This is a genomic window from Tepidicaulis sp. (assembly GCF_965222285.1).
Taxonomy (GTDB): Bacteria; Pseudomonadota; Alphaproteobacteria; order Parvibaculales; family Parvibaculaceae; genus Tepidicaulis.
Window position 1 is genome coordinate 1,460,347 of sequence record NZ_OZ244942.1, and the last position, 55,492, is coordinate 1,515,838.

The window sequence follows — 55,492 nt, forward strand, 5'->3', positions numbered from 1 at the left end:
GCGGAACTGACCAAGGTCGCCGCGAAATATGCCGAACAGGCCCGCGTTGCCGTGCGCAATGTGCGCCGCGACGGCATGGATGAGTTGAAGCGGCTGGAGAAGGACGGTTCAATCAGCAAGGATGAACACAAATCCTCTTCCGACCGGGTGCAGAAAATGACCGATAAATATATCGGCGAAGTCGATGCCGCCCTTGCCGCCAAGGAAGCGGAAATCATGCAGGTTTGATGGGCAGGCGGGGCACGTCCCCGCATGCTTGCCAAGCCGAAGCGGGATGAACGAGTTTGATGCTGGATGCCAACCATAGCCAAGACAGCGCGCATGCCCCCGCGCCGCGCCATGTCGCCATCATCATGGATGGCAATGGCAGATGGGCGGCGAAGCGGCATCTGCCGCGCAAGCTCGGTCATAAGGCAGGCGTGGAAGCGGTGCGTAAGATCGTGCGCGATGCCGGCGAACTTGGGGTGGAATATCTGACGCTTTACGGGTTTTCCTCGGAAAACTGGAAACGCCCGCCCGAAGAAGTCGGCGATCTGATGGAGCTCCTGCGCTATTTCATCCGCAAGGACCTCGCCGAACTGCATCAGAACGGCGTCAATATCCGCATCATCGGCGACCGCGAAGGGCTCGAGCCCGACATCCTGAAAATGATCGATGAGGCGCAGGAACTGACCGCCGGTAATTCCCGCCTGAAGCTGATCATCGCCTTTAATTATGGCGGCCAGAGCGAGATCACGAATGCCGTGCGCCGACTCGCCGAAAAAGCCAAACGCGGCGACCTCGACCCGGCGGACATCACGCCGGAGACGGTGGAAGCCCATCTCGATACGGCAGGCGTGCCGAGCCCCGATCTCGTTATCCGCACCAGCGGTGAGAAACGCCTGTCCAACTTCCTGATCTGGCAAAGCGCCTATGCCGAACTGGTCTTTACCGATGTGTTCTGGCCGGATTTCAGCCGGAAGGATCTGGAGGCCGCATTCCGGGAATATCAAAGCCGGGAGCGCCGATTTGGCGGACGATAAACCAGGCCAATCCAGCGAGTTGACCCGCCGTGTGCTGTCCGCCGCGGTGCTTATTCCCGCCGTCCTGCTGCTGCTCTGGCTGGGCGGCTGGCCGTTTTTGGCTCTGCTGGCGCTTGCCGCCGTCATCCTTGCGCGGGAATGGGCCGGGCTCATGCGGGCGGGAAACGACATGGGTTTGATCGCCGGGCTCTCCCTTGCGGGGATCGGCGGCCTGGCTGTGCTCGGTGCGGCAGGCGGGCTGGCAGGATTGTTTACGCTGAGCGCGCTCGCCTTTCTTGCGGCCGCTATTCAGGCGGCACGGGCAAGACCGCTCACCCCCGTGCTTGTCGCCTATCCCTATCTCCTCTTACCGCTTCTGGCGCTCGGCTGGCTGAGGGCCGCGCCCGATTACGGGCTGCTTCTCGTGCTCTGGCTGGTGCTGGCTGTCTGGGCGACGGATACCGGCGCTTATGCCGCCGGGCGCGGGATCGGCGGGCCGAAACTTGCGCCCCGCTTTTCGCCCAATAAAACCTGGGCGGGGCTCATGGGCGGCATGGCGGGCGCCGCCTTGGCGGGGCTTGGCATGGGCGCCTATCTCGGCCAGGGGCATGTGCCGCTCATGCTTTTGAGCGCCGTCCTTGCCGCCATTGCCCAGGCGGGCGACATTACCGAATCAGCACTAAAACGGCGGGCGGGTGTAAAGGATTCCGGCACGTTGATCCCCGGCCATGGCGGGCTGCTCGACCGGGTGGACGGGCTGATTTTTGCCTGCGCCGCGCTTGCTCTCCTTGCCATCCTGTTCCAGCTTCAAGGCATGCCCGTATCGAGGACGATTTTATGGCCTTAGAGGACGCCGCGCCCATAACTCAAGCCGCGCCGCGCCGCATTTCGGTGTTGGGTGCCACGGGCTCGGTCGGTTGCAGCACGCTCGATCTGATCGAGCGAGACCGGACGGCCTACGAAATTGTCGCACTGACGGCCCATGCCAAGGTCGATGCGTTGATCGAGCAGGCGCTGCGCCTGCGCCCGGAAGTGGCCGTTATTGCCCGTGAGGACCTTTATGAGCCCTTGCGCGAAGGGCTTGCCGGCACCGGCATCGAAGCGGCGGCGGGCGAGGCGGCTTTGATCGAAGCAGCAAGCCGCCCGGCGGACTGGGTGATGGCGGCGATTGTCGGCGCAGCGGGGCTTCATCCGACGCTTGCAGCGGTCGAACAAGGCGCGCATGTGGCGCTCGCCAACAAAGAATGCCTCGTCTGCGCCGGGGATTTCTTTCTTCAGGCCGTGGCGCGCAGCGGCGCGACGCTTCTGCCGGTCGATAGCGAACATAACGCCATTTTCCAGGTGCTGGAGGCAGACGCACTCGACCGGGTGGACAAGATCGTGCTCACCGCCTCGGGCGGGCCTTTCCGCACCGCGAGCCTTGAGGAAATGCGCCGGGCAACGCCTGCCCAGGCTGTCGCTCATCCGCAATGGGATATGGGTGCGAAAATCTCCGTGGATTCGGCCACAATGATGAACAAAGGGCTGGAGCTGATCGAGGCGCACCACCTGTTCCCGGTGGGCGAAGCGCGGATCGATATTCTCGTCCATCCCCAATCCATCATCCATTCGATGGTGGCTTATGCGGACGGTTCGGTGCTGGCGCAGCTCGGCACGCCCGATATGCGCATCCCCATTGCCAACACGCTTGCCTGGCCCGCCCGGATGCAGACACCGGCTGCCCGTCTCGACCTCGCACAAATTGGTAAACTCACCTTCGAAGCCCCTGATTTAAAAAGATTTCCGGCGCTGACACTGGCCCGGAACGCCTTGCAAAGCGGCGGCGCCGCGCCTACTATCCTCAACGCTGCAAACGAGGTCGCTGTGGCGGCGTTTTTGGCGGGAAAGCTGGGCTTTTTGGATATCGTTCAGCTCGTCGAGCGTCTCATGGACGAGCTTGCCGGGGGGATAGCGGCGCCGGATACACTGGAAGGTGTGATGGAAATCGACCGTTTCGTTAGGCAAAAAGCCGCGGAACGGGTGCAAAAATGCGCGGTCTGACTTAGGCTAAGGCGCTTTTGCGGGATTCGGCCGCCTGGCCGAAACAAGACAGTAATGTCCGGCCGTTATGAGTAAGGCCGGACAAGGGAGGACCGGAGAGTAAATGGAATTGCTGGCAAGCATCGGGGGGGCAAGCGGGTCCTTCCTGTCATATGTGGTCCCCTTTCTTTTCGTGCTCACGCTCGTGGTTTTCTTCCACGAGCTTGGACACTTCCTTGTCGGGCGCTGGTGCGGCGTGACCGTTGAAACCTTCTCCATCGGCTTCGGGCGCGAGCTTGTCGGTTGGACCGACAAGAAGGGCACGCGCTGGAAAATCGGCTGGCTGCCCCTCGGCGGTTATGTGAAGTTTCTGGGCGATTCAAGCGCGGCAAGCACGCCGGACCGCGAGAGCATGAATAAGCTCGACGAGGCGGCCCGCGCCAACACGCTGCATGCCAAAACCGTGGGCCAGCGCGCCGCTGTGGTTGCCGCCGGTCCCTTTGCCAATTTCCTTCTTTCCATCGTGCTCTTTGCCGGCATCTTCATGATCGTCGGCCAGACGATCACGGCGGCCCGTGTCGATGAGGTCAAACCCGACAGCGCGGCGCTGGAAGCCGGGTTTCAGACCGGCGATATCATCCGCTCGATCGACGGCCAGAAGATCGAAGGTTTCAACGACATGCAGCGCATCGTGGCGATGAGCGCCGGTGTGCCGCTTTCCGTTACCGTTGAGCGGGACGGTGAGATGCTCACCCTGGCCGCGACGCCGCGCGCCACCGAGATCACCGACCGCTTCGGCAACGAACAGAAGATCGGCATTCTCGGCATTGGCCGGAACATCGAAAAAGACGAGGTCGAGCATGTGCGCTACGGCCCCGTGACCGCGCTTTGGAAAGGCGTGGAGGAAACCTGGTTTGTGGTTGCGCGCACGGGTGAATATCTCGGCGGCATGGTGATGGGCCAGCAGGACACGAGCCAGCTCGGCGGGCCGCTGCGCATTGCGCAGGTCTCGGGCCAGGTTGCGACGATCGGTTTCGATGCGCTGATCAATCTTGCGGCGATCTTGTCGGTAAGCATCGGCCTATTGAATTTGCTGCCCATTCCGATGCTGGATGGCGGGCATCTTCTTTTTTACGCTGTTGAGGCCGTCCGCGGGCGGCCTTTGGGGGAACAGGCGCAGGAAATCGGCTTTCGCATCGGCCTTGCCTTTGTGATGATGCTGATGGTCTTTGCGACCTGGAACGATCTCGTGAATCTGCGGGTCGTCGAATTTTTCAGCAATTTGCTAAGTTGATCGAGGGGACGGGGAACTGCATATGAGAGTGTTGCGCCAGAAGGCTGCCCGTTGGGGCCGGGCCCTTTCTCTTGCGATTTGCGCATTCGTAGCCGTCGCCTATGCCGCTGCGCCGGCTTTTGCAGAACAGGTGATCGAGCGGATCCGTGTGGAAGGCAATCAGCGTATCGAGGCGAGCACGGTACGCTCTTACATGCCTTTCAAGGAGGGCAGCGAATATGACGTTGCCGCGGTCGACAGCTCGGTTAAGACGCTCTTTGCCACCGGCCTTTTCGCCGACGTGGTGATCCGCCGCGACGGCAATTCGCTCGTCGTGACGGTGACGGAAAACCCGATCATCAACCGTGTCGCCTTTGAAGGGAACAACGCGGTCAAGGACGAAGACCTCAACAACGAAGTCCAGCTCAAGCCGCGCACGATCTATACGCGCGCGAAAGTGCAGGGCGATGTGCAGCGCATTGTGGACCTGCTGCGCCGCTCGGGCCGTTTCTCCGCCCGGGTCGAGCCCAAGGTCATTCAGCTGCCGCAGAACCGTATCGATCTCGTCTTTGAAATCGATGAAGGCCCGGTGACAGGGATCGGCGCCATCAACTTCATCGGCAACGAGGCGTTCTCGGACGGCAAGCTGCGCGAAGTGATTTCGACATCCGAATCCGCCTGGTGGAAATTCCTCTCGAGCTCGGACTCTTACGACCCCGACCGCCTGACTTTCGACCGGGAATTGCTACGCCGGCATTATCTCTCCGAAGGCTATGCCGACTTCCGCGTCATTTCGGCGGTTGCCGATCTTGCCCGCGATGGCTCTGAATTCTTCATCACCTTCACGGTGGAAGAGGGCGAGCAATATCAGTTCGGCCCGTCCACGGTGACGACCGAGCTTGAAAAGCTCGACCAGGAGCGTCTTGAGTCGCTGGTGCTCACGGAAGAAGGCGATACCTATGACGCGGGGCTCATCGATGAAAGCGTCGATGCGCTGACCTTTGCCGCAGGCTCGGAAGGCTATGCCTTTGCCGAAGTGCGCCCGCGGGTGCGCCGTGACAAGGAAAATCTCATCGCCAATGTGGAATATGAGATTACCGAAGGCCCGCGCGTTTATGTGGAACGCATCAACATCAACGGCAACGTGCGCACGCTCGACAAGGTGGTGCGCCGCGAAATGCGCATGGCGGAGGGCGATGCCTTCAACCGCGTGCTGCTCGACAAGTCGGAAAAATCGATCCGCGCGCTCGGCTTCTTCTCCAGCGTCGATGTGGTGGAAGAGCCCGGCTCGGCGGAAGACAAGACCGTCATTAACGTCAATGTCGAGGAGCAATCGACCGGCGAGCTCTCGCTCGGTTTCGGCTTCTCTTCCGTTGATAATGCGGTTGCCGATATTGCGCTTTCCGAGCGCAACTTTATGGGCCGCGGCCAGTTCCTGCGGCTGCGTCTCTCGCTTTCGGGCACGCGTTCGTCCGTCGACTTGCGCTTCACAGAGCCTTACTTCCTCGACCGCAACCTTGTCGCCGGTATCGATATTTTCGGCACGGAGACGGACCTGCGCGATGAAGCCTCCTTCGACAGCCGTGTGACCGGTTTCGGTTTCCGCTTCGGTTTCCCGACCTCGGAAAACGGTTCCATCACCACGCGCTACGCGCTGCGCCGGGAAGAAATCCGCAACGTGCGTACGGTGAACATTGCCGGCATCAACGTGCCGCTGGTGGACCCGCGCTCCGACATCAAATCGCTGGTCGGCTATAACTATTATCTCGACCGCCGGGACGACCCGGTGGAGCCGACGGCCGGTTGGGATTTCAATATCGACCAGGAATATGCCGGTGTCGGCGGTTCGGTCACTTATCTGCGCAACGAAATTCTGGCCCGTGCCTATATTCCCTTCTCCAAGGAATTCCTCGGCAGCTTGCGCTTCAATGGCGGCTATATCGACGGGCTTGGAGATGATGTGATCATTAATGACCGCTTCTTCATCGGCGGCTCTGAGTTTCGCGGCTTTGAACGCGCCGGCGTCGGCCCGCGCGATTTGGTGACAGGCGACTCGCTCGGCGCCCAGGCCTACGCCATCGGTACGGCGCAGCTGACCTTCCCGAACTTCCTGCCCGAGGCGCTCGATATCGACACCAGCCTCTTTACGGATGTCGGCACGGTCGGCCTTGTCGACCAGGAAGCGCTTTATCTTGCGCAAGGCCGCCGCCCGGAAGACGAGCTGGCTCTGCGTGCAACGGCAGGCCTCAGCGTTTACTGGCAGTCGCCGTTCGGCCCGGTCCGTATCGACCTCTCGCAGGTGCTGCAATCGGAATCCTATGACCGCGAAGAAGTCTTCCGCTTCAGCGCCGGTACGCGTTTTTAAAAGTTAGGGTGGGGAGTTAAAGAGAATGAAGAAGATCAATCGTCTGCTGGCATCGCTTGTTTTGGGTGCCGCCATGCTTGGCGCGTCCGTTCCGCAGGCGCTCGCCGCCAAAGAGCCGGCCGTTATTTTGATCGTCAATTTCCAGTCGCTGTTTACCGAGTCCAAAGTTGGTCAGGACGTGAATGCCCAGGTGCAGGCGCAGGCCAAGACGATCGAAGAAAACAGCTCCAAGCAGCTTGAAGGCTTTATCGCCGAGGCGCGCAAATTGGCGGAACAGAAAGAAGTGCTCGGCGTTGAAACTTATAAGGAACGCATCGCCGCGCTCCAGAAGCGCCAGCAGGAAGCACAGGCAGATGCCAATAAGAAACTGCAGGCTTTGCAGGTCGGTCAGGCCCGCGCGCAAGCTGAAATCGAAGCCGTGCTGAAGCCGATCTTCGCGGAAGTTATGAACCGTCATGGCGGCACGGTCATGCTCGACCAGTCCTCGGTGCTTGCAGGCGGTGTCGATCTGAATGTGACGGCCGAGATCATGCAGGTGTTGAACGAGCGTTTGCCGAAGCTGAAAGTGACGCCGGTCGATCCCGCAGAACTTCAAAAACAGCGCTAACGGCTAGGCCGCCGCGCGAACCGGAATTATCATGGCGGATACACGTTTTTTCGACAGGTCTGGGCCGTTCACGCTGGCTGAGCTGGCGGCCCGGATCAAAGCCGATCTTGCCGATCCGGCGCATGGCGATAGACCTGTTTATGATGTGGCGCCGCTCGACCGGGCGGGCCCGGCGGATCTGACCTTTCTGGACAACCCGAAATATGTCGATGCTTTCCGTGAGACGAAAGCGGGCGCGGCGGTTCTCTCACCCAAGCATCGGGACAAGGCGCCGGACGGCATGGCGCTTTTACTCAGCGATGATCCCTACCGGGCCTACGCGCTGGCCGCGCAGGCCTTTTATCCGGGTAGCGGCGGCAGTGCGCATTTCGGTGAAAGCGAAATTCAAGGCACGGTACATGCCAGTGCTAAGCTCGGTGAGGGCGTGGTTGTTGAGCCGGGCGCCGTCATAGGCGAGCACGCGGAGATAGGCGCGGGCACTATTATCGGCGCCAATGCCGTTGTCAGCCGTGGCTGCACCATTGGGCGGCACAGTTATATCGGCCCCAATGCTACAGTCTCCCATGCGATGATCGGCGACAAGGTGATCATCCATCCGGGTGTGCAGATCGGTCAGGACGGGTTCGGCTTTGCCATGGGCCTGCCGCATCATGAAAAAGTGCCGCAGCTCGGGCGCGTCATCATTCAGGATAATGTGGAAATCGGCGCGAACTCCACCATCGACCGGGGCGCAGGCCCCGACACGGTGATCGGTGAGGGCACGAAGATTGATAATCTCGTGCAAATCGGGCACAACGTGTCGGTTGGCCGGGGATGCATCATCGTCTCCCAGACGGGGATCTCCGGCAGCACGGTTCTCGAGGATTTCGTGGTTTTGGCGGCGCGTGTCGGCGTGACGGGGCATTTGACCATCGGCATGGGCGCGCAGATTGCCGCCCGCAGCTCGGTGATCCACAATGTACCGGCAGGCGAACAATGGGGCGGGACGCCTGCCAAACCGGTCAGTCAGTGGCGCCGTGAAATCGTCGCCGTTCAGAAACTGGGCCGGCCGAAAAAGAAGAACTGAGAGCGCAGCCGGGATGCGCTAGCGCGCAGCATAAACCCGGCTCTAGAAGTCGAGACGAGAGCATGACTGACACATCCGATGCGGCAAATCCGGAAGCAACGCAAGAGCTGGAGACGGCCGATATAAAGCGGATCATGGAGCTTTTGCCGCACCGCTACCCCATGTTGCTGATCGACCGGATCGTCGATATGAAGGGGTCGGAATCGGCCGTCGGCATCAAGAACGTCACGATCAACGACAATTTCTTTCAGGGGCACTTCCCTGATTTTCCCGTCATGCCGGGTGTCTTGATCGTCGAAGCCATGGCGCAAACCGCCGGCGCGCTGGTCGTCAATGCCGCCAAATCGGGCTCCAAGCACAAGGTCGTCTATTTCATGACGATCGACAAGGCACGCTTCCGCAGGCCTGTGGTGCCGGGCGACCGGCTGGAAGTACATGTGCGCAAGATGCAAAATCGCGGCTCGGTCTGGAAATTCCACGGCGATGCCAAGGTAGACGGCAAAGTGGTTGCCGAGGCCGATTACAGTGCCATGATCGTGGAACCGGAAGAGTAATTATGAGTGACATCCATCCCACAGCGATCGTCGACGAGAACGCGTCTGTCGGCGCCGATGTGAAGATCGGCCCTTACTGCGTCGTCGGTCGCAATGTCTCGCTCGGCGACGGGGTGGAACTGCTTTCTCACGTCGTGGTGGAAGGGCATACGAGCATCGGCCCGCGCACGAAGATCTTTCCCTTCGCCGTGATCGGCCACCAGCCGCAGGATCTGAAATATAAAGGCGAGCCGAGCCGGCTTGAAATCGGATCCGATAATCTCATCCGCGAACACGTCACGATGAACCCCGGCACCGAAGGCGGCGGCATGGTGACCCGTGTCGGCAATCACAACGCCTTCCTCACAGGCGCGCATGTCGGCCATGATTGCATTATCGGCGATCATGTCGTCTTTTCGAATGCCGTGCTTCTGGCCGGTCACTGCCTGATCAGCGATTACGTCATCCTGGGCGGCGGCGTTGCCGTGCATCAGTTCACCCGCATCGGCGCCCATGCCTTTGTGGGCGGGGCAAGCGCCATCGAGAACGATGTCATTCCTTATGGCATGGCGCTCGGCAACCGGGCGCATCTCGCCGGTCTCAATGTCATCGGGCTTCGCCGGCGCGGCTTCTCGCGTGATGAAATTCATGCGCTGCGCGGGGCCTATAAAATGCTCTTTGCCGAGGAAAAGACCTTGCGCGAGCGTCTGGAACAAGTCGCTGAAACCTATAAGGATGTGAACGCGGTTCAGGAGATCGTCGCCTTCATCAAGGGTGACACGAACCGCTCCCTTTGCACACCGCGCCACGAGGCAGCCTGAGCGTTGCGCGCCGGAGGCGGCTGATGAGCGGCAATCCGAAAGAAAATCTCAAAACCCCCCTCGGCATTGTGGCCGGCAAGGGGCCGCTGCCTGTCGCCGTGGCCGAGGCCGCGCGCAAGGAAGGCCGTAAGGTTTTCATTGTCGGCGTGCCGAATGAAAGTGAGCGCGGCATCGAGGCCTATCCTCATGCCTGGATACCGCTTGGCAAATTGGGCGCAACGGTAAGCGCTCTCAAGAAAGCCGGGTGCCGCGATCTTGTGATGATCGGCCCGCTCGCGCGCCCGGAGCTTTCTGCGCTGCGGCTCGATTGGGGCGGGCTGAAATTCCTGCCGCGCTTTTTAAAACTCCTGCGCAATGGCGATGATGCCTTGTTGCGCGGTTTCGTCGACTATTTCGAAAAAGAACACGGCTTTTGCGTCGTCCCCGCCGAAGGTGTGCTGACGGATCTGCGCGCGCCGGCAGGTGTCTGGACGAAAGTCCGCCCAGATGCTGCCGATGAGGCCGATATTGCGCGCGGCAAAGAGCTGCTTGCCGCCATCGGTCCTTTTGACATGGGCCAAGGCACGGTTATCTGCCGCAATGTGGTGCTGTCCATCGAAGGGCCGGAAGGCACGGATGCGATGCTGGCGCGTGTCGCCGCGCTGCCATCTAGCTTGCGCGGCAAGAAAGGCGCGCGGGCCGGTGTCCTTGTCAAACTGCCGAAGCCTGAGCAGGAGCGCCGCGTCGATCTGCCGACCATCGGTGTCATGACCGTGGAAAATGCCGCCGCCGCAGGGCTTGCGGGCATCGCGGTCGAAGCGGGCGGCGCGCTTGTCGTCGATATGCGCGCACTTGTCGCCCGGGCCGATGAATTGGGCCTCTACATTCTGGCGCTGGAGGCTGCAGCGTGAGCGAAGAAAAGCCGCTTCATATCATGCTGGTGGCGGGCGAGCCCTCGGGCGACGCGCTGGGCGGCCCGCTTATGGCGGCGCTGAAAAAGCTTTCCGCGCGCCCGCTCGCCTTTAGCGGCGTCGGCGGCGAGCGGATGAGCGAGCAGGGCATCAGCTCGATCTTTCCGATGACGGATATCGCCGTGATGGGCCCGCGCGAAGTGATCCCGCGCCTGCCGCTTATTCTAAAGCGTATGCGTGAGACGGCGGCCCATGCAGTGGAAACGAAACCCGATCTCATCGTCATGATCGATGCGCCGGACTTCACGCATAATGTCGCCCGCCGCATCGCAAAAAAGGCGCCGGATATTCCCATCGTCGATTATGTCTCGCCGACGGTCTGGGCCTGGCGGCAAGGCCGGGCAACCTCCATGGCGAAACACTTCACACGCGTGCTGGCGCTGCTTCCTTTCGAACCGCAATTCTTCAAGGCTCATGCAGGGCTCGACTGCGTTTATGTCGGCCATCCCGCCATCGAGCGCCTGCCGGACGAAGACGCCGGGCCTGCTTTCCGTGCGCGCCATGCCATTGCGCCAGAAACGCCCTTGCTTGTCATGCTGCCCGGCAGCCGGGTCAATGAAGTCAAACGCCTTATCGCGCTTTTCGGCGCGACGGTTGAGCGGTTGAGCAGTGAGCTGCCGGGGCTTGAAATCGTGATCCCCGCGCTCTCCCATGTCCGCCCGCTCATCGAAAAGGAAGTCGAAGACTGGCCCGTCCGCACGGTTCTGGTTACAGGTGAAGAGGAGAAGCTGGGCGCCTTTGCCGCTGCGAATGCGGGACTTGCCGCCTCGGGTACCGTCGCACTTGAGCTTGGCCTTGCCCGGCTTCCCATGGTGATCGGCTACAAGATAGATCCTATTGCTGCTTGGGCCGTATCGCGCGCCCTGAAAGTGCCTTCCGTGGTGCTGCCTAATCTCATTCTCGACCGCCCGGCGGTGCGTGAATTCCTGCAGCAATTCTGCACACCGGAGGCACTTTCCGGCGCGCTCCTGCCATTGATGCGCGAGACCACGGAGCGGGCAAAGGCGCTCGCTGATCTCGATGAGATGCGCGAGATCATGGGCGTGGGCGGTGAGCCCGCCAGTATCCGCGCCGCCCGCGCCGTGCTGGAGCTTTTGCCGGGCGCTCAGAAAATTTAAGGACAAACAAAAAGGGCGCCCCGCAAGGCGCCCTTCTTTCTTGCCGCCGCTGCGCTTATTTGCGCTTGGCGATATCGGAATATTCGCGCGATTTCGCGCCGGTGAAAAGCTGACGCGGACGACCGATGCGCTGCTTCGGGTCTTCGATCATTTCGTTCCACTGGGCAATCCAGCCGACCGTGCGGGCCAGCGCGAAGAGCACCGTGAACATCGTGGTCGGGAAGCCCATCGCTTTCAGCGTGATGCCCGAATAGAAGTCGATATTCGGGTAGAGCTTCTTCTCGATGAAATATTCGTCCGAAAGCGCGATGCGCTCCAGTTCCATCGCTACATCGAGCAGCGGATCGTCATTGATGCCGAGCTCTTTCAGCACCGCATGACAGGTCTGCTGCATGACTTTGGCGCGCGGGTCGTAGTTCTTGTAAACCCGGTGACCGAAGCCCATCAGACGGAACGGGTCGTTCTTGTCTTTGGCCTTCGCCACATATTCGGGGATGCGGTCGACGGAACCGATCTCCTGCAGCATGTTTAGCGCTGCTTCATTGGCGCCGCCATGAGCCGGGCCCCAGAGGCAGGCGATGCCCGCCGCGATACAGGCGAAGGGGTTGGCGCCAGAGGAGCCTGCCAGACGCACCGTCGAGGTGGAGGCGTTTTGCTCATGATCCGCATGCAGAATGAAGATCTTGTCCATCGCATCGGCAAGCACGGGGCTCACATTGTATTTTTCCGCCGGAACGGAGAAGCACATATGCAGGAAGTTTTCCGCGTAGGAAAGATCGTTGCGCGGATAAACCACCGGCTGGCCGATCGAGTATTTGTAAGCCATGGACGCGATGGTCGGGATCTTGGCGATCATACGGCGGCTGGCGATCATGCGCTGCTGCGGATCGTTGATATCCGTGCTGTCGTGATAGAAGGCGGACAGGGCGCCGACCATGCCGACCATGATGGCCATCGGATGCGCATCCCGGCGGAAACCGCGCAGGAAATATTGCATCTGCTCATGCACCATCGTGTGGCGCGAGATGGCGTAGGAAAACTCGTCATATTCCTGCTTTGTCGGCAGCTCGCCGTTCAGCAGCAGGTAGCAGGTTTCCAGGAAGTTGCCTTTTTCCGCGATCTGCTCGATCGGGTAGCCGCGGTAAAGCAGCTCGCCCTTGTCGCCGTCGATATAGGTGATGTCGGACTCGCAGCTTGCCGTCGAGGTGAAGCCGGGATCGTAGGTGAAATATCCCGTCTGGCCGTAAAGGGCGCTCACATCGATGACGCTTGGTCCAATCGAGCCTTCATAGACCGGCAGGTCATAGGTCTTACCGCCGACTTCCAGTTTGGCCGTTTGCTTCGCTCCAGCGTCGGTTCCCGTTTTCGTCATCGTTGTCCCTATCCTTCTCCTGGACCCGGCTGCGGCGCGGTACCGCGGCGGGCATAGTGCAACATCTTGTTATGCCGCTGCTACTCGGATTTACCGGCCCGAGTGTAAAACGGCGGATCGAAGCGGGCCTTAGCCTGCCTGATCCTCGATCCGGCCGAGGGATTCCTCCCGGCCGAGTGAAACCAGAACATCAAAAATCCCCGGCGAGGTGCTGCCGCCGGTCAGTGCCGCGCGCAAAGGCTGCGCGACCTTGCCGAGTTTGAGACCCATATCCTCCGTGAACTGGCGCACCGCCGCTTCCAGCGCCTCGATTTCCCAGTCGGGCAGGGCGGAAAGCACTTCATGCAGCTTTTTCAGCATGGCGCGGGCGTCGTCATTCAGCAGCTTCTGGGCTTTTTCGTCCAGCGGGATCGGCCGCGTCACCCGAAGGTATTCGGCGCCCTTGCCAAGTTCAATCAGGGTTTTCGCCCGCTCTTTCAGGCCCGGCATGGCCTCGACGAGCTTGGCGCGCAAGCCCGCATCCTCTGGCCAGCCTTCCAGCCGCTTCATCAGCGACAGTGTTTGATCGGCCAGCATTACGTCGTCCCCCTGGCGGATGTGGATGCCGTTGAGGTTTTCGAGTTTTGCGAAATCGAACCGCGCCGGCGACTTGCCGATATTCTCAAGGCCGAACCATTCGATCGCCTGCTCGGTCGAGAACACTTCATCATCGCCATGGCTCCAGCCGAGCCGGACGAGATAATTGCGCATCGCCTCGGGCAGATAGCCCATATCGCGGTAGGCTTCCACGCCAAGCGCGCCGTGGCGCTTGGAAAGTTTCGCGCCGTCCGGCCCGTGAATGAGCGGCACATGGGCGAATTCCGGCGGCGTCCAGCCAAGGGCCGCATATAGCTGGCTCTGGCGCGCGGCATTCGTCAGGTGATCGTCGCCCCGGATGATATGGGTGATGCCCATATCCACATCGTCCACCACCACGGAGAGCATATAGGTGGGCGTGCCGTCCGAGCGCAGCAGAATGAGATCGTCGAGCTGGTTGTTGGCGATGCGGATATCGCCCAGCACATGGTCGCGCACCACGGTTTCGCCTTCCTGCGGCGCCTTGAAACGCACCACGGGTTTGACGCCTGCCGGCGCCTCGCCGGGGTCGCGGTCCCGCCAGGTGCCGTCATAGCGCGGCGGGCGGCCTTCGGCGCGGGCCCTCTCGCGCATTTCTTCAAGCTCTTCAGGCGAGCAATAGCAATAATAGGCTTTGCCCTCGGCAATCAGCTTTTCGGCGGCGGCCTGGTGCTTTTCCTGGCGCGAGAACTGATAGACCGGCTCGTCGTCCCATCCGAGCTCCAGCCAGTTCAGCCCTTCGAAAATCGCATCGATGGCGCCCTGAGTGGAGCGTTCGCGGTCCGTATCCTCAATACGCAGAAGAAACCGGCCCCCGTGATGGCGCGCAAACAGCCAATTGAACAGCGCCGTGCGGGCACCGCCAATATGCAGATAGCCGGTCGGCGAAGGCGCGAAACGGGTGACGACTTTTTGAGTTCCGGTCATTCTAACGTTCAGCTTTATTTTCAGCGGGGTGACCCGCTGGAATTTCAGTCCTGGTGTGGCGTGAAGGCCCAGCCGCGGACACTGGCCTAAGGCCGAGGAAACCGTTGCGGCAGGGGCGTAAACAGGCTGCCGTTCTTACCACAGGCAAAGGGGGCGTGGTAGCGTTCCGCGCATACTTTTTTCCGGCTTTCCGGGCTCTGCGGGGCGAAATATTCGCGATTTGTTCTTGAGGAGGGGGATATCGCGCTAGGTACCGGAGATATTTGGCCCGCCGGGTCCGGGAGGTGGGGGCTGGGGCGGACCTGGAGGGGGCTCTCCGGCCCGGTTTTTTCCCTATGGCACGGGCTCTTGCGGGAATCGGAGAGGTTCGGCCTCTGGGCGCCGGTTTTCCTGGGGCTCGGGATTCTCCTTTATTTTAGCCTGCGGTTCGAGCCGGCCTGGGGCTGGGCGGCGCTCCTTGCCCTTGCCGCGTTCCTGGCTCAGTGGCGCCTTGCGGCGCGCCCGCTCTTGCGCCTTGCGCTCATAGCGGCGGGGCTTGCCGCGCTCGGCTTTGCGCTCGCGGGGCTGCGCGTCAGCATTATCGATCATTCCCCGCTCACGGGTGAGCTCTCCTACGGCATTTTGCAGGGCACGGTGAGCGCGGTGAGCCGGGAGGGCGACGGGCGGCTGCGCGCCGATGTAGAGATCGAGGCGCTGGAACATGTGCCGGACCCGCCCCGCAAGGTTCGCCTCACCTACCGGGGCTCGGACCCGCGCGCGCTGGCGCTGCGGCCCGGTGACCGGATCGAAGGGCCGGTGAAGCTTTGGCCCAATAGCCTGCCTGCCGCGCCCGGCGGGTTCGATTACGGCAGGGTGCTCTGGTTCGAGGGGATCGGCGCGGGCGGCGTCATGCTGGGCGCGCCGGAAATCCAGGGAGAGGCGGAGGGCGTGTTTGTTGCCGCCCGTAGAGCACTGCATGCGCTGCGCCAGGCTATCGGCGCGCGGGTGCTCGCCGCCATGTCGCCCGACACCGGCGCGGTCGCCGTTGCGCTGATGACCGGCGAGCGGGCTTATTTGCCGCAAGAGGTGGAAGAAAATTTGCGCGCCTCGGGCCTTGCCCATGTGCTGGCGATTTCCGGTCTTCACATGGCGCTGCTGACGGGCGCGCTCTTCGGAGGCTTGCGCCTTCTCATGGCGCTGGTGCCGCGCCTTGCGCTGCATTACCCGGTGAAGAAATGGGCGGCCGGGCTCGCGCTTGCAGGTGCCGCCGCCTATCTCGTCATTTCCGGCATGAGCACGGCGACCCAGCGCGCCTTCATCATGATCGCGCTTGTGCTGCTCTCGCTCATGCTCGACCGGCCGGCCATGACCATGCGCAATGTGGCGCTTGCCGCTTTTGCGCTTCTGGTGCTCCGGCCCGAAAGCGTGCTCTCTGCCGGTTTTCAAATGTCCTTTGCCGCCGTGACGGCACTGGTTGCGGTGTATGAAACCCGCGCCGCGCAGCTCAATGCTTTGCTCGCGGATTGGCGCGCCCGCGGGCCGCTGCAGCTTGCGCTGCTTTATGGGGCCGGGCTCTTGCTGACGAGTTTCATTGCCGGGCTCGCCACGGCACCCTTTGCCGCGTTCCACTTCAACCGTGTCGCCGCCTATGGCCTCGCAGGCAATCTCCTTGCCATGCCGCTTGTCGCGCTGCTCGTCATGCCTTTTGCCGTTGCCGCTTTCGCGCTCATGCCTTTCGGGCTCGAGGCCTGGCCGCTCGCCATTATGGAGCTCGGGCTTGAAGGATTGCTTGCTGCTGCTGCCACCGTTGCCGCGTGGCCGGGCGCGGTGCGCGGCGTGCCGGGCGGACCGGAGGCCGCCTTGGGGCTCGTCACTTTGGGCGGGCTCTGGCTTGCCTTATGGAAGGGGCGGGTCCGCTTTGCCGGCAGCCTCTTTCTTGCGGGCGGGCTTCTTCTTTGGGCGCTTGCGCCGCGCCCCGATATTCTCATATCCGAAAATGCCCGCCTTATTGCGGTGCGGGGCGAAGACGGCAAGCTCATCCTCAATGCATCGCGCCCGGCCTTTCAGGCTTCCATCTGGCTGCGGGAGGAAGGCGACACCCGCAGCCCCCGCGCGGCGGCGGAAGAGACGCCCTGGCGCTGCGACGGGCTTTCCTGTCTCTATGAAGCGCCGGGCGCCCCGCGCATCGCTCACATCAAAGACGAGCGGGCACTGCTTGAGGATTGTCCGTGGGCAGACATTATTGTGATGGAAAAAGATGTGGGATGGGGGCTTGATGATAAAGCCTGCCATGCCCGGCTGGTGCTCGATTACGGCGATTTATCGCGCACGGGCACGCAGGCGCTTTATTGGAATGAGGGAAAGCTGACAGTGGAAACGGTAAGGGGCGTGCAGGGCATCCGGCCCTGGACACGCCCCTGGTAGTTTGCAGGCGCTTAGTAGCGGCGCATTAGGCCGACAAGGCGGCCCTGAACCTTCACCCGGTCCGGGCCGAAGATCCGCGTTTCATAGGCAGGGTTCGCCGCTTCCAGCGCAATGGAATCGCCTTTCCGGCGCAGGCGCTTCAAGGTTGCTTCGTAGCCATCGACCAGCGCCACAACGATCTCCCCATTATTGGCCGTATCGCAGCGCTGAATGATCACGGTGTCGCCGTCCAGAATGCCGGCCTCGATCATGGAATCGCCTTTGACTTCCAACGCGTAATGCTCGCCGTTGGAGAGCATGGCAAGCGGTACGGAAACCTGATGGCTTTCCTCCTGCAGCGCCTCGATCGGCGTACCGGCGGCAATCCGGCCCATGACGGAGACGGGTAGGGCATCGTTCTCATTGGCAGGGGCGGGTGCCAGGCTCGCAGCGGGGGCGCCGCCGCCCTCGATCACCTCCGGCTCGAAGCCGCGCCCGCGCGCCAGGCTCGGGGCCGCCGCATCGGGCAGTTTCAGCACTTCCAGCGCCCGGGCCCGGTGGGCGAGGCGGCGGATAAAGCCGCGCTCTTCCAGCGCTGTGATGAGCCGGTGAATGCCCGATTTCGAGCGCAAATTCAGCGCTTCCTTCATTTCGTCGAAGGAAGGCGCAACGCCCGTTTCTTTCAGGCGTTCGTTGATGAACATAAGAAGTTCATGCTGTTTGCGTGTGAGCATGGGTGCGGCCCCAATATCTAGAACAAACGATAAACATTTCACTTGTTCTAGTTTGGTTCTTTTTCCGCGTCAACCCTTCTGTGGATAAAATTACCCTTCAAGGGGGAGGACATTAACCAGCGCCCCGGTTTCCGCGGCTGCCGCATGGGGCGGACGCACGATAAGGCAGCCCGCGCGGGCAAGGCCGGAAAGCATGGAACTGTCCTGAACGGAAAGCGGCTTGGCGCGCCATTCCCCGTCCTCCTCCTCAAGCGCAGCGCGGATGTAGTCCTGGCGCGTGTCATTGGCTTTGAGCGGCACGGCAAGGCGGGCGGGCAAAAGCCGGGGGTGCGCCGCTTGCCGCCCCTGAAGGCGCATCAGCGCGGCGCTGAGGAAAAGCTCGGCGCAGACAAGCGCGGAGACGGGATTGCCCGGCAGGCCGAGAAAAGGTTTTCCCGAGAGCGCACCGAACATCAAGGGCTTGCCTGGGCGCATGGCAATGCGCCAGAAGGCGACGTCGAGCCCGGCGCCGCCCAGCACATCCTGCACGAGATCGTGCTCACCGACCGAGGCTCCGCCCAGCGTCACCACCATGTCGGCGTCTTTTGTAGCGTCCGCTTTTTCCAGAAGGCTTTCCCGGTTGTCCCGTGCAATCCCAAGATCGAGCGGCACGCCGCCGCAGCGGCGGATGAGGGCGGCAAGGCCCGCGCCCGTCGAGGCGACGATTTGCGAAGGGCCCGGCTCCTCGCCCGGAGGCACCAGCTCATCGCCCGTCGCAAAAAATGCAACGCGCGGGCGCCGGTAAACATCGAGCGCAGTATGGTTCGCAGCGGCGGCAAGGGAGAGCGCGGCGGGTCCGAGCAGCGCGCCTTGTTTAAGCACGCTTTCTCCTTCGCTAAAATCGAGCCCGGCGCGGCGGATATGTTTGCCGGGGACGGCCGCTTCCAGAATGCGCACGGTGTCGCCGCTGCGCTCCGTATCTTCCTGAATGACGATAGTGTCGGCGCCCTCAGGCAGCGGCCCGCCGGTGAAAATACGCACCGCCTCGCCGGAGCCTACTTTGCTCTCAAAGGCGCGCCCGGCCGGTGCTTCACCGATCACTTTCAGCTCCGCCGGCACCTTGGCGGCGTCTTCTGCCCTCAGCGCATAGCCGTCCATGGCCGAGGCATCGAAAGGGGGCTGCGTGCGCAAAGCGGCAAGATCGCGGGCGAGCACCCGGTGGCCCGCTTCGGCGAGCGGAATGCGCTCCGCTTCAAGCGGGGCAATAGCAGCGCCGATTTTCTCGATCGCGTCGGCAACGGGAAGAAGAGCCATGAGGAACCTTTTAGCCGGCCTCAAAGGTGCCGGATTTACCGCCCGATTTATGCGTCAGGCGAATGTCGGTGATGCGCATGCCCCGGTCCACCGCTTTCGCCATGTCGTAGATCGTCAGGCACGCAACATTGACGGCGGTCAGCGCTTCCATCTCGACGCCCGTCTGCCCGCTCACTTTCACCGTGGCGCTCACCTCGATGGCAGAGGCCTCCTTGTCGGCTTCAAGTTCGACGGAGACTTTGGAAAGCATCAAGGGATGGCAGAGCGGAATGAGGTCCGCGGTCTTTTTCGCCGCCATGATCCCGGCAAGGCGCGCGATCTCGATGACGTTTCCCTTGGTGATCTTGTTGTCGAGAATGAGGGCAAGCGTTTCCGGTGCCATTTCGATGCGCCCTTTGGCGGTTGCGGTGCGCTGCGTCACATCCTTGGCCGAAACATCGACCATATGCGCCGCGCCCTTGTCATCGAGATGGGAAAGCTTGCCCGCCATGCTTAAAGCTCCTTGCGCATAAAACAGCGCCGGTCGATGGGAAGGCCGCTTTCTTCTTCATGCGCATGAATGATGAAGAAGGCCGGCGACCAGTCCTCCCGCTCTACCACCGAAAATCCCTGGCGGCCATAATAAGGCGCATTCCAGGGCACGTCCGTGAAGGTGGAAAGCGTCACCGCCGGTTTGCCGAGGGCTTTGGCCCAGTCGGAAACGGCGCCGATAAGCCTCCCTCCGAGCCCTTGCCGGCCATGGGCGGTATCGACGGAAATTTCATGGATGAAGACCGAATGGTCGAGCGGCGCGGACATGGCAAAACCGGCCAGCGCGCCGTCTTCCGCCTCGGCCACGAAACAGCCTTTGGCCCGCACGAAGGCGGCCGCCATTTCCGGTTCCATGAATTTATGCGAAAGATGCCCCATGCCGACGGTCTTGAAGAGCTGTCCCGCCGCCACCTCGACGGGGCCGAGAGCGGGAACATCGTCAAGTGTGGCAAGGCGAATTTCGTAGCTCATCGGGTCAGGCTCTCATTTCTTGCCTATGCAGCAATGTGCGCGTCGCCTGTTCCACATCCGCCTGACGCATCAGGCTTTCCCCGATCAAAAAGCTGTTCACGCCGCAAGCGGAAAGCATGGCAAGATCAGCGGGCGTGTTGAGGCCGCTTTCCCCGACAATCAGTTTGCCTTTGGGGACAAAGGGTACGAGACGCTTTGTCGTCTCCAATGTCGTCTCAAAGGTCTTCAAATTCCGGTTATTGATGCCGAGCAGCGGCGAGGAAAGCGCGCCTGCGCGTTCCAGCTCTTCCTCGTTATGCACTTCCACCAGCACGTCCATGTCATAGCCGTGGGCGGCGCTTTCGAGTTCGAGCGCCTGTGCGTCGCTGACCGCCGCCATGATGATGAGAATGCAATCCGCGCCCAGCGCCCGCGCCTCGGCCACCTGATAGGTGTCGTACATGAAATCCTTGCGGATGACGGGCAGGGCGGTTGCCGCGCGGGCAGCGACGAGATATTCCGGCGCGCCCTGAAAGGATGGCGTGTCGGTGAGAATGGAAAGACAGGCCGCCCCGCCTTTTTCATAAGCCTTGGCAAGTTCCGGCGGGTTGAAGTCCTCGCGGATAAGGCCTTTGGACGGGCTTGCCTTCTTGATCTCGGCAATCAGCCCGTAGCGCCCTTGCGCTTCCGTCTTCTGCAGCGCCTTGTAAAAACCGCGCACCGGCGATTGGCTTTCGATCTCCACTTCAAGCGCGCTCAAGGGTTTGGCCGCTTTCGCTGCCTTGATCTCTTCCAGCTTATAGGCGCCGATGCGCTCCAGAATATCGCTCATGGCTCAAGCTCGTTCGATACGGCGACGAGACGCTTCAGTGCCTCTTTCGCCCGGCCTTCATCGATGGATGCGGCGGCCATGGCAACGCCTTCTTTCAGGTTTTGCGCTTTCCCGGCAACGATCAATCCCGCCGCGCTGTTGATGAGCACGATATCGCGGTAAGCGCCGGGTGCCCCGTCGAGGAGGCGCGTCAGCGCGCCGGCATTCTCCGCCGGATCGCCGCCTTTCAGCGCTTCGGGGTCGGCTGGCGGCAGGCCCGCCTCTTCCGGCGTCACGGTGAAGCGGCGCACCTTGCCGTCTTTCAGTTCCGCCACATGCGTCGGGCCCGTGGTGGTGATTTCATCGAGCCCGTCCGAGCCATGCACGACCCAGACATGTTCCGAGCCGAGTTTCTTGAGCACATGGGCCAGCGGCTCCACCCATTTTTCGGCAAAGACGCCCATCAGCTGGCGCTTTGCGCCTGCCGGGTTGGACAGCGGGCCCATCAGATTGAAAATCGTCCGTGTGCCGAGTTCCACGCGCACCGGGCCCACATGTTTCATCGCGGCATGATGATAGGCGGCGAACATGAAGCCGATGCCGCTCTCCTCGATGCAGCGGCTGATATGGGCGGGCGGAATGTCGAGTTTGACGCCGAGCTTTTCCAAGACTTCCGACGAGCCGGAGCGCGAGGAGAGCGCCTTGTTGCCATGCTTGGCAATGGGCACGCCGCAGCCGGCAAGGACGAAGGACACGGCGGTTGAAATGTTGTAGGTGCCGGAGGCGTCACCCCCTGTCCCGCAAGTGTCGATGGCACCTTCCGGCGCTTTCACATGTGTCGCCTTGGCGCGCATGATCGCGGCGCCCGCCGCAATTTCTTCCACCGTTTCCCCGCGCACCCGCAGCGCCATCAGAAAGGCGCCGATCTGCGCCGGGGTCAGCGCGCCCGTCATCATCGCCTCGAAGGCGACCGTCGCTTCGTCTGTGGTCAGGGGATGGGCGTCGGCGACTTTCGCGATCAGCGCTTTGAAATCCGTCATGGGGTCTTCTTTACTTCAGGTCGGTCCGGCTCGGCGTAAGCTTAGACGGTTTCGGCAATGGCAATCCCGGCAAGCTCGAGGAAGTTGCGCAAAATATCGTGCCCGTGCTGGGAAGCGATGCTTTCCGGGTGGAACTGCACGCCGTGAATGGGCAGCTCCTTATGCTGCACGCCCATGATGACGCCGTCATTGGTCTTCGCGGTGACTTCCAGGCAGTCCGGCAGGCTTTCGGGCTCAATGGTCAGCGAATGATAGCGCGTTACCTCGAGCGGGCTCGGCAGCCCGGCAAAGACGCCTTTGCCCGTGTGATGAACGGGCGAGATCTTGCCATGCATGGGCGAGGGCGCGCGCACGATCTTCGCGCCGAAGGCCTGGCCGATTGCCTGATGGCCGAGGCAGACACCGAAAATCGGCAAGGTCCCGGCAGCCGATTTGATGAGATCGAGACAGATGCCCGCCTGATCCGGATCGCAAGGTCCCGGCGAAATCATGATGCCCTGCGGCTTCAGCGCCAGCGCGTCGCGCACCGACAGCGTGTCGTTCCGGCGCACTTCGGTTTCGACCCCCAGATCGCCGAGAAAATGCACCAGATTGTAGGTGAAGCTGTCGTAATTATCGATCAGCAGGAGCATGGGCGTACTCGCTCAGAATCAGTTGGGCCGGACCTCCGCAAAAGCGGCCAAATGCATATAGGGGCGGAAGGTTTCCGTTTATAGGTGCGCTCCATGGCCGGGCACAAGGCGCTAAGGCGATTTTAAGTGTCATTGGGGTAAGAAATCCACAGATACCGCGCGGTGCGGCGCTTGCCGGATCGCCTCTAAATATGGTCTTATCCGCGTGACATGACACAGTATATGGGGGCCACCCAGCCGGGGCAAAGGCGGCAGCCCGGGCCAAGTCTGAGGAGAACCAGCCGGCGTGCCGGACTGGCCCATGAGGCATTGCTTCTTGCCGCGCTGCTTTTCGCCGTGGGGCTCATCTCCGGGGCGGGGATCGGTCTTGCCCTTCCCGATGTGGCCATGGCCCTGGGGCTGAAGAAAGAAGGCCCCTCGCTTTCCGTGCCGCTGGCGCCCGGCCCGCAAGTCGCATCCGCCGATATTCTGCCGCTTCCCCGCGTCATCGAGCCTGCCAATGCGGTGGAGCCCGCCTTCCTCATTGCCGAGCCTCTGCGTCACCGCAAGGGTGATCTCGGCGGCCTTCGCTTCGCCGGTGTCGCTGGCGGCCCCGCGCAGTCGCTTGCCGAACCTTCCCCGGTGGAAGAACCCGCAGAACAGCAGATCGCTGCCGTCTTTGAAGACCGCCTGCCGGAAGGCGAACTTGTGACCGGTTCCGTCACCAAGACGGCAAGCGAACCGGCCGCCGCGCCAGTGGAAGAGCAACAGGTCGCGGCTCTTGCGCCGCCCGTCAAAGAGGCCATCGCAGACCCTGCGCCGCTTCTCGGGCCAGATGCGCCGCAAATTTCCATCATCCTCGATGATCTGGGGCTGAATGCCGCCGCTGCCCGCCGCGCCATGAACCTGCCGAAACCAGTCACGCTTTCCTTTCTGCCTTATGGGGAGGCGACCTCGCGCCTTGCCGCCGAGGCGCGCGAGGCGGGCCATGAGGTCATGCTACATCTGCCCATGGAGCCGCTCGGCGAAGAAGACCCCGGCCCCAAAGCGCTCACCACTGGCATGAGCCCGGCGGAGATCGAAGAGACGGTGCGCTACAACCTTGCCGCCTTCAGCGGCTATAGCGGCGTCAACAACCACATGGGAAGCCGCTTCACAGAGGATGTGCGCGCGCTCATCCCCGTCATGCGGGTGCTGCGTGAGAAGGGGCTCTTTTTTGTGGACTCGCTGACAAGCGAGCGTTCCCGCGCCGGGGAAGTCGGGCGCATGGCGGGCGTGCCGGGCACGGCGCGCGATGTCTTTCTTGATCATGCCGAAGGGCCTGACCATCTGTTGCACCAGTTGCAGCTTCTGGAAGAAAAGGCGCGCAAAGAAGGCCGGGCCGTCGCCATCGCCCATCCCCACGATCTGACGCTGGAAATGCTCGATGTCTGGGTGCGCAGCCTGGCGGCCAAAGGCATCCGGCTTGTACCGGCGTCCGAAATCATCGCGCAGAACGCCGCGCGCGGCTAAACGCTCTTTGTCCTGATTAGTTTTAAGTTACTGCCCGCGGCCCGTTTGCGAGGCAAAGCGCACCGCCTCTTCGGCGGCCCGGAAAAGCGCCTTCGCCTTGTTCACACTTTCCGTATATTCGCCTTCGGGGCTGGAATCGGCAACGACGCCGCCGCCCGCCTGCACATACATCTTGCCGTCTTTGACGATGGCCGTGCGCAGCACGATGCAGGTGTCCATGTTCCCGCCTGCCGAGAAATAACCGACGCAGCCGGCATAAGGCCCGCGCTTTTCAAGCTCAAGCTCGTCGATGATTTCCATCGCCCGCACCTTCGGCGCGCCCGAGACGGTGCCTGCCGGAAAACCGGCAATCAATGCGGAAATCGCATCATAACGCGCATCGTCGAGCTCGCCGCGCACATTCGAAACGATGTGAATGAGGTGCGATGTGTATTGCAGGGCGAATTGGTCGGTCACTTCCACCGTGCCGATCTTGGCGACGCGGCCCACATCGTTGCGCCCGAGATCGAGCAGCATCAAATGTTCGGCCCGCTCCTTGGGATCGGAAAGAAGATCGGCTTCGATGGCGGCATCTTCCGCGCGGTTTTCCCCGCGCCGGCGCGTGCCCGCAATGGGGCGGATCGTGACTTCGCCATCATGCACCTTCACCAGAATTTCCGGGCTCGAGCCGACGATGGAAAAGCCGTCGAAATTCAGGAAATAAAGGTAAGGCGAGGGGTTGATACGGCGCAGCGCCCGGTAAAGCGCGAAAGGCGGCAGATCGAACGGCGCCTCGAAGCGCTGGCTCAGCACGACCTGAAAGATGTCGCCGGCAAGGATATATTCCTTCGCCTGTTCGACCATCGAAAAATACGTCTCTTTCGGCGTGTTGGAGGCAGGCTCGGGAATGGCCGCCGCGTCGGCGGCTTCCTCGACATGCGTCAACGGGCGGTCGAAATTTTCGATCACCGCGTTCAGCCGCTCGCTGGCGCGCGCAAAGGCGGCTTTCGCATTCACCGAGCCGTCGGGGCGTACGGGCGTTACCAGAATGACTTCGTCTTTGACGGAATCGAACACCGCAATCACCGTCGGGCGCACGAAAAGCCCGTCCGGCAAGCCGAGCGCATCCGGGTTCTCATCCGGCAGATGCTCCATCAGCCGCACGGCGTCATAGCCCAGATAGCCGAAAACCCCCGCCGCCATGGAAGGCAGGACCTCGGGAATGTCGAGCCGGCTTTCTTCCAGAAGTGCGCGCAGCGAGGCCAGCGTGTCCTCCGCGCAAGGCTCGAAGGCTTCCGCATCGAGCGCCGCCTTGCGGTTGATTTCCGCCTGATTGCCTTTGGAGCGCCAGATGATGTCCGGGTTCAGCCCGATAATTGAATAGCGCCCGCGCGTATCCCCGCCTTCCACCGATTCCAGCAGGAAGCTGTTCGGCGCGTTCGCCGTGATCTTCAGATAGGCGGAGACCGGTGTTTCCAGATCGGCAACGAGGCGCGTCCACACAAGCTGGGGTTTCCCGGCCTGATAGGTGGTCTCGAAGCTGCCGAAATCGGGTTCAATCATAACGGGCCGATGCGGGCAGACCCCGCATCCCTCATCTTCCAGTGTGGGCTTCATGTGCGTTACGGGCGGCTTTCTAGCAGAAATACCGCCCGTTGCACTTAGTTTCCGATGATGCGGTTGATCAGGGTCTGGTTGACGCTGATGCCGTATTTCTCCTGCAGGGAAGCCACGAGCGTGCCGACAACATCGTCCTGCGTCGTCTCCCGCAGCGTTTCTTCCAGTGAGGCGACGGCTTCCTTGTTGTCCGCCACGGCAGGGGTGCGCACATCCTTCACCTTCATCAGCAGCAGGCTGTCGCCATAGCCGACGGAGCCGAAGGTGAACTTGCCTTCCGGCGTGCCGAAGAGATTGGCAACGGCAAAGCGCGAGAACGTCTCGTTGCTGGAACGGCGGGAAAGCGGCGGGGAGGTAAGCACCGCCCGGTCGAATTCCCCGGCAATCACCTCGAAAGGCTCACCGCCATTGCCCCGCGCCGAAAGGCTCTCGGCAAGTTCCACAAGCTCACCCCGGCGCTTTTCGCGCATCCACAGATCGACGACCTGATCGCGCACTTCCTCCAGCGGCTTGACGGCAGGCGCGTTCACGCCCGTCAGGTCGATCCAGTAATAGCCATCGTCTTCCGTCTCGATGGCGTCCACCTCTTCGCCTTCTTCCATGGTGAAGGCGGTTTCGAGCAGTTTGACGAGATCGGGGACGTCGGCGGGCTCACCGTTCGCTTTCAGCCCGTCGCGCGTCACGCTCTCCACCCGTTCGAGCGGAATGCCGACCTGGGCGGCGATATCAGCAAGCGGCACACCGGCGGCGCGTTCATCTTCTACCCGGTTATAGATATCGAAGACGTCCTGCACGGCTTGCTCTGAGGCGAGCTGCTTCGTCAGTTCCTCGCGCACATCGGCAAGCTTGGCGGGCTTTGCTGGGGTGACGGAGAGAACTTTGATGACGACGGGACCGAGTGCGCCGTCCAGCGGCTCGCTGACTTCGCCTTCTTTCAATGCGAAGGCGGCGTCTGCTACGTCCTTGCTCAGAAGATCGCCGCGCGTCAGATTCTCGCGCAGCACGTCTTCTTCGGAAAGGCCGGTGGGCGCCAGCACGTTTTCAAGCGTGTCGCCCTGGCGCAGGTTCGAGGCGGCTTTTTCCGCCGCTTCCATTTCCGCAAAGGGGATCTGGTAAAGCGTGCGCGTTTCCGGTTCGTCATATTGATCGCGGCGCTCTTCAAAGGCCTCCGCCAGGGCTTCCTCGCCGATCTCGATGGAAGCGGTGATGGTGTCCGGGCGGATTACCAGCACGTCGAAGCTGCGCGTTTCGGGCGTGGAGAAATTCGCCGCGGCCTTTTCATGCAACTCTTCGATTTCCTCTTCCGTCGGCGGTTCCGGATCGCTCGCCATGTCCGGTGTCAGGATGATGTATTCGGCCAGGCGCTTTTCATTGCGGTAGCCGTAGATCAGCTCCGTCAGCGCATCCGGCACATGGGTGCCCGAGATCGCCGCGCTCAAAAGCTGGTCCCGTTCCAGGAACTCGCGCCGGTCGTTGATCATCGTCTGCTCGTCGATCCGGTTCTGCGCCAGAATAAGATCGAAGGTCTGCTGATCGAAGCGGTTGAAGGGCCCGTGAAAGCTCGGATCCTCGTAAATGTCCTTCGCCACGGTTTCGTCCGCGACCGCAAGGCCCATCTCTTCGACTTGCGCGTTGAGCGCGGCCATACCCACCAGCCGGGCGATCACTTGCCGGTCGAGCCCGTATTCGCGCCCTTCCACCGGGCCGATGGGGCGGCCCAGCCTGTCGGAAAGCTCTTCAAGCTGCTGCTGATATTCGAGCCGGAACCTATTGGCGGGAACTTCCTCGGTTCCGACTTCGGCGACCACATCGCTGCTATACCCGCGAAAGATATCCGCGACCCCCCAGACGGCGAAGCTGAGCGCAATAAGGCCGATGAAAATCATCCCAACCCAGCCGCTGGCGTTTTTACGTAACGTGTCGAGCATTGATAGGTCCCTGGTGTTGCCCCGCCCGGGCTGCCTTCAGGCTGGCCGGACGGATAGGTCGCCGGAAAGGGGTGAAGGGCCGCGCCCTCCAATCCGCAATCAGGCCGTCATGTTCCCGCGTCAGAAAATCCCCCGCAAGGCCGGGCATGATAGGGGCGGGCGTGAGCGGGTACAAGCTCTTGAGCCACTTAACCTATTGGCCTTTCTCCGGCGGTTTGCTAAACGGCGCGTGAGTAGAGTTTCAGGCAGAGTCGGGGCGCAGGCGCCGCTTCTGCGTTTCCCGTTCTATCATCCGTTTCAGCCTGAGGGGATAAGTTGACCATGGCAGCGAGCAAATCGGCGAAAGGCGCCGCGAAAAAGGCACCGCAGCGGCAGGTAAAGCCGCCCAAAGCACTTGTTGCCGGCAATTGGAAGATGAACGGGCTGAAAGCGAGCCGCCGGGAAGTCGCGGCGCTTGCCAAAAAACTGGCCGGCGCCGGCCGCGTGCCTTGCGAAGTGCTGATCTGCCCGCCCGCCACGCTGATCGCGCCTTTGGCCGAAACCGCGAAGGGCAGCACGGTCAAGATCGGCGCGCAGGATTGCCACGCCAAAGAGGCAGGCGCCCATACCGGGGATATCTCCGCCGAGATGGTTAAGGACGCGGGTGGCAAATTCATCATTGTCGGCCATTCCGAGCGCCGCACCGATCACGGGGAAAGCGACAAGGATGTGCGGGCAAAATCGCAGGCCGTTTACCGCGCCGGGCTCACCGCCATTGTCTGCATCGGGGAAACCGAGGTCGAGCGCGATCAGGGCGCGACCCTGAAAGTCCTCACCTCCCAGCTCAAAGGCTCGCTGTCCGATGATGTGACGCCCAAGAACACCGTCATCGCCTATGAGCCCGTCTGGGCCATCGGCACGGGCCGCACCCCCACCGCCGAGCAGGTCCGTGAGGTCCATGCCCATATCCGCAAGCGCCTCGTCGCCCGTTTCGGGGAAGAGGGGGCGAAAATCCGCATTCTTTACGGCGGCTCGGTGAAACCCTCCAATGCCGAAGAGCTGATGGCCGTGCCCAATGTCAACGGCGCGCTTGTCGGTGGGGCGAGCCTCAAGGCGGCGGACTTTTTCGGGATTATCGGCGCCTATCTCTGATTTCCGGGAGGTTCAGCGCTTGTCCCCCGGCAAAAGCGCCGTTTCGGCTCGATTAACGCTATTCGCGGGCTGGTATTCCGCCGGGTCTTGGTTTAAAAGCGCGGCATCTGTGGGAACACCGCATCTGTCAGGCCCGCGGGCAAAGGATACGTCGTCATGGCCACCATCTTGATCGTTATACATCTGCTGATCGCAGTAGCGCTTGTCGCAACCGTCCTTTTGCAAAGGTCGGAAGGCGGTGCGCTGGGTATCGGCGGCGGTGGCGGCGGCGGTATGGTGAGCAACCGGGCCGCAGGCAATGCGCTGACCCGCGCCACGGCGATCCTGGCGGCGCTCTTCTTTGCCACCAGCATCGGCCTGACGCTGCTGGCCCAGGCGGAAAAGCAAGGCTCGTCCATTCTCGAGCAGGTTCCTGCCGGGGTGAGCGAGGAGCCGGTCGAAGCGCCTGAAACGCCGGTTCCCGGCGTGCCGTCCGCGGATGAGGCAGGCGAGGGGGCAGCTGCACCCAGCGCGCCGGTTTCCGAAGAACCGCAGGTGCCGAGCGCCGATTAACCGACGTTTTCTAAGAAATGAGTTTTTGACGTGCGAAAGCTATTTCCGCGCTTCGAATCGCATTGGCTTCGTATAGGATAAGGGTCCATGACGCGGTATATATTCATCACCGGCGGCGTGGTTTCTTCCCTAGGGAAAGGCATTGCATCCGCAGCACTCGGCGCGCTTCTGCAAGCGCGCGGGTTTTCCGTCCGCTTACGCAAGCTGGACCCTTATCTCAACGTCGATCCGGGCACGATGAGCCCCTTCCAGCATGGGGAAGTGTTCGTCACCGATGACGGGGCGGAAACCGATCTCGACCTCGGCCATTACGAGCGTTTTACGGGGCGGCCCTGCTCGAAGGGTGACAATATCACCACGGGCCGCATCTATCAGGACATTATCGCCAAGGAACGGCGGGGCGATTATCTGGGCGGCACGGTGCAGGTGATCCCCCATGTGACCGACGCCATCAAACAGTTCGTTCTCGACGGTAATGAGGGCGTCGATTTCGTGCTCTGCGAAATCGGCGGCACGGTCGGCGATATCGAGGCGCTGCCCTTCTTCGAGGCGATCCGCCAGCTTGGCAACGAGCTGCCGCGCGGCGCGACCTGCTTCATCCACCTGACGCTCATGCCCTTCATCCCGAGCGCCGGGGAAATGAAGACGAAACCCACCCAGCACTCGGTCAAGGAACTGCGCTCCATCGGCATTCAGCCCGATGTTCTGATGTGCCGCTGCGACCGGCCCATTCCGGTGGAAGAACGGCGCAAGATCGCGCTCTTCTGTAACGTGCGCGAGACGGCGGTCATTCAGGCCATCGATGTCGATACGATTTACGACGTGCCCTATCGCTATCACCTGGAAGGGCTCGACACGGAAGTGCTCGGCGTTTTCGGCATCGAGGCGCCGGTGCCGGACCTGACGAGCTGGCAGAACATTTCACATGTCATCCGCGAGCCGGAAGGCGAAGTGACGATTGCCATCGTGGGCAAATATACGGGCCTTAAAGATGCCTATAAGTCGCTGATCGAAGCGCTCACTCATGGCGGCATTGCCAATAAGGTGAGGGTCAATATCAAGTGGCTGGAGTCCGAGATTTTCGAGGATCCGGAGCAGATGCATCACCTGGAAGATGTGAACGGCATTCTCGTGCCGGGTGGCTTCGGTGAGCGCGGCTCGGAAGGCAAGATCGCGGCGGCACATTTCGCCCGCACCCGCGCCGTGCCTTATCTCGGCATCTGCTTCGGTATGCAGATGGCCGTCATCGAGGCGGCCCGCCATATGGCCGGGATCGAGAAGGCAAGCTCCACCGAGTTCGGCCCGCAGGAAGAACCGCTTGTCGGCCTGATGACCGAATGGATGCAGGGCGAGGAACTGGTCAAGCGCGGCTATGATTCAGACCTCGGCGGCACGATGCGCCTTGGCGCTTATGATGCGGCGCTGAAGCCCGGCTCAAAAGTCGCGGAGATTTACGGCGGCACAGAGATCAGCGAGCGCCACCGTCACCGTTTCGAGGTCAACATGGCCTACCGCGAGCGGCTGGAGGAAAAGGGCCTGCTCTTTTCAGGGACATCGCCCGACGGGCTCCTGCCGGAGATCGTCGAGTTGCCGGATCATCCCTGGTATATCGGTGTGCAGTTCCACCCCGAGTTGAAATCCCGGCCTTTCGATCCCCATCCGCTCTTCAAATCTTTCGTCGAAGCGGCCTTGGCGCAAAGCCGCCTCGTTTGACAGCAGTGGAATCGGCCCGGTTTTGCATTAGAGTGGGGCCGCCGGACCGGCCGGCACTCTTGAGAATGCCCGCTCAGCGGGCCTAAAGGTCGAGATTTATGAAACCCAACAGTACCGTGACCGTCGGCAATGTGCATTTTGCCAATGACAAGCCTTTGAGCATCATTTCGGGCCCCTGCCAGATGGAAAGCCGCGAGCATGCGATGATGATTGCAGGCACGCTGAAGGAGATCACGGAAAAGCTGGGGATGGGCTTCGTCTTCAAAGCTTCTTTCGACAAGGCCAACCGCACCAGCATCAAGGGTGCGCGCGGCGTCGGTCTTGCCAATGCGCTGCCGGTCTTCGAGGAAATCAAGAAAGAGTTTGGTGTGCCGGTGCTCACCGATGTGCACAGCCCCGAGCAATGCGCGGAAGTGGCAAGCGTCGTCGATATTCTCCAGATCCCGGCCTTGCTGTGCCGCCAGACGGACCTGGTGGTCGCGGCGGCGAAAACCGGCAAGCCGGTCAATATTAAGAAGGGCCAGTTCCTTGCCCCGTGGGATATGAAGAACGCGGTGGAAAAGGTAACGGAATCCGGCAATCCCAATGTCATGACGACAGAGCGCGGTACCAGCTTCGGCTATAACGCGCTGGTCTCGGACATGCGGGCGCTGCCCGAGCTTGCCTCGTTCGGCGCGCCGGTGATTTTCGATGCTACCCATTCCGTGCAGCAGCCGGCCAGCAAGGGCGCTTCCACTGGCGGGCAGCGCGAATATGTGCCGGTGCTAGCACGCGCCGCCGTCGCGGTGGGCGTCGCCGGTGTCTTCATGGAAACTCATGACGACCCCGACAATGCACCATCCGATGGACCGAACGCGGTATATCTCAGCGATATGGAAGCGCTTTTGAAAAACCTGAAAGCCTTCGACGAGCTCTCCAAGCAGCTTTAAACCACACCTAGTGGAGCGCGTGCTCCATGAAAAGTGAGAGCGCGCAGCCGAGAAGAAAGAGCGGCAGCGCCAGGCGGCGCTTGGCTTCCAGCATATGCGGCACGAGATGCGAGGCGCTGACATAAAGCAGCGTGCCGCCTGCGGCTGCGAGCATCGGGGCGAGCAGTGCGCCGTGATCATGCGGTGCGGCGGTAAGAGGCGCGGTAAAGCCCGGCCCGTAATGCGCGCCGTCCAGCCAGAGAACAGTAAGCACTGCGCCGAGCGGGGTCATCAGTACCGCGCCGAGGACGGTGTAAAGCAGTGCGCGGCGAGCGGAGACGTAAAAGCTCATCAGCGCGAAGAGAATGACCGCATCGATAAATTTATGCGCGGTGAGCCCGCCCATGGTCATGAGCCCGGTTTCGAGCCCGCTTTCATAGGTCACGGTATAGACCGCGCCGTCGGCGAAGGAATGGAACGCAATGCCGAGCCAGGCGGTGAGCGCGGGCATGGAGACGGCGGGGTGATGATGCGCGCTGTGAGGAAACAGCGAATCCGTCAGCCCGGCGATGAGCAGGAGCAGCACATAGCCGCCCAGAGCATAAAGCGGGGCATGAGGCGTTCCCTGCATGGCCTCGGGAAAGAGATGTGTTAGAACCGTGGTGAGCAGGAGCCCTGCGCCGAAGGCCGCCAGCAGATTGCTCCAGCCGAGCACGCGTTCACGGGCAATCCAGACGCTTGCCACCCCGCATAGGCTGATAAAGGCGGCAACGAAGCTCGCCAAAACGCCATATTGTTGAAAAACACCAAGCACGTGCCGTTTCCCGGTAATGTGCGGGCGTTATATTATAACAATTGCATTTGGGAAAGCCCAAACTGACTACAGGGCCTGTTGGCCTCTATCCTGTTCTATCCGGCTTGGGCAAGCTCCGGACGCTGCATGGGCAGCCAGAACTGCACATTGGTGCCCTGGTCCGGTGTGCTGTGGATGGTCAGATCGCCGCCAAGCTGGCGCACGAAACGGTGTGCGATGGGCAGGCCGAGACCGGTGCCGCCGAACTGGGTCGCATAGGCCGGGTCCGCCTTCCAGAACGGGTCGAGTGCCATGGCGATCTGTTCTTCGCTCATGCCGATGCCCGTATCCTCGATTTCGAAAAGCACGCGCCCGTCGGAAAACTCGCTCGAGCGCAGCGTGACGGTGCCCCCCGCCGGGGTGAACTTCACTGCATTCGATAGCAGATTGATGAGGATCTGTTTCAAGCGCCGGCGGTCCGAATAAACGGTCGCGGCATGATGGCCGGGCTCGAAGACGAAAGTCAGCTCGCTTGCTCCGCGCCGGGACTGGGCAAGGTTCAGCGAGCTTTCCAGCGGTTCGCTCAAGTCGAAAGGTTCCGTCTCGCAGTCAGAGGCGTCCGTTTCGATTTTCGACAGATCGAGAATGTCATTGACGACGTTGAGCAGGTTGCGGCCCGACATGAGAATATCGTCCACATATTCCCGGTAACGCTCGCTCAGGGGGCCGAACATCTGCCCCTTCATGATTTCGGCAAAGCCGATAATCGCGTTGAGCGGCGTACGCAGCTCATGGTTCATATTGGCGAGAAACTCGCTTTTTGCGCGGCTGTGCTTCTCGGCCATGTTTTGCAGATAGACCTGCCGCAACGCGCCTTCCAGCTCTTGCTCGCGTGCCATGATCTGCTTTTGCAGGATGATGTTGCGCCGGTGCGCGCGGCGGCGGATCGTGAAGGCGGCAATGGCGAGCACGAAGGCGTTGAACTCGAAATAGAGATGGCTCATCAGCACCTCGTTCGAGGCGACGGCGATAGCGGCAAGCGTCCAAAGACAAATATAAGCACCGAGACTGAGCGCCAGCCAGAAAGGCGAGAGGAAGAAGAGCCCGATCGCCACCATGATGAACAGATAGTTGGTGAGCTCCGAGGGGTCTTGCGTCACCGTGATATGGGCGGTGACGTTGCAGGCCAGAATGAGCGTACCGGCACAAAGAAGCGGATGCGCCCATTGATGGGGAATGGAATGCCGCTTGAGAAGAAAGGAAAGGCCGAAGCCGATGGCCGAGCTTGCCGCCGAGATCGGGATCATGACTTTCGCGATGGGCGGTGGAAGGAACGTCATATGCATGAGCGTGATGGCAAAATAAGCCACGCCCACGAAAGCGAAAATCAGCCAGAGCCCGTCGCGCAAAATCTCGTTGAAATCTTGTTGCGTGGCTTCGACCGCTGGCGCTGTGTCCCCGGTGATGGCTTCTTCAATCTCTGGAGCGCGGTTATGCGCTGTCTCGCTCATCTACTGTCTCAGCTACTGTCGGGCCTGAAAATCATGCCAGTCCGTCAAGTTTAGCAAAAACGGTATTGAGAGAGTCCTAATCGCGATTTGCGAATACTTGGTATGCTGAAAAACTGAGCAAGGCGAAGCGCGTGGCTATTTTATAGCCACGGCTTTTATGCCTAACAGGCGTTAGGAATTCAGGCTTTTTCTTCCCCGCGGATGGAGGCGCCCACCAGCTCGCGCAGCTCCTCCGAGCCGAACTGGGCGCTGGTGCCATCCATCTTACCGAGTGCGAAATCCGGCGGCACCAGTTCCGGCCCCTCGCCGGCGGGCAGCGGCGGGGTGTAATAACCCAGCGCATAGCTGCCCATGGCATAGCCGATCAGGGCCTGAAGGTCGGGCTCCAGGGTCTTGGCGATTTCCGGCGGGCAGGAAAGGTACTGGTTCTCTTCCTGGCGCAGCCAGCCCAGCGTGTAGGTCAGATTGACGCCGATCCGGTCGCCATCTGAGGTGTTGGCGCCGCCGCCATGAAAGACCCCGCCGGAATAGATCAGAACCGAACCTGCGCTCATTTCCGCATAACCGATTTCCTCGTCTTTCGGCTGGTAATTATCGGTCCAGCCGAGCGAGCCGGGGCAAACCTGCGTCGCCCCGTTTTCCTTTGTGAAATCCGTCATGGCCCAGATCGTGTTGAACTGAGGCTCCATGTCTTTCATGTAGGTGCCCCAGGCCCAGCGGTCCCGGTGAATGGGCTGCTTGGGCTGGCCGGGCCGGATGCGGATAACCTGGGTGAGGTGGAGCTGAATGCGCTCGCAAAAGGGTTTGAGGAAGCTTTGAGCCGCTTCGAGGATCGCCGGATGCATCACCATCTCCCGCGCCTTTTGGGAGCGGGCGACAAGCGCGCCGGTGCGCGTCGTCTTGCGGCCGGTGAAATCGTCCCGCCCGTAATCGGTCGCCTCGATGTAAGGCATAAGCTCGCCGAGCGCCGCCTTTACCTCACCGGGGCTGAGCACGTCCTTCAGGATAAGCGCCCCGTCACGCTTGAGAATGGCAAGAATGTCATCCGCCGGCGCATTGGCGGGCAGGGTTTCGAGCTTTGGCATGATGCGTTCCTCCCGCTTCTTTGTAGCAAGAAGCGGCAGGAAACGGAAATTCAGCCCCGGCCCCGGTAGGGCGAAACGCCCTGGTCGGGTACCCAGAGCCCTTCGGGAAGTTTGCCCGTCTGCCAGAAGACATCGATGGGAATACCGCCGCGCGGATACCAGTAGCCGCCGATGCGCAGCCATTTGGGCTGCAGCGTTTCGGCGAGGCGCTTACCGATGGCGACGGTGCAATCTTCATGGAACGCGCCGTGATTGCGGAAGGACTGGAGATAAAGTTTCAGCGATTTCGACTCCACGAGCCAGTCGCCTGGCGCATAGTCGATGACGAGATGGGCGAAATCGGGCGCGCCCGTTACCGGGCAAAGCGAGGTGAATTCCGGGCAGGTGAAACGGGCAAGATAGTCCGTGTCGGCATGGGGGTTGGGCACACGCTCCAGTTCCGCATCTTCCGGCGTCTCAGGAGCGGCGGTTTTCGCGCCGAGCTGCGTCAGATCTTTGGTATATTCCGCCATCGGACTATCTCCTAATCGGCTTCGCCCTCATAGACGCAGCCCTCTTTGCAGGTGTCCCGGTGCACTTCCACCCGCGCGATCTGCGGCAGGGAGTTTTTCAGCCGCCGCCAGATCCACATGGTCAGGCATTCCAGCGTCGGGGCGGCCAGTCCCTCGATCTCGTTGAGGCAGTGATGGTCGAGCGCCTGGCGCGCATCTTCCAAGGCATCGCGGAATTCGGAAAACTCGCGAATGAGCCCCGTTTCGGGATCGGGCGTGCCGGCGAGCCAGACAACGGCGCGGAAGGAATGGCCGTGCAGCCGGCTGTTCGGATGGCCGGGCGGGGCGGAAGGCAGATAGTGGGCTGCCTCGAAAGTGAACTCTTTATAGATACGCATCAGTCGATCCCGATGAACTTGTGTGTTTGCAGGCTGAGCCGCCATTTGGGGTGGGCCATGCAATAAGCCACAGCCGCGTTCATGTTTTCCTTTTGCGCCGGCCCGTCCATGGGCTGCAGGAAGAAATGCTCGAAGGCGAGAGCGTCGAAATCTTCCGGCCGTGCCTTTTCTTGCGGAAAGACGAGTTTGAGTTCCTGTCCGCTGCGCTGAACGAGGGGCGCATCCGCTTTCGGGCTTACGCAAATCCAGTCGATGCCGGATGGCGCTTCAAGTGTGCCGTTGGTTTCCACGGCGATGGAAAAGCCTGCGGCATGAAGCGCTTCAATAAGGGGTTCATCGAGCTGAAGCAAGGGCTCTCCGCCGGTGCACACGACGAGCGGTGCGCCTTCAAGGTTTGCCCCATGCTTCGGCCAGAAGGAGGCGATGCGGGCGGCCAGTTCCTCGGCGGCCGCGAATTTGCCGCCATTTTGCCCGTCCGTGCCCACGAAATCCGTGTCGCAAAAGGTGCAGACCGCTTTGGCGCGGTCTTCCTCGCGCCCGGTCCACAGATTGCACCCGGCAAAACGGCAAAAGACCGCCGGACGCCCGGCATTGGCGCCTTCGCCTTGCAGCGTATAGAAGATTTCTTTGACGCTATACATGAGCCCGCTGCTTCATCCACGCTTCATATCCTTGCCGGCGCAGCGCGCAGGCCGGGCAATCATTACAGCCATATCCCCATTCATGGCGATGCGTCCGCTCGCCGCGATAGCAGGTATGGGTCTGCTCGCGGATGATCTCGATAAGCGTTTCTCCGCCCAGTTCCTCTGCCAGCGCCCAGGTCGCGGCCTTGTCGAGCCACATGAGCGGCGTTTCGATGGTGTAGGGCTTGTCCATGCCGAGGCTGAGGGCGCTTTCCATGGCTTTCATGGTATCGGCGCGGCAATCGGGATAGCCCGAATAATCCGTCTCGCACATGCCGCCCACCAGCGCCTGCGCGCCCCGCCGGTAGCCCAGCGCCGCCGCATAAGTCAAAAACAGCAGATTGCGGCCCGGCACGAAGGTATTGGGCAGGCCGTTCTCGCCCATCTCGATTTCCATGTCGCTCGTCAGCGCCGTCTCGGAAATCCGGCCAAGCTCGTTAAGGTCCAGCACATGGTCGGGCCCGAGCCGGGAGGCCCAGTCCGGAAAGTGCCGGGTGATCTCAGCGCGCACCTTCTCCCGGCAGGTCATTTCCACGCTATGGGCCTGGCCATAGGAAAAGCCGATCGTTTCCACCGCCTCGAAGCGCTGCAGGGCCCAGGCGAGGCAGACAGTGGAATCCTGGCCGCCGGAAAACAGCACCAGGGCGCGTTTTGCGCCGTCTTTTGCGGGGCTTTCCTTTGGGCTCGCTTTTGAGGTCATGGCTCGTCCTTTCCTCCCGCTGTTGTGCAGATGGGGGCGCATCCGTCAAGTAACGAGAGGGGCGGCAGGCAGGCGGGCATGAAAAAGCCCCGGCAGGCGGACCCGCCGGGGCTTTGCAGCGCTTATGTTGCGCCTTCCCTGTCAGAAGCCTTTAGAAGGCATAGGAAATGCTGGCCGAGACGAAATCCCGGTCGTTGAGCGCGTTGCGGAAGCCGCCGCCGAAGCTGTTCGTATAGCCGAGCGAGGCGCGCCAGGCGCTCTGGTAGGAGGCATTAAGGCCGAGCGTGACCGCCTTCAGGCCCGAAACGAAGCCGGGGCCGATGGGGCCGGGCGAGTAGCCCGTCACGTCATGCCGCCAGGCGACATTGGGGCTCAGCGTCACCGGCAGGCCGAAGGCGTTGTTGTAGTCCGTGGCGACCACCAGGCGGTAACCGGCGGAGAACGCCGTGCCGTACTGAACTTCCGTCACGCCATTGGCAAAGAGCGCCGCGCCGAACGGGTTCTCGATGCCGCGCAGCGAGCCGGAGCGGTTCAGCGGATGGTCTTCGGCATCCGGCACATACATGAAGCCCACATTCGTCAGGAACGTCGCATTGTCCGAGCCGAGGAGCTGCGGCAGCCAGTGGCTGGTCGCAAAAGAGTCGATCGTGTTGATCTGCCCCGTCAGTGTTTCCTCGTAGACGATGGCCTGCGTCGCTTGACCGGGACCGACCGGATCGAGGCGGCTCGTGGTGGTGGCGGCGCCGCCCGTCAGGAAGGGCGTTGCGCCCTGGCCGTCCGTCTGGCTGGCGTTTTGCTGCTGGTCCGTGGTGGCCAGCGGCATGCGCGGCGTGAAGGCCAACTCGCCCGCAACGGCGGTGCCGTCGAAAAGCGTGCTGAAGCTCGCGCCGAACGTCTCGATGCTGTCAGGGAACTGATAGAAATAGGTGCCCTGGTTCGCGCCGTAAGAGAAGGCGCCCTGAATGGCGGTCGGGTTGTTCAGGCAGGTGGGGCTGCCGAAAAGCGCCGTACAGGTCTGAGCGAAGTTCTGCGGCCCGTTGCGGAAGGTCAGGAAGGGCAGACGGGAGGTGTAATGGGTGTAGTAAAGCCCGAACTCCGTGCCCTGATTGACGTCCTCGGCATAATAGCGCAGCGCCAGACCGTACTGGTTCGTGTCGTTGCGGCCCTGATCTTCCCCGCGCGGCAGCGCGATGGGCAGAAGCGGGTTCGGCGGAAACGCCGACGTGCCTGCAAATGCGCTCAGATCATCGACCTGCGCGGCGGAAAGCGCGGGCAGGGAACCGGGACCGGCAATATCCGTCGTCGCATAGAAGGAGCCGGCCGGATCGAGTTCCGTTTCCACATGGTCGAATTGCCAGAAAGCTTCCATCGACAGATTGTTCGGGAAAGCCAGCTGCGCGGAGAGCATGGGCATCGGCAGGAAGGCTTCCTTGAGCTCCGAGCCCGGCGTGCGCAGCGCGGCCACGTCCACCGCCTGGAAGGCATTGATGCCGCCCGGAATGAAAAGGCTCTCGCCCCAGTTGAGCGCCTGCTTGCCGGCACGCAGCGTGACGAAAACATCGTCCACGGCGAAGTCCGTGTAAACGAAGGCGTCGAGCAGATCGATGCCGTTATTCAGCCGCTGGCGCGCATCGTGATTGAGCTTACGGTGACGCATGTCGTTCTGCGCATAGACATGGTCGTAGAAATACTTCACCCGCGCGAAGGCGCCGAAATTCTGCCAGCTGGCGGAAATGTCGTGAGTCGCCTTGGCTGTGATGGAGGTGAAATCCCATTGGTCGAAGTTCAAATTGGCGTCATCGGAATTGACACTCTGCGTGCTGCCATTTGCCGTGCGGCAGCCGCCATTGACGACATTGACCATCTCGCAGTCCCGGTCGCTGGCGCGCAAGGAGACCCCGAGGGAGACGGTGGAATCGACATTCACGTCGACATTGCCGATTTCGAAACTTTCTGCGGAAGCCTGGCCGCTGAGCGCCAGAAACGAAACACCGGCCAAAAGACCGGCAAAATACGCTGCGGAACGCGCCTTATGGCGCTCCTGCGCGAAGCTGTGGTTACGCATGTTACCTCACCCACTACCCGTTATTGTTCTCATCTGATGCGGGCGGCCCGAGGGGGAGCCGCCCGCCAGAGGAATGCGACTGAAGGAAAAGCATCGAGGAGGAGGAGGAGAAGCTTCGCCTTTAGTCAGGCGCGCTGATATCATAAAATATCTTATATAAAAATAGCATAATGCAAAATTATGTATCCCCAATTCTCAGGGATAAATGCAGTTAGGTTGATTGTGATGAAAATGCTGGTCACAATAACCGCGTTAAATAGAACAGTCGGGGGAGGACTCGTTCGTGAATGCAAAGGAAATGGTTCTGGCAGTGCTGATGCGCGGCCCGGCCACTGGATATGACATAAAAAAAGAGTTTGAGTTCGTTCTGTCACCGTTTCTCGATGTGAGTGCAAGCGGCGTCTATCCGGCGCTGAATGACCTGGCAAAAGAGGGGTTGGTGACCTTCAAAAAGGTCGAGCAGGAGGGCCGGCCGAACAAGAAGATCTACGAAGTCACGCAGGCCGGTAAGGAGAAATTCCTGGATGTGGCCTGTAATTCCGTCGAGTTGCGGCACAGTTTCCATTCGGAAGTCTTTTTTATCCTCACGGTTGCGCAGCATATGCCGCCGGAACGGGTCGACCAGATTCTCGATCAATGGATCAAATTCTCTGTGGACCGGCTCGATACGGTCGAATCGATGATCGAGGAGGCGGAGGAGCAAAACCGCGAAGGGCTGCGCTTCGTTCTGGGCATGTCCCGGGCATCCATGGATGCCATTATGGACTATGCCAAAAAGGAACGGGGCAAGCTGTCCGCGGCACTGACCCACCGCTGGGAGGAGGCGCCGCCCCCCAATGTTGCGCGGGAGCGCGAAAGGGTGAGCGTTTAACGGTTTGGGGATCGCAAGAGCGGTCCCCAAACTGCTTTTGGGGCATTTGAGGCTTTTCCAGCGCTGCTTCCTTGGGTATGTATCGCCCGCGAATTCATCAAAGCGGAGCAGGGCACCCATGGCAGCCATCATCGACATTATCGGACGTGAAATTCTGGACAGCCGGGGCAACCCGACGGTCGAGGTCGATGTGGTGCTGGACGACGGCGCGGTGGGCCGGGCGGCAGTGCCCTCCGGCGCCTCCACGGGCGCCCATGAGGCGGTGGAGCTGCGTGACGGGGACAAGTCCCGGTTCGGCGGCAAGGGTGTGCGCAAGGCCGTGGAAGCGGTGAACGGCGAAATCTTCGACGCCATTTCCGGCATGGACGCAGGCGAGCAGGTGGCGATCGACCGGATCATGTGCCAGCTCGACGGCACGCCGAACAAAGCCCGCCTCGGCGCCAACGCCATTCTGGGTGTCTCCCTGGCGCTGGCAAAGGCGCAGGCGGATTCGACCGGCCTGCCGCTTTTCCGCTATCTCGGCGGTCCCGCCGCGCGCATTCTGCCGGTGCCGATGATGAACATCATCAATGGCGGCGAGCACGCGGACAATCCCATCGACATTCAGGAATTCATGATCATGCCCGTCGCCGCCGAAAACGTGGCGGATGCGGTGCGCATGGGCGCGGAAGTCTTCCAGAAGCTGAAGGCGGGCCTGAAAGACGAAGGCCACAACACGAATGTGGGTGATGAAGGCGGCTTCGCGCCGAACCTCGCTTCCACTGATGCCGCCATCGGCTTCATCATGAAGGCCATCGAGGCAGCCGGTTACAAGCCCGGTGAGGACATCTATCTTGCGCTCGATGCGGCCTCGACCGAGTTCTACAAGGATGGCATCTACGATCTGAAAGGCGAGGGCAAGAAGCTCGATGCCGGGCAGATGGTCGACTATTGGGCGGACCTTGTGGGCCGCTATCCGATCATCTCCATCGAAGACGGCATGTCCGAAGACGATTGGGCGGGCTGGAAACTGCTCACCGAAAAGATCGGCGACAAGGTGCAGCTCGTAGGCGACGATCTTTTCGTCACGAACCCGGCGCGTCTTGCCGACGGCATCAAGCAGGGCGTCGCCAATTCCATCCTCGTGAAGGTCAACCAGATCGGCTCGCTGACCGAGACGCTGGAAGCGGTGGAGATGGCGCATAAGGCGAGCTACACCGCCGTCATGTCGCACCGCTCCGGCGAGACGGAAGATGCGACGATTGCCGACCTGGCCGTGGCGACGAATTGCGGCCAGATCAAAACCGGCTCGCTCGCCCGTTCCGACCGGCTAGCAAAATACAACCAGCTCATCCGCATCGAAGAGCTGCTTGGCCCGGCTGCCGAATATGCCGGCCGTTCCATCCTGAAGGGCTGAGAGAGCCGAAGGAAACCACATGAGCACGCAAGAGCCGCTGCCTGTTGTCATCATCGGCGGCGGCCCTGCGGGGCTGATGGCCGCCGAGGCGCTGACGGAACGGGGTATAGCCCCGCATCTTTACGACGCCATGCCTTCGCTTGCCCGCAAATTTCTGATGGCGGGCAAGAGCGGCCTCAACCTTACCCATGCCGAACCTTTGGAAGAGTTTCTGACGCGCTTCGGAGCGGCCAATGCGCCGTTGGACGAACCCTTGCGCGTACTTTCCCCGCAGCGCCTGCGTGAATGGGCATACGGCCTTGGCGTGGAAACCTTCACCGGCACATCGGGCCGGGTTTTTCCGGCAGAGATGAAAGCCGCGCCGCTGCTGCGCGCCTGGCTGCGGCGTTTGCGGGCAAACGGGCTTACCACCCATGTCCGGCATAAGTGGAAAGGTTGGCGGGAAGACGGCGCGCTTTTGTTTGAGACACCCGAAGGCGAGCACGCCGTGAAAGCGCGCGCCGTGGTGCTGGCGCTTGGCGGGGCAAGCTGGCCGCAGCTTGGCTCGGATGCGGCCTGGGCGCCTTATCTCGAAGAAAAGGGCATCGCGCTTTCTCCCTTCCGCCCGGCCAATTGCGGCTTTGACGTCGCTTGGAGCGCGCATCTGAAAGAAGGCTTCGCAGGCGCGCCGCTGAAACCCGTCACGCTTTCTTTTGGCGGCCGCCAAGTGAAGGGTGAATGCGTGATCACGCAGCACGGGCTTGAAAGCGGCGCGGTCTATACGCTCTCCGCCGCTCTGCGGGAAGCGCTGGAGCGGGAGGGGGAAGCGGTGCTCGAAATCGATCTCCTGCCGGGGCGCAGCGAGCGCGAGGTGGCCGAACGTGTTGGCGAGCCGCGCGGGAAGAAATCCATGGCCACGCATTTAAAGCGCAAGCTAGGTCTTGCGGGCGCCAAAGCGGCACTCTTGCGGGAAATGACGGATAAGCATGTTTTCGGTGATCCGGCCCGGCTTGCCGCCGCGATCAAACATCTGCCGGTGCCGCTCCTAAGTCCGCGCCCCATCGATGAAGCAATCTCCAGCGCGGGCGGCGTGCCCTTCAGCGAAATGGGAACGCGCTTCATGCTGAAGAAACTACCGGGCATTTTTTGCGCCGGTGAAATGCTGGACTGGGAAGCGCCGACCGGCGGCTATCTGCTCACTGCGTCTTTCGCCACGGGCCTTGCGGCCGGCGAGGGCGCGGCAAGATGGCTTGCTGACTAATTTTCTTTTGTTTCTTTACTTCTCTCTTTGTCATGCCCGCTTTATGCGGGGCATCCATGGGCAGCATAATCAAGTACCGGAACCAGTTGCCGTGGATGGGCCGGATAAACCGGGCCATGACAGGAATAAATAAGGTGCGGGAGGCGCTTCGCCTCAACCCTTCGAGCTATGACAGACGGCTTGAATTTTATTGCCGTCGGGATCGCGCACATAAGCACCGTAATAATTTGGATGGTAATGCGGGCGCAGCCCCGGCGCGCCTTCATCGCTGCCGCCGTGGGCAAGGGCTGCGGCGTGGAAGGCATCGACTTGCGCGCGGGTTTTGGCGAGGAAGGCGGCATGGACGCCGTTGCCGGGCTTCGCGGGCTCGCCGTTGAAAGGCGAAAGGATGAAAACCTTCGGGCCTTTTTCCTCGCCATAGGCGGCGGAGCCGTCCACCTCAAAGAATTTGGAAATGCCGAGCGCGCCGAAAACGGCGTCGTAAAAGGCGAGTGCTTTGGCAAAGTCATTGGTGCCGAGAGTGACGTGGCTGAACATGAGAGCCCCCATTTGCTGACCTGTGTTGTAGATATGGGGAGGGCTGGGCGCAGCGCCAATTTGCCGAAAAGCGGCTTTCCACAGAAAAATCGAATCCTTGACTCCAAAAGCGAATCTCGACTCTTGACCGGGAGAATCACTCTGTGATTCTCTTGCCTTATGAGCCGCTTTGAACTGATTCGCACCCGTGAACCGCTTCGTCTGAGATACCTGCTTTTGCCGGTTCTCGGCGGGATTTTGGCACTTTACTTCGGCTATCACGCGACGATCGGCGGCCAGGGTGTGCAGAAATATCTGGAAAACGAGCAGGAGCTTTCCGCCCTTGAAGAGGAGCTGGAAGCCAAGCGCCAGACCCGCAAGGAACTGGAGCGGCATGTGGCGCTCTTGCGCCCGGAAAGCCTTGACCCGGATCTGCTGGATGAACGGGCCCGCGCCTCGCTCGGCTATGCGCGCCCCGACGAAATTACGATATTCCGTGACCTGCGCTGACGTTACGGCACTTAACTGAAAACCAGTTAAGTCATAATTTCTTTATGCAAATCAAACTTTTAATGCCTAACTTTTAAGGTATTCGTGCGTTCATATGAGCATGAGCACGCCTTGAAAGGGAGGCCCCCAATGTCTGCCAAACGTGCGGCGCCGAAAGCCAAAAGCGCGTCCCGGAAATCTGCCTCGAAGAAAACCGCCGCCAAAAAAACGGCAGCCAAGAAGAGCCCGGCGCGCAAACGCGCGGGCGGCGCAGCTTCCCGGAACGACAAACCCGAAGTGCCTGAATTCACCCCCGAACAGGAGATGAAGGCCTTCGAGGACATGCTGCTCATTCGCCGGTTCGAGGAAAAGGCCGGGCAGATGTACGGCATGGGCCTCATCGGCGGCTTCTGCCACCTTTATATCGGCCAGGAAGCCGTGGTGGTGGGCATGCAAATGGCCATCGAGGAAGGCGACCAGGTGATCACCGGTTACCGCGACCATGGACATATGCTGGCCTGCGGCATGGACCCGAAAGGCGTCATGGCGGAGCTGACGGGGCGCGAGGGCGGCTTTTCCAAGGGCAAGGGCGGCTCCATGCACATGTTTTCCGTGGAAAAGAAGTTCTATGGCGGCCACGGCATTGTCGGCGCGCAGGTGCCGCTCGGCACCGGGCTCGCCTTCGCCAACCGCTATGAAGAGAACGGGCGCGTCACCCTTTGCTATTTCGGGGACGGGGCGGCGAACCAGGGTCAGGTTTATGAAAGCTTCAACATGGCCGAGCTTTGGCAGTTGCCGGTCATCTACATCATCGAGAACAATCAATACGCGATGGGCACATCCGTAAAGCGCGCCTCCGCGCAGACGGATCTCTCAAAGCGCGGGATCAGCTTCAACATTCCCGGCGAGCAGGTGGACGGCATGGATGTGCGTGCCGTGAAAGAAGCTGGTGAGCGCGCCGCCGAATGGTGCCGCGCCGGCAAGGGCCCTTACATTCTGGAAATGATGACTTACCGTTATCGCGGCCATTCCATGTCGGACCCCGCGAAATACCGCGCCAAGGAAGAAGTGAACAAGATGCGCGAAGAGCATGACGCGATCGAGCAGGTGCGCGCACGGCTTCTGAAAGGCAAACATGCAAGCGAGGACGATCTGAAAGCCATCGACAAGAAGGTGCGCGGCATCATTTCCGAAGCGGCGAATTTTGCCCAGGAAAGCCCGGAGCCCGATGCGAAAGAGCTTTGGACCGATGTGCTCAGCGATGGGGAGGCCGCTTAAATGCCGCAGAACATAACCATGCCGGCGCTCTCGCCCACGATGGAAGAAGGCACGCTGGCCAAATGGCTGGTGAAGAAAGGCGACAAGGTCGCGCCCGGCGATGTGATCGCCGAGATCGAAACCGACAAGGCGACGATGGAGCTGGAAGCAGTCGATGAAGGCACGATCGGCAAGATCCTCATCGAGGAAGGCACGGAGAACGTGCCGGTGAACGATGTCATCGCGCTGCTTCTGGAAGAGGGCGAAGACGAAAGCGATCTCGATAAGGCCGAGACAAAAGCCGAAAAGCCCGCCCCGAAAAAAGCCAAAAAGCAGGATGAGGCCGAAAGTGATGACGAGGGGGATGAGGACGAGAAAGACGGCGGCAAACCGGAAGTAAAAATCGAGCTTAAAGAACCGGACGTTCCGGAAGGCACGAAGATGAAGGAAACCACGGTGCGCGAGGCCCTGCGCGATGCGATGGCCGAGGAAATGCGCGCCGATGAACGCGTCTTCGTCATGGGCGAGGAAGTGGCCGAATATCAGGGCGCTTACAAAGTCACGCAAGGTCTTCTCGATGAATTCGGCGCCAAACGCGTGGTCGATACACCGATCACGGAGCACGGCTTTGCCGGGCTCGGCATCGGCGCGGCGATGAGCGGGCTGCGTCCCATTGTCGAATTCATGACCTTCAATTTTGCCATGCAGGCGATGGACCAGATCATCAATTCCGCCGCGAAGACGCGCTACATGTCCGGCGGGCAGATGAGTTGTCCCATGGTTTTCCGCGGGCCGAACGGGCCTGCCTCGCGCGTTGCCGCACAGCACAGCCAGGATTATTCGGCCTGGTATGCGCATATCCCGGGGCTCAAAGTTGTCGCGCCTTATTCGGCGGCGGATGCCAAAGGCCTCATGAAAGCGGCGATCCGCGACCCCAATCCCGTGATCTTCCTTGAAAACGAAATCCTTTACGGCCGCTCCTTCGAAGTGCCGGAAATGGACGACTGGGTCGTGCCCATCGGCAAATCGAAAGTCATGAAAGAAGGCAGCGACGTGACGCTCGTCTCTTTCAGCCGCGGCATCGATTATTGCCTGGAAGCGATGAAGGAACTGGAAGAGCAGGGCATTTCCGCCGAACTGATCGATCTGCGCACGCTGCGCCCGCTCGATCTTGAGCCCGTCATCCAATCGGTGAAAAAGACGAACCGGGTGGTGACGGTGGAAGAGACCTGGCCAATCTGCGGCATGGGCGCGGAAATCGCCGCGCAGATCATGGAGCGCGCCTTCGATTATCTCGATGCGCCAGTTGCCCGCGTCAGCGCCAAGGACGTGCCGCTGCCTTATGCCGCCAATCTTGAAAAGCTGGCGCTGCCCAGCGCTAAGGATGTGGTGAAGGCGGTGAAAGCCGTCTGCTACCTTTAAGGAGGGAGCCATGCCGATACCCGTAACCATGCCGGCGCTCTCTCCCACGATGGAAGAGGGCACGCTTGCCAAATGGTCCGTCAAAGAGGGCGACAAGGTTGGCCCCGGCGACGTGATCGCGGAAATCGAAACCGACAAAGCGACGATGGAAGTCGAAGCCGTGGATGAAGGCACGGTCGGCCAATTGCTGGTGGACGAAGGCACGGAAGGTGTGCCCGTCAACAAAGTGATCGCCGTGCTCTTGGAAGAGGGCGAAGACAAATCCGCGCTGGACGATTTCGATCCGGAAGCCGCCTCGCCCGCGCCGAAAAAGGCGGCAGAGGAGAAGTCCGAGCCGAAAGAAAAGAAAGAGGCAAAGCCGGAAGAAAAACAGGCTGCGAAGCCAGCTGCGAAGAAAGAGGAAGCGGCGCCTGAGAAATCAGACGGTAAACGCATCTTCGCAAGCCCGCTCGCAAAGCGCATCGCCGAAGATAAAGGCATCGACCTTGCCGCGCTTTCCGGCAGCGGGCCGCGCGGGCGGATCGTCAAAAAAGATGTGGAAGAGGCAAAGCCGGGCACGAAAGCGCCTGCTGCTGCCGGCGGCCCAAACCTCACGCCTTCGGTCGATCCGCGCGCTTTCTTCGAGAAAGGCACATACGAAGAAGTGCCGATGGACAAGATGCGCAAGACGATTGCAAAGCGCCTCACGCAATCCAAACAGAAAATCCCGCATTATTATCTCACTATCGATTGCGAGATCGACGAGCTTTTGCGCGTACGCAAGGAGCTGAACGAGCGCGCACCCGAGGGCGTCAAACTGTCGGTGAACGACTTCCTCATCCGCGCCGCCGCGCTCGCCCTGAAAAAAGTACCGGAGGTGATTGCGAGTTTTGCCGGGGACAGCCTGCTTATGCACAAGCACGCCAATGTCGGCATTGCTGTTGCTATCGAAGGCGGGCTCATCACGCCCATTATCAATAAGGCGGATGAAAAGGGCCTCGCTGCCATTTCAAACGAGGCGAAGGATCTTGCTGCCCGCGCGCGGGACAGGAAACTGAAGCCGCAGGAATATGAAGGCGGCGGCTTTTCCATTTCCAATCTCGGCATGTATGGCATTAAGCATTTCACCGCCGTTATCAACCCGCCGCAATCGGCCATTCTGGCGGTTGGCGCAGGCGAAAAGCGTGCGGTCGTGAAGGGCGATGAACTTGTAGCCGCCACAATGATGACCTGCACCATGTCCTGCGATCACCGCGTGATCGACGGGGCGCTCGGCGCGCGCTTCCTCGAAGCCTTTAAAGGCTTTGTGGAATTTCCCGCTACCATGTTGATGTGAGGGCGTCATGGCAGAGCAATCTTTTGACGTGGTGATCATCGGCTCCGGCCCCGGCGGTTATATCGCAGCTGTGCGGGCGAGCCAGCTCGGCCTCAAAACGGCGATCGTGGAGCGGGATAAGCTCGGCGGCATCTGCCTCAATTGGGGCTGCATTCCGACGAAGGCGCTGCTCCGCTCCGCCGAAGTTTATATGTTGATGGAGCAAGCCGAGGAGTTCGGCCTTTCGGCGGAAAAGATTGGCTTTGACGGCAAGAAGATTGTCGAGCGCAGCCGCAAGGTCGCGGACAAGCTTTCAAACGGCATCCAGTTTCTAATGAAGAAGAACAAGGTGACCGTCATCGAGGGCACGGCGAAGCTTGCCGGTAAGGGCACCGTCGAGATCGAACGTGACGGTAAAACCGAAAAGATCAATGCCAAAAACATTATCCTTGCCACCGGCGCCCGCGCGCGGGAGCTGAAGGGCATGGAGGCGGACGGCGAACTGATCTGGACCTATAAACACGCCTTGACGCCGAAAGAGATGCCGAAATCGCTGCTGGTGATCGGCTCCGGCGCCATCGGCATGGAGTTCGCGAGCTTCTACCGCAGCTTCGGCGCGGACGTGACGGTGGTGGAAGTGCTGGACCGCATCCTGCCTGTGGAAGACGAAGAAATTTCTAAACAGGCCGAACGCGCGTTCAAGAAGCGCGGCATCAAAATCATCACCGGCGGGCAAGTGCAGAAGCTCGACAAGGGCAAAGACAATGTCACCGCCCATGTGAAGACAAAGAAGGGCACGGAAGAAATCACCGTGGACCGCGTCATCAGCGCCGTTGGCATCACCGGCAATGTGGAAAATCTCGGCCTCGAGGATATGGGCATCAAGATCGAGAAAGGCCATGTGGTGGTGGACAAATGGTGCGAGACGGACGCCAAGGGCATCTATGCCATCGGCGATCTCGTCGGTGCGCCCTGGCTTGCGCATAAAGCCAGCCATGAAGGCGTGCTCGCGGCTGAGCGCATCGCGGGCGTGAAGGACGCGCACCCTCTCGATGTGACAAAAGTGCCGGGCTGCACCTATTCCCATCCGCAATTGGCAAGCGTGGGCCTGACGGAAGCGAAGGCGAAGGAAGCGGGCTACAAGGTCAAGGTCGGGCGTGCACCTTTTCAGGCAAACGGTAAAGCCATTGCGCTGGGCGAGACGGACGGCTTCATAAAGACCGTTTTCGATGAAAAAACCGGGGAGCTTCTGGGCGCCCATATGATCGGCCCGGAAGTGACCGAGCTCATTCAGGGCTATGTGGTGGCCCGCCAGCTCGAGACGACGGAAGCCGATTTGATGGCGGCTATTTTCCCGCACCCGACTTTGAGCGAACATATGCACGAATCGGTGCTGGACGCTTTCGGCCGGCCGCTCAATTTCTGATGGGACTTCCATGCTCGATCTTCTTACCGATCCTCAGGCCTGGGCAAGCCTTCTCACGCTCACCGTGCTTGAAGTGGTGCTCGGCATCGACAATCTGATTTTTCTGTCGATCCTCGCCGCCCGCGCGCCGGAACATCAGCGTGAGAAAATCAGAAAGATCGGGCTTGCCGGCGCGCTGCTGATGCGCCTGGCGCTGCTCTTTTCCATCGCCTGGATGGCGAGTTTGACGACGGTGCTGTTTGAAGTCTTCGATCTTGGCATTTCCTGGCGGGACATCGTGCTTCTCGGCGGCGGGCTCTTTCTCCTCGCCAAAGGCACGACGGAAATTCACCACATGCTTGAAGGGGCGGATGAAGGCCCGAAAGCGAAAGCCGGCACGACCATGGTTGCGGCCATCGTGCAGATCATGCTGCTCGACGTGGTCTTCTCGCTCGACAGCGTTATCACCGCCGTGGGTATCGCCGAGCATCTGGAGGTCATGGTGCTCGCCATCGTTATTGCCATGGCGGTCATGCTGTTTGCGGCAAAGCCGGTCGGCGATTTCGTGCTGGCGCATCCGACGGTGAAGATGCTGGCGCTCGCCTTCCTGCTGCTCGTCGGCGTCTCGCTGATGGCGGACGGCCTGCATTTCCACATTCCGCGCGGTTATATCTACGCAGCGATTGCCTTCTCCATCACGGTGGAAAGCCTCAATCTTTGGATGGCGGCCCGGCGCAAACGGCGTTTAGCCGCTGCGGGAAATAAGGCATGAGCATCGCACCCAAAAATGTCGTGATGGTGCTGCTCGATAGTTTGAACCGGCACATGCTCGGCTGTTATGGCGGCGACGAGTTTAAAACGCCGAATATCGACCGGCTTGCGGCCCGGGCACAGCGTTTCACCAATCATTACACGGGCTCGCTGCCCTGCATGCCCGCGCGGCACGATATTCTTTGCGGCACCTGGGATTTTCTCTGGAAACCCTGGGGCTCCATCGAGTTATGGGAAGACGCCATTACCTACCGGCTGCGGGAGGCCGGTGTGACCTCGCAGCTGATTTCCGATCACCCGCATCTTTTTGAAACGGGCGGCGAGAATTATCACGTCGATTTCAGCGCCTGGGACTATCAGCGCGGTCATGAAGGCGACCCATGGAAAACGGTGGGCGATCCCAGCTGGGCCGGCGCGCCGGACTTCATGCGCAAGCATCCGATGCCCTATGACAATTCACGCGGCTGGTTCCGCGGCGAAGAGGATTTTCCCGGCCCGCGCACCATGGCCGCCGCTGCCCGCTGGTTGAAAGAAAACGCAGGCCGTCACGAGCGCTTCTTTCTTTTTGTGGACGAGTTCGACCCGCATGAACCGTTCGATACGCCCGAACCTTACGCCTCCATGTACGACCCGGACTGGGAAGGCCCGCATCTGATCTGGCCGCCTTACGTGGAAGGGGGCGTCGCCAAAGGGGTGATCGACGAACGTCAGGCCAGGCAGCTGCGCGCGTCCTATGGCGGCAAGCTGACCATGATCGACCACTGGCTCGGCAAGGTAATGGCGGCAATGGAAGAGCAGGGGCTGTGGGAAGACACGCTTTTCATCCTCTGCACCGACCATGGGCATTATCTTGGTGAGCGGGATATCTGGGGCAAGCCGGGCGTGCCGATCTATCAGACGCTCGGCCATATTCCGCTATTGATGGCGGGAGCGGGGCTTGAGGCGGGCGCCTGCGATGCGTTGACGACGAGTGTCGATCTCTTTGCTACGCTTGCGGAGATATTCGGTGTCGAAGAGAAGCTGCGCCAGCCGAGCCATGGGCGCTCGCTCTTGCCGCTGCTGGAGGGAGCAAGCGACAAGGTGCGCGATTGGCTGCTGACCGGCGTTTGGGGCCGGGAAGTGCATCTCATCGACGGTAGCCACAAATATGCCCGTGCGCCGGAAGGAGAGAATGCCCCGCTCTGCATGATGTCCAACCGCTGGTCCACCATGCCGACGCATTTCCTGACCCGCGAGCAGGAACTGCCGCTGCCGGACGAGCGGGCGGTGCTCGGCCGGATGCCCGGCAGCACGGTGCCGGTGCTGCGCCAGGTCTGGGAGGTGCAAGATCACATTCCTTATTGGGCCTATGCGAAATTCAAAGGAAATTTCCTATATGATCTTAAGAGCGACCCCGCCGAGAAAGAAAATCTGGCGGGCGGCGCGAAAGAACGTGATATGGCGGAAAAGCTGCGAATGGCTCTTCAGTCCATTGAAGCGCCGCAAGAGCAGTTTATCCGGCTTGGGCTGCAATAAGCGGGCGGCTCTTGCCAAAAGCAGGGGCGCGGCTTATCCCTCGCCCCTAAGACAGGTCCCTGAGATATGGCTCCCGAGGAGACCAGAATGGTAACGGTACTCGACACGGTTAAAGGCGAACGGCCCCGGCACCCGGAAAAGGTGAACCGGCCGGATACACCTGTCCTGCGCAAACCGAAATGGATCCGCGTCAAGGCGCCGGGATCGCCCGTCTATACCGAGACCAAGAAGATCGTCCGCGATCATGGCCTTGTAACCGTGTGCGAGGAAGCGGGCTGCCCGAATATCGGCGAATGCTGGTCGAAGAAACACGCCACCATGATGATCATGGGCGAAGCCTGCACCCGCGCCTGCGCGTTCTGCAACGTGGCGACGGGCCTGCCGAAACCGCTCGATCCTGAAGAACCGGAGAATGTCGCCCGCGCGGTTGAGAAGCTCGGCCTGAAACATGTGGTGATCACTTCGGTCGACCGGGACGATCTCGCCGATGGCGGCGCGCAGCATTTCGTCGATGTGATCGGCGCGATCCGCGCCCGCGCGCCCGGCACCACGATCGAAATCCTGACACCTGACTTCCTGCGCAAGGAAGGGGCGATCGAGAAAGTGGCCGAGGCAAAGCCGGATGTTTTCAATCACAATCTGGAAACCGTGCCACGGCTTTATCCGTCCATCCGCCCCGGCGCACGCTATTTCCATTCGCTGCGCCTCTTGCAACGGGTAAAGGAAGTCGATCCCACGATCTTCACGAAGTCGGGGCTCATGGCAGGGCTTGGTGAAAGCCGCGAGGAAATTCTGCAGGTCATGGACGACATGCGCTCGGCGGATATCGACTTTCTGACCATCGGCCAGTATTTGCAGCCGACGCGCAAACACGCCGCCGTCGACCGCTTCGTAACGCCGGAAGAATTTGCTTCTTATGAGCGGATCGCGCGCACGAAAGGCTTCCTGCTCGTCTCTTCAAGTCCGCTGACGCGTTCTTCCTATCATGCGGATGAGGATTTCGTCCGCCTGCGCGAAGCGCGGGAAGCCTCGCTCAGCAAACAGCGCTGATTTCCATGCCATCCCATAAAGAAACGCGTCACGTTCCATTTTCCGCCGGCGACATGTTCGCGCTGGTCGCTGCCGTGGACAAGTATCCCGAGTTTCTGCCCTGGTGCCAGGGCGCGCGGGTGCGCTCGCGCGAGATCGCAGGGGACAAGGAAATTCTCCTCGCCGATCTGCTCATCGCGTACAAAATGTTCCGTGAACGGTTTACGAGCCGGGTGACGGCGGACAAGGCGGCGATGACGGTGGATGCCGATTACGTCAAAGGCCCGTTCCATCACCTCGACAATCATTGGCATTTCGAGCCTGCGGAAAACGGCTGCTTCGTCCATTTCTCGGTGGATTTCGAATTCAAGAGCCGCACGCTCGAAGCACTGATCGCCGGTGTCTTCGCCAAGGCCGTGGACCGCATGGTGGAGGCCTTTATCGAGCGGGCCTATGTGCTCTACGGCGAAACGGCGAATTAGATAATCCGTTCAGTTCGCCCCTAGCTGGCGGCGCACGAGATGAAGCGCTGCTTCCAGCGTTGCCATGCGCACTTCCCCGCGCCCGATATCTCCGAAGCGGTGCATCTCATGCATCATGTTCTGCCCCCGCCGCGCGCAGGCAATATGCACAAGGCCGATGGGTTTCATCGGTGTGCCGCCGCCTGGCCCTGCAATGCCTGTGACGGAGACGGAGATATCGGCTTTGGAATGGTTGAGCGCGCCTTCGGCCATGGCGCGGGCGACGGGCTCGCTCACCGCGCCGAAATCGGCCAGCATGTCACCGGGCACGCCCAGAAGATCGCGCTTGGCATCGTTGGAATAAGTCACGAAGCCGCGCTCGACGACGGAGGAAGACCCGGCAATTTCCGTCAGGAGGCCGGCGATCAATCCGCCGGTGCAGGATTCCGCCGTCGCCAGCATGAGTTTCCGCTCCCCGCAATCGGCCAGCACCAGTTCGGCCAGATGAATATGTTTGGGCAGAAAAACCATGTCGTGCTCGCTTAGAACAGAAAATGAGTGGCCAGGGCCATGGCGGCCATGCCGTAAAGACCGGCAAGAATGTCATCCATCATGATGCCGGTGCCCCCGTCAAGGGTGCGGTCCGCCCAGCTGACGGGCCAGGGCTTTAAAATGTCGAAGAACCGGAAAAGCGCGAAAGCGGCAAGCCAGCCAAGCGGGGTGAGCGGGGCAAGCGCCAGCACCATCCATTGACCCGCCACTTCATCGATGACGACGGCGCCGGGATCATCCGCGCCGATTTCTTTTGAATAGATGCCGCTCGCCCAAATACCGATGGGAAGAAGCAGCGCCGCGGCACCAAGCAGAAGGAGCGGGGACAGCCCGAGCCAATAGACAGGCAGCGCGAATAGCAGTGCGGCGACGGAGCCCATCGTGCCCGGCGCGATTGGGGAAAGACCGGCGCCGAACCAGGTAGCAAGCAGGAAGGCGATTTGCTTCCTCATGAGAACTCTTCCGCAGGCAGACGGATGGTGGCCAGCGCCTGCGCCGCAATGCCTTCTTGGCGGCCCGTAAAACCGAGCCCTTCCGTCGTTGTTGCCTTGACGGAGATGCGGTGCAGCGGCACGTCCAGAATTTCGGCAAGGCGGGCGCGCATGGCTTCACGGTGCGGGCCGATTTTCGGGCGCTCGCAAATCAGCGTCACATCGAGATGAAGCAGCGCGCCGCCGCGTGCCCGCATTAGCTTTGCGGCGTGGGAGAGAAAAAGATGAGAGGCCGCGCCCTTCCATTGCGGATCACTGGGCGGGAAGTGGCTGCCGATATCTCCATCGCCCAGCGCGCCCAAAAGCGCGTCGGTTGCCGCATGCAGGCCGACATCGGCATCGGAATGACCGGCAAGGCTCTGGCTATGGGGCACGGCAATGCCGCAGAGCATGACCTCACTGCCCTCCGCAAAGCGGTGAACGTCATAACCGGAACCCGTCCGTGTTTCCATGTGTGCCGCCAAATAGGTTTCCGCGCGGGCGAAGTCTTCCGCCTGCGTTACTTTGAAATTGGTCTCCGAACCGTCGACGAGACGCACGTTAAGCCCCGCGGCGCTCGCAAGCGCGACATCGTCGCTCATGTCGCTGCCTTCTGCTGCGCGGTGCGCGGCCAGAATATCGGCAAAGCGAAAGCCTTGCGGGGTCTGCGCGCGCCAGAGCCCCTCGCGCGGCACCGTCGCTCCGCAAAAGCCGTTTTCGCCCCGGCGCAGCGTATCGGTAACGGCAAGGGCGGGCAGGGCGCCGGGCGCGTCTTCCAGCGCATCCAGTACGCGGGAGATGAGGTCCGCACTAATGAAGGGGCGCGCCCCGTCATGAATAAGCACCTGCTGCGGGGCGGGGGAGAGCGCCGCCAGCGCTTCCAGCCCGGCGAGGACCGAGGCCTGCCGGGTCGCGCCGCCTGGAACCGGCGGTAAAAGGCCGGGCAAGCCGTCTGCCGCTTCTTCATAAAGCGCGCGGTCATCGCCATGTATCACAACTTGGATGTGTGAAATGGCCGGATGGGCGGCAAAACGCGCCAAGGTGTGATAAAGCAGCGGCCTGCCACCAATGGGGCAATATTGCTTGGGAAGAGGCCCGCCCGCCCGGGTGCCCCGGCCGGCGGCCACGATGAGGGCTGCTGCGGTCATGGCATTCCTTTCCCATGGCAGCCCCCACTTGGCAAGAGGCTTGGAGGGGCGGATCTATAAGGGCTATAGCC

Annotated in this window: 53 protein-coding genes (1 of these 53 cut by a window edge); 30 read left to right on the forward strand and 23 right to left on the reverse strand. The window is 61.2% G+C overall.

Annotated features, from left to right (window positions below; all coding sequences use genetic code 11):
• The 12 genes from frr to lpxB all read left to right on the forward strand — a co-directional run.
• Positions 1-228 carry the 3' end of a ribosome recycling factor gene (gene frr / locus ACOQOT_RS06845; protein ID WP_420561589.1) on the forward strand. It extends 336 nt beyond the left edge of the window, so only the last 228 of its 564 coding nucleotides appear in the window; its start codon lies beyond the left edge, outside the window; its stop codon occupies positions 226-228.
• 59 nt (positions 229-287) lie between these two features.
• The gene (locus ACOQOT_RS06850) at positions 288-1,022 is read left to right on the forward strand and encodes an isoprenyl transferase (RefSeq protein WP_420561590.1); all 735 of its coding nucleotides are present in this window, start codon (positions 288-290) and stop codon (positions 1,020-1,022) included.
• Positions 1,009-1,848 carry a phosphatidate cytidylyltransferase gene (locus ACOQOT_RS06855; RefSeq protein ID WP_420561591.1) on the forward strand — a complete coding sequence of 280 codons (840 nt, stop codon included), beginning with the start codon at positions 1,009-1,011 and terminating at the stop codon, positions 1,846-1,848. The genes ACOQOT_RS06850 and ACOQOT_RS06855 overlap by 14 nt, the downstream gene beginning before the upstream one ends.
• Positions 1,839-3,041, forward strand: coding sequence for a 1-deoxy-D-xylulose-5-phosphate reductoisomerase (locus tag ACOQOT_RS06860; RefSeq protein WP_420561592.1), 1,203 nt, complete (start codon positions 1,839-1,841; stop codon positions 3,039-3,041). Before ACOQOT_RS06855 ends, ACOQOT_RS06860 begins: the two co-directional genes overlap by 10 nt.
• Before the next feature lie 103 nt (positions 3,042-3,144).
• Positions 3,145-4,314 carry an RIP metalloprotease RseP gene (rseP, locus tag ACOQOT_RS06865; protein WP_420561593.1) on the forward strand — a complete coding sequence of 390 codons (1,170 nt, stop codon included), beginning with the start codon at positions 3,145-3,147 and terminating at the stop codon, positions 4,312-4,314.
• 22 nt (positions 4,315-4,336) lie between these two features.
• Positions 4,337-6,658, forward strand: a complete 2,322-nt coding sequence (gene bamA, locus ACOQOT_RS06870; protein ID WP_420561594.1) for an outer membrane protein assembly factor BamA — start codon at positions 4,337-4,339, stop codon at positions 6,656-6,658.
• 25 nt (positions 6,659-6,683) lie between these two features.
• Positions 6,684-7,265, forward strand: a complete 582-nt coding sequence (locus ACOQOT_RS06875) for an OmpH family outer membrane protein (RefSeq protein ID WP_420561595.1) — start codon at positions 6,684-6,686, stop codon at positions 7,263-7,265.
• Between the two features lie 31 nt (positions 7,266-7,296).
• Positions 7,297-8,331: a UDP-3-O-(3-hydroxymyristoyl)glucosamine N-acyltransferase gene (gene lpxD, locus ACOQOT_RS06880; protein WP_420561596.1), complete on the forward strand. Its 1,035-nt coding sequence runs from the start codon at positions 7,297-7,299 to the stop codon at positions 8,329-8,331.
• Positions 8,332-8,393: 62 nt separating this feature from the next.
• The gene (gene fabZ, locus ACOQOT_RS06885) at positions 8,394-8,885 is read left to right on the forward strand and encodes a 3-hydroxyacyl-ACP dehydratase FabZ (protein WP_420561597.1); all 492 of its coding nucleotides are present in this window, start codon (positions 8,394-8,396) and stop codon (positions 8,883-8,885) included.
• Positions 8,886-8,887: 2 nt separating this feature from the next.
• Positions 8,888-9,685 (forward strand): acyl-ACP--UDP-N-acetylglucosamine O-acyltransferase, encoded by a 798-nt coding sequence (gene lpxA / locus ACOQOT_RS06890; RefSeq protein WP_420561598.1) that lies wholly within the window; start codon positions 8,888-8,890, stop codon positions 9,683-9,685.
• Between the two features lie 23 nt (positions 9,686-9,708).
• Positions 9,709-10,575 (forward strand): LpxI family protein, encoded by an 867-nt coding sequence (locus ACOQOT_RS06895; protein ID WP_420561599.1) that lies wholly within the window; start codon positions 9,709-9,711, stop codon positions 10,573-10,575.
• Positions 10,572-11,753 carry a lipid-A-disaccharide synthase gene (gene lpxB / locus ACOQOT_RS06900; RefSeq protein ID WP_420561600.1) on the forward strand — a complete coding sequence of 394 codons (1,182 nt, stop codon included), beginning with the start codon at positions 10,572-10,574 and terminating at the stop codon, positions 11,751-11,753. Before ACOQOT_RS06895 ends, lpxB begins: the two co-directional genes overlap by 4 nt.
• A 55-nt stretch (positions 11,754-11,808) precedes the next feature.
• Here lpxB and gltA read toward each other — a convergent pair whose 3' ends face one another.
• A complete protein-coding gene (gene gltA / locus ACOQOT_RS06905) occupies positions 11,809-13,125 on the reverse strand; it encodes a citrate synthase (protein ID WP_420561601.1) in 1,317 nt (438 codons plus the stop codon).
• Between the two features lie 129 nt (positions 13,126-13,254).
• Complete coding sequence (gene gltX / locus ACOQOT_RS06910; protein WP_420561602.1) at positions 13,255-14,667, reverse strand: glutamate--tRNA ligase; 1,413 nt, start codon at positions 14,665-14,667, stop codon at positions 13,255-13,257.
• 348 nt (positions 14,668-15,015) lie between these two features.
• Here gltX and ACOQOT_RS06915 point away from each other — a divergent pair, with 348 nt between their 5' ends.
• Positions 15,016-17,070, forward strand: coding sequence for a ComEC/Rec2 family competence protein (locus tag ACOQOT_RS06915; RefSeq protein ID WP_420561603.1), 2,055 nt, complete (start codon positions 15,016-15,018; stop codon positions 17,068-17,070).
• 11 nt (positions 17,071-17,081) lie between these two features.
• On the opposite strand, the gene lexA is transcribed toward ACOQOT_RS06915, so the two are convergent.
• The 7 genes from lexA to ACOQOT_RS06950 all read right to left on the reverse strand — a co-directional run bounded on the left by lexA (position 17,082) and on the right by ACOQOT_RS06950 (position 22,540).
• Positions 17,082-17,783 (reverse strand): transcriptional repressor LexA, encoded by a 702-nt coding sequence (gene lexA, locus ACOQOT_RS06920; RefSeq protein ID WP_420561604.1) that lies wholly within the window; start codon positions 17,781-17,783, stop codon positions 17,082-17,084.
• A 90-nt stretch (positions 17,784-17,873) separates the two neighbouring features.
• The gene (gene glp, locus ACOQOT_RS06925) at positions 17,874-19,076 is read right to left on the reverse strand and encodes a gephyrin-like molybdotransferase Glp (RefSeq protein ID WP_420561605.1); all 1,203 of its coding nucleotides are present in this window, start codon (positions 19,074-19,076) and stop codon (positions 17,874-17,876) included.
• Between the two features lie 10 nt (positions 19,077-19,086).
• On the reverse strand, positions 19,087-19,566 hold the full coding sequence (gene moaC / locus ACOQOT_RS06930) for a cyclic pyranopterin monophosphate synthase MoaC (protein ID WP_420561606.1): 480 nt from the start codon (positions 19,564-19,566) through the stop codon (positions 19,087-19,089).
• Between the two features lie 2 nt (positions 19,567-19,568).
• The gene (locus ACOQOT_RS06935) at positions 19,569-20,078 is read right to left on the reverse strand and encodes a GNAT family N-acetyltransferase (protein WP_420561607.1); all 510 of its coding nucleotides are present in this window, start codon (positions 20,076-20,078) and stop codon (positions 19,569-19,571) included.
• Positions 20,079-20,082: 4 nt separating this feature from the next.
• Positions 20,083-20,889 carry an indole-3-glycerol phosphate synthase TrpC gene (trpC, locus tag ACOQOT_RS06940; RefSeq protein ID WP_420561608.1) on the reverse strand — a complete coding sequence of 269 codons (807 nt, stop codon included), beginning with the start codon at positions 20,887-20,889 and terminating at the stop codon, positions 20,083-20,085.
• The gene (gene trpD, locus ACOQOT_RS06945) at positions 20,886-21,908 is read right to left on the reverse strand and encodes an anthranilate phosphoribosyltransferase (protein WP_420561609.1); all 1,023 of its coding nucleotides are present in this window, start codon (positions 21,906-21,908) and stop codon (positions 20,886-20,888) included. The genes trpC and trpD overlap by 4 nt, the downstream gene beginning before the upstream one ends.
• 41 nt (positions 21,909-21,949) lie before the next feature.
• On the reverse strand, positions 21,950-22,540 hold the full coding sequence (locus ACOQOT_RS06950; RefSeq protein WP_420561610.1) for an anthranilate synthase component II: 591 nt from the start codon (positions 22,538-22,540) through the stop codon (positions 21,950-21,952).
• 309 nt (positions 22,541-22,849) lie between these two features.
• On the opposite strand from ACOQOT_RS06950, the gene ACOQOT_RS06955 reads away from it, so the two are divergent.
• The gene (locus ACOQOT_RS06955; protein ID WP_420561611.1) at positions 22,850-24,031 is read left to right on the forward strand and encodes a divergent polysaccharide deacetylase family protein; all 1,182 of its coding nucleotides are present in this window, start codon (positions 22,850-22,852) and stop codon (positions 24,029-24,031) included.
• A gap of 27 nt (positions 24,032-24,058) precedes the next feature.
• Here ACOQOT_RS06955 and trpE read toward each other — a convergent pair whose 3' ends face one another.
• Positions 24,059-25,573, reverse strand: coding sequence for an anthranilate synthase component I (trpE, locus tag ACOQOT_RS06960; protein WP_420561612.1), 1,515 nt, complete (start codon positions 25,571-25,573; stop codon positions 24,059-24,061).
• Between the two features lie 98 nt (positions 25,574-25,671).
• Positions 25,672-27,555 (reverse strand): SurA N-terminal domain-containing protein, encoded by a 1,884-nt coding sequence (locus ACOQOT_RS06965; RefSeq protein WP_420561613.1) that lies wholly within the window; start codon positions 27,553-27,555, stop codon positions 25,672-25,674.
• Between the two features lie 414 nt (positions 27,556-27,969).
• Here ACOQOT_RS06965 and tpiA point away from each other — a divergent pair, with 414 nt between their 5' ends.
• The 4 genes from tpiA (at position 27,970) to kdsA (ending at position 31,880) form a co-directional block, all read left to right on the forward strand.
• On the forward strand, positions 27,970-28,686 hold the full coding sequence (gene tpiA / locus ACOQOT_RS06970) for a triose-phosphate isomerase (RefSeq protein WP_420561923.1): 717 nt from the start codon (positions 27,970-27,972) through the stop codon (positions 28,684-28,686).
• Positions 28,687-28,842: 156 nt separating this feature from the next.
• Entirely contained in the window at positions 28,843-29,238 is a 396-nt protein-coding gene (gene secG, locus ACOQOT_RS06975; protein WP_420561614.1) for a preprotein translocase subunit SecG, read from the forward strand.
• An 87-nt stretch (positions 29,239-29,325) separates the two neighbouring features.
• On the forward strand, positions 29,326-30,951 hold the full coding sequence (locus ACOQOT_RS06980; protein WP_420561615.1) for a CTP synthase: 1,626 nt from the start codon (positions 29,326-29,328) through the stop codon (positions 30,949-30,951).
• Positions 30,952-31,049: 98 nt separating this feature from the next.
• Positions 31,050-31,880, forward strand: a complete 831-nt coding sequence (gene kdsA / locus ACOQOT_RS06985; protein ID WP_420561616.1) for a 3-deoxy-8-phosphooctulonate synthase — start codon at positions 31,050-31,052, stop codon at positions 31,878-31,880.
• A 7-nt stretch (positions 31,881-31,887) separates the two neighbouring features.
• Here kdsA and ACOQOT_RS06990 read toward each other — a convergent pair whose 3' ends face one another.
• The 8 genes from ACOQOT_RS06990 to ACOQOT_RS07025 all read right to left on the reverse strand — a co-directional run bounded on the left by ACOQOT_RS06990 (position 31,888) and on the right by ACOQOT_RS07025 (position 39,585).
• Positions 31,888-32,673 carry a hypothetical protein gene (locus ACOQOT_RS06990; protein ID WP_420561617.1) on the reverse strand — a complete coding sequence of 262 codons (786 nt, stop codon included), beginning with the start codon at positions 32,671-32,673 and terminating at the stop codon, positions 31,888-31,890.
• A 95-nt stretch (positions 32,674-32,768) separates the two neighbouring features.
• Entirely contained in the window at positions 32,769-34,163 is a 1,395-nt protein-coding gene (locus ACOQOT_RS06995; RefSeq protein WP_420561618.1) for a sensor histidine kinase, read from the reverse strand.
• Between the two features lie 179 nt (positions 34,164-34,342).
• Positions 34,343-35,248, reverse strand: a complete 906-nt coding sequence (locus tag ACOQOT_RS07000; protein ID WP_420561619.1) for a phytanoyl-CoA dioxygenase family protein — start codon at positions 35,246-35,248, stop codon at positions 34,343-34,345.
• Between the two features lie 50 nt (positions 35,249-35,298).
• Entirely contained in the window at positions 35,299-35,760 is a 462-nt protein-coding gene (queF, locus tag ACOQOT_RS07005; RefSeq protein WP_420561620.1) for a preQ(1) synthase, read from the reverse strand.
• Between the two features lie 11 nt (positions 35,761-35,771).
• A complete protein-coding gene (locus tag ACOQOT_RS07010; protein WP_045443902.1) occupies positions 35,772-36,137 on the reverse strand; it encodes a 6-pyruvoyl trahydropterin synthase family protein in 366 nt (121 codons plus the stop codon).
• On the reverse strand, positions 36,137-36,778 hold the full coding sequence (gene queE, locus ACOQOT_RS07015) for a 7-carboxy-7-deazaguanine synthase (protein WP_420561621.1): 642 nt from the start codon (positions 36,776-36,778) through the stop codon (positions 36,137-36,139). The genes ACOQOT_RS07010 and queE overlap by 1 nt, the downstream gene beginning before the upstream one ends.
• Complete coding sequence (queC, locus tag ACOQOT_RS07020; protein WP_420561622.1) at positions 36,771-37,520, reverse strand: 7-cyano-7-deazaguanine synthase QueC; 750 nt, start codon at positions 37,518-37,520, stop codon at positions 36,771-36,773. The genes queE and queC overlap by 8 nt, the downstream gene beginning before the upstream one ends.
• Positions 37,521-37,671: 151 nt before the next feature.
• On the reverse strand, positions 37,672-39,585 hold the full coding sequence (locus ACOQOT_RS07025; protein ID WP_420561623.1) for a DUF1302 domain-containing protein: 1,914 nt from the start codon (positions 39,583-39,585) through the stop codon (positions 37,672-37,674).
• 283 nt (positions 39,586-39,868) lie between these two features.
• On the opposite strand from ACOQOT_RS07025, the gene ACOQOT_RS07030 reads away from it, so the two are divergent.
• The 3 genes from ACOQOT_RS07030 to ACOQOT_RS07040 all read left to right on the forward strand — a co-directional run bounded on the left by ACOQOT_RS07030 (position 39,869) and on the right by ACOQOT_RS07040 (position 43,092).
• Positions 39,869-40,456, forward strand: a complete 588-nt coding sequence (locus ACOQOT_RS07030) for a PadR family transcriptional regulator (protein ID WP_420561624.1) — start codon at positions 39,869-39,871, stop codon at positions 40,454-40,456.
• Between the two features lie 118 nt (positions 40,457-40,574).
• On the forward strand, positions 40,575-41,852 hold the full coding sequence (gene eno, locus ACOQOT_RS07035; RefSeq protein ID WP_121878947.1) for a phosphopyruvate hydratase: 1,278 nt from the start codon (positions 40,575-40,577) through the stop codon (positions 41,850-41,852).
• 19 nt (positions 41,853-41,871) lie between these two features.
• On the forward strand, positions 41,872-43,092 hold the full coding sequence (locus ACOQOT_RS07040; RefSeq protein WP_420561625.1) for a TIGR03862 family flavoprotein: 1,221 nt from the start codon (positions 41,872-41,874) through the stop codon (positions 43,090-43,092).
• Positions 43,093-43,245: 153 nt separating this feature from the next.
• Here ACOQOT_RS07040 and ACOQOT_RS07045 read toward each other — a convergent pair whose 3' ends face one another.
• Positions 43,246-43,629 (reverse strand): VOC family protein, encoded by a 384-nt coding sequence (locus ACOQOT_RS07045; RefSeq protein ID WP_420561626.1) that lies wholly within the window; start codon positions 43,627-43,629, stop codon positions 43,246-43,248.
• A gap of 159 nt (positions 43,630-43,788) precedes the next feature.
• Between ACOQOT_RS07045 and ACOQOT_RS07050 the strand changes: the two genes are divergently transcribed.
• From ACOQOT_RS07050 to ACOQOT_RS07090, 9 genes are all read left to right on the forward strand, one after another.
• Positions 43,789-44,118: an FtsB family cell division protein gene (locus ACOQOT_RS07050; protein WP_420561627.1), complete on the forward strand. Its 330-nt coding sequence runs from the start codon at positions 43,789-43,791 to the stop codon at positions 44,116-44,118.
• A gap of 129 nt (positions 44,119-44,247) precedes the next feature.
• Positions 44,248-45,375 (forward strand): pyruvate dehydrogenase (acetyl-transferring) E1 component subunit alpha, encoded by a 1,128-nt coding sequence (gene pdhA / locus ACOQOT_RS07055; RefSeq protein WP_420561628.1) that lies wholly within the window; start codon positions 44,248-44,250, stop codon positions 45,373-45,375.
• The gene (locus ACOQOT_RS07060) at positions 45,376-46,776 is read left to right on the forward strand and encodes a pyruvate dehydrogenase complex E1 component subunit beta (protein WP_420561629.1); all 1,401 of its coding nucleotides are present in this window, start codon (positions 45,376-45,378) and stop codon (positions 46,774-46,776) included.
• A 10-nt stretch (positions 46,777-46,786) separates the two neighbouring features.
• A complete protein-coding gene (locus tag ACOQOT_RS07065) occupies positions 46,787-48,091 on the forward strand; it encodes a pyruvate dehydrogenase complex dihydrolipoamide acetyltransferase (RefSeq protein WP_420561630.1) in 1,305 nt (434 codons plus the stop codon).
• 7 nt (positions 48,092-48,098) lie between these two features.
• Positions 48,099-49,496, forward strand: coding sequence for a dihydrolipoyl dehydrogenase (lpdA, locus tag ACOQOT_RS07070; protein WP_420561631.1), 1,398 nt, complete (start codon positions 48,099-48,101; stop codon positions 49,494-49,496).
• Between the two features lie 10 nt (positions 49,497-49,506).
• Complete coding sequence (locus ACOQOT_RS07075) at positions 49,507-50,247, forward strand: TerC family protein (protein ID WP_420561632.1); 741 nt, start codon at positions 49,507-49,509, stop codon at positions 50,245-50,247.
• Positions 50,244-51,761 carry a sulfatase gene (locus tag ACOQOT_RS07080; RefSeq protein ID WP_420561633.1) on the forward strand — a complete coding sequence of 506 codons (1,518 nt, stop codon included), beginning with the start codon at positions 50,244-50,246 and terminating at the stop codon, positions 51,759-51,761. Before ACOQOT_RS07075 ends, ACOQOT_RS07080 begins: the two co-directional genes overlap by 4 nt.
• Positions 51,762-51,848: 87 nt before the next feature.
• Positions 51,849-52,811, forward strand: a complete 963-nt coding sequence (gene lipA / locus ACOQOT_RS07085; protein ID WP_420561634.1) for a lipoyl synthase — start codon at positions 51,849-51,851, stop codon at positions 52,809-52,811.
• 5 nt (positions 52,812-52,816) lie between these two features.
• Positions 52,817-53,272, forward strand: coding sequence for a type II toxin-antitoxin system RatA family toxin (locus ACOQOT_RS07090; protein ID WP_420561635.1), 456 nt, complete (start codon positions 52,817-52,819; stop codon positions 53,270-53,272).
• Positions 53,273-53,281: 9 nt separating this feature from the next.
• Here the strand turns inward: ACOQOT_RS07090 and ACOQOT_RS07095 are convergent, their stop codons facing one another.
• The 3 genes from ACOQOT_RS07095 to ACOQOT_RS07105 are packed head-to-tail and all read right to left on the reverse strand — an operon-like array spanning position 53,282 to position 55,421.
• Positions 53,282-53,782: a CinA family protein gene (locus ACOQOT_RS07095; protein ID WP_420561636.1), complete on the reverse strand. Its 501-nt coding sequence runs from the start codon at positions 53,780-53,782 to the stop codon at positions 53,282-53,284.
• A gap of 11 nt (positions 53,783-53,793) precedes the next feature.
• Entirely contained in the window at positions 53,794-54,255 is a 462-nt protein-coding gene (locus ACOQOT_RS07100; protein ID WP_420561637.1) for a phosphatidylglycerophosphatase A, read from the reverse strand.
• Complete coding sequence (locus tag ACOQOT_RS07105; protein WP_420561638.1) at positions 54,252-55,421, reverse strand: bifunctional 2-C-methyl-D-erythritol 4-phosphate cytidylyltransferase/2-C-methyl-D-erythritol 2,4-cyclodiphosphate synthase; 1,170 nt, start codon at positions 55,419-55,421, stop codon at positions 54,252-54,254. The genes ACOQOT_RS07100 and ACOQOT_RS07105 overlap by 4 nt, the downstream gene beginning before the upstream one ends.
• Positions 55,422-55,492 lie beyond the last annotated feature (71 nt).

What these genes read in the sequence shown, in the direction of transcription:
- ACOQOT_RS06860 (WP_420561592.1), top strand. Translation starts at nt 1,839, where the DNA reads ATGGCCTTAGAGGACGCCGCGCCCATAACTCAAGCCGCGCCGCGCCGC.
- ACOQOT_RS06995 (WP_420561618.1), bottom strand. Translation starts at nt 34,163, where the DNA reads ATGAGCGAGACAGCGCATAACCGCGCTCCAGAGATTGAAGAAGCCATC.
- ACOQOT_RS06935 (WP_420561607.1), bottom strand. Translation starts at nt 20,078, where the DNA reads ATGAGCTACGAAATTCGCCTTGCCACACTTGACGATGTTCCCGCTCTC.
- ACOQOT_RS07100 (WP_420561637.1), bottom strand. Translation starts at nt 54,255, where the DNA reads ATGAGGAAGCAAATCGCCTTCCTGCTTGCTACCTGGTTCGGCGCCGGT.
- lexA (WP_420561604.1), bottom strand. Translation starts at nt 17,783, where the DNA reads ATGCTCACACGCAAACAGCATGAACTTCTTATGTTCATCAACGAACGC.
- trpE (WP_420561612.1), bottom strand. Translation starts at nt 25,573, where the DNA reads ATGATTGAACCCGATTTCGGCAGCTTCGAGACCACCTATCAGGCCGGG.
- glp (WP_420561605.1), bottom strand. Translation starts at nt 19,076, where the DNA reads ATGGCTCTTCTTCCCGTTGCCGACGCGATCGAGAAAATCGGCGCTGCT.
- ACOQOT_RS07025 (WP_420561623.1), bottom strand. Translation starts at nt 39,585, where the DNA reads ATGCGTAACCACAGCTTCGCGCAGGAGCGCCATAAGGCGCGTTCCGCA.
- ACOQOT_RS07040 (WP_420561625.1), top strand. Translation starts at nt 41,872, where the DNA reads ATGAGCACGCAAGAGCCGCTGCCTGTTGTCATCATCGGCGGCGGCCCT.
- ACOQOT_RS06980 (WP_420561615.1), top strand. Translation starts at nt 29,326, where the DNA reads ATGACGCGGTATATATTCATCACCGGCGGCGTGGTTTCTTCCCTAGGG.
- queF (WP_420561620.1), bottom strand. Translation starts at nt 35,760, where the DNA reads ATGGCGGAATATACCAAAGATCTGACGCAGCTCGGCGCGAAAACCGCC.
- pdhA (WP_420561628.1), top strand. Translation starts at nt 44,248, where the DNA reads ATGTCTGCCAAACGTGCGGCGCCGAAAGCCAAAAGCGCGTCCCGGAAA.
- bamA (WP_420561594.1), top strand. Translation starts at nt 4,337, where the DNA reads ATGAGAGTGTTGCGCCAGAAGGCTGCCCGTTGGGGCCGGGCCCTTTCT.
- ACOQOT_RS06895 (WP_420561599.1), top strand. Translation starts at nt 9,709, where the DNA reads ATGAGCGGCAATCCGAAAGAAAATCTCAAAACCCCCCTCGGCATTGTG.
- ACOQOT_RS06965 (WP_420561613.1), bottom strand. Translation starts at nt 27,555, where the DNA reads ATGCTCGACACGTTACGTAAAAACGCCAGCGGCTGGGTTGGGATGATT.
- lpxD (WP_420561596.1), top strand. Translation starts at nt 7,297, where the DNA reads ATGGCGGATACACGTTTTTTCGACAGGTCTGGGCCGTTCACGCTGGCT.
- queE (WP_420561621.1), bottom strand. Translation starts at nt 36,778, where the DNA reads ATGTATAGCGTCAAAGAAATCTTCTATACGCTGCAAGGCGAAGGCGCC.
- trpC (WP_420561608.1), bottom strand. Translation starts at nt 20,889, where the DNA reads ATGAGCGATATTCTGGAGCGCATCGGCGCCTATAAGCTGGAAGAGATC.
- ACOQOT_RS07105 (WP_420561638.1), bottom strand. Translation starts at nt 55,421, where the DNA reads ATGACCGCAGCAGCCCTCATCGTGGCCGCCGGCCGGGGCACCCGGGCG.
- lpdA (WP_420561631.1), top strand. Translation starts at nt 48,099, where the DNA reads ATGGCAGAGCAATCTTTTGACGTGGTGATCATCGGCTCCGGCCCCGGC.
- kdsA (WP_420561616.1), top strand. Translation starts at nt 31,050, where the DNA reads ATGAAACCCAACAGTACCGTGACCGTCGGCAATGTGCATTTTGCCAAT.
- ACOQOT_RS07050 (WP_420561627.1), top strand. Translation starts at nt 43,789, where the DNA reads ATGAGCCGCTTTGAACTGATTCGCACCCGTGAACCGCTTCGTCTGAGA.
- fabZ (WP_420561597.1), top strand. Translation starts at nt 8,394, where the DNA reads ATGACTGACACATCCGATGCGGCAAATCCGGAAGCAACGCAAGAGCTG.
- ACOQOT_RS06950 (WP_420561610.1), bottom strand. Translation starts at nt 22,540, where the DNA reads ATGCTCCTGCTGATCGATAATTACGACAGCTTCACCTACAATCTGGTG.
- ACOQOT_RS07000 (WP_420561619.1), bottom strand. Translation starts at nt 35,248, where the DNA reads ATGCCAAAGCTCGAAACCCTGCCCGCCAATGCGCCGGCGGATGACATT.
- ACOQOT_RS07095 (WP_420561636.1), bottom strand. Translation starts at nt 53,782, where the DNA reads ATGGTTTTTCTGCCCAAACATATTCATCTGGCCGAACTGGTGCTGGCC.
- ACOQOT_RS07090 (WP_420561635.1), top strand. Translation starts at nt 52,817, where the DNA reads ATGCCATCCCATAAAGAAACGCGTCACGTTCCATTTTCCGCCGGCGAC.
- queC (WP_420561622.1), bottom strand. Translation starts at nt 37,520, where the DNA reads ATGACCTCAAAAGCGAGCCCAAAGGAAAGCCCCGCAAAAGACGGCGCA.
- ACOQOT_RS07075 (WP_420561632.1), top strand. Translation starts at nt 49,507, where the DNA reads ATGCTCGATCTTCTTACCGATCCTCAGGCCTGGGCAAGCCTTCTCACG.
- gltA (WP_420561601.1), bottom strand. Translation starts at nt 13,125, where the DNA reads ATGACGAAAACGGGAACCGACGCTGGAGCGAAGCAAACGGCCAAACTG.
- ACOQOT_RS07045 (WP_420561626.1), bottom strand. Translation starts at nt 43,629, where the DNA reads ATGTTCAGCCACGTCACTCTCGGCACCAATGACTTTGCCAAAGCACTC.
- tpiA (WP_420561923.1), top strand. Translation starts at nt 27,970, where the DNA reads ATGAACGGGCTGAAAGCGAGCCGCCGGGAAGTCGCGGCGCTTGCCAAA.
- trpD (WP_420561609.1), bottom strand. Translation starts at nt 21,908, where the DNA reads ATGACGGATTTCAAAGCGCTGATCGCGAAAGTCGCCGACGCCCATCCC.
- ACOQOT_RS06850 (WP_420561590.1), top strand. Translation starts at nt 288, where the DNA reads ATGCTGGATGCCAACCATAGCCAAGACAGCGCGCATGCCCCCGCGCCG.
- rseP (WP_420561593.1), top strand. Translation starts at nt 3,145, where the DNA reads ATGGAATTGCTGGCAAGCATCGGGGGGGCAAGCGGGTCCTTCCTGTCA.
- eno (WP_121878947.1), top strand. Translation starts at nt 40,575, where the DNA reads ATGGCAGCCATCATCGACATTATCGGACGTGAAATTCTGGACAGCCGG.
- ACOQOT_RS07010 (WP_045443902.1), bottom strand. Translation starts at nt 36,137, where the DNA reads ATGCGTATCTATAAAGAGTTCACTTTCGAGGCAGCCCACTATCTGCCT.
- ACOQOT_RS07060 (WP_420561629.1), top strand. Translation starts at nt 45,376, where the DNA reads ATGCCGCAGAACATAACCATGCCGGCGCTCTCGCCCACGATGGAAGAA.
- secG (WP_420561614.1), top strand. Translation starts at nt 28,843, where the DNA reads ATGGCCACCATCTTGATCGTTATACATCTGCTGATCGCAGTAGCGCTT.
- lipA (WP_420561634.1), top strand. Translation starts at nt 51,849, where the DNA reads ATGGTAACGGTACTCGACACGGTTAAAGGCGAACGGCCCCGGCACCCG.
- lpxA (WP_420561598.1), top strand. Translation starts at nt 8,888, where the DNA reads ATGAGTGACATCCATCCCACAGCGATCGTCGACGAGAACGCGTCTGTC.
- ACOQOT_RS07065 (WP_420561630.1), top strand. Translation starts at nt 46,787, where the DNA reads ATGCCGATACCCGTAACCATGCCGGCGCTCTCTCCCACGATGGAAGAG.
- ACOQOT_RS06875 (WP_420561595.1), top strand. Translation starts at nt 6,684, where the DNA reads ATGAAGAAGATCAATCGTCTGCTGGCATCGCTTGTTTTGGGTGCCGCC.
- ACOQOT_RS07080 (WP_420561633.1), top strand. Translation starts at nt 50,244, where the DNA reads ATGAGCATCGCACCCAAAAATGTCGTGATGGTGCTGCTCGATAGTTTG.
- moaC (WP_420561606.1), bottom strand. Translation starts at nt 19,566, where the DNA reads ATGGCGGGCAAGCTTTCCCATCTCGATGACAAGGGCGCGGCGCATATG.
- gltX (WP_420561602.1), bottom strand. Translation starts at nt 14,667, where the DNA reads ATGACCGGAACTCAAAAAGTCGTCACCCGTTTCGCGCCTTCGCCGACC.